Genomic DNA, 57671 nt, shown 5'->3' with positions numbered 1-57671 from the left:
CGTATTGCCAATGGCGGTGCATCATCCTATTTTTGGTTGACGTATGCTGGTGGTAAAATTACTGTTGTGGCTACTGATGGTAACGATGTAGAACCTGTTGAAGTAGATAGGTTACTAATTGCAGTGTCTGAAACATATGATGTAATAGTAACAATTCCTGCTGATAATACTTCTTATGAATTTTTAGCTACTCCAGAAGATAGAACAAAGTCAGCCTCATTATATATTGGAAACGGTATCAAACAATTAATTTCTCCGATGCCAAAATTGAAATATTTTGAAGGTATGAAAATGATGAATGGTATGATGAAAATGAATGGCGACCTGGATGATATGGGAATGCAAATGTCCTTAAATCAAATGGATATGAATGTGGTTATGTATCCTGAAATTACTGGCGAAGCAAAAAAGAAAAGTGATGATAAAATGGAAATGAATGATGATGCTACCAAAAATCAATACAATTCTAATGCCTTATCCAATATTACGACTCTCAATTATGCCATGTTAAAAGCTACTGAGAAAACAACATTACCTAAAGATGCTCCTGTGAAAGAACTTCGTTTTGAACTTACAGGAAATATGAATCGTTATGTTTGGAGTTTAGATAATAAAGTAGTTTCTGAAACGGATAAAATCTTAATAAAGAAAGGTGAAAATGTAAGAATTACACTTTATAACGGTTCTATGATGCGTCATCCTATGCATTTACACGGACACGATTTCAGAATCATCAACGGACAAGGTGAGTATGCTCCTTTGAAAAATGTAATGGATTTGATGCCTATGGAAACCAATGTAATTGAGTTCAATGCAAATGCTGAAGGAGATTGGTTTTTTCATTGTCATATTTTATATCATATGATGGCAGGAATGGGTAGGGTTTTTACCTATGAAAATCAAGCAGAAAATCCCTTAATTCCAAATCCTAAATTGGCTCAACGTAAATTATTTGCTGATGATAGAGCTTTTCATTTTATGGTAGAAAACGACTTTGCTACGAATGGTAATGACGGTATGGCGATGGTTCAAAACACACGTTGGAGCTTTGGAACAGAATGGCGATTAGGTTATAATGATATGCATGGTTATGAAGCGGAATTTCATGTGGGTAGATATATTGGTAAAATGCAATGGTTAATGCCGTTTGTTGGATTCGATTGGCGGTATAGAAAAATGCATGGAGAAGTTGAAGAAAACATTTTCGGACAACAAAATACAAAAGATAAAAGAGCGGTATTAAGTGCCGGACTTGCTTATACTTTACCAATGTTAGTTATTGCTCAAGCAGAAGTGTTTCAAGATGGAAATGTTAGATTTCAGTTTATGAGAGAAGATATTCCTGTTTCTAAACGAATAAGAATGGGATTCATGGTAAATACAGATACGGAATACATGATTGATGCGAGATATATTTTAAAAAGAAATCTAAGCTTAAGAACCCATTACGATAGCGATATGGGATTCGGAGTAGGTTTAAATCTAAATTATTAAGAGATATTTAAATTGTTATCAATTAATAAATAAAAACCCCTGTAAAATAAGTGTTTTACAGGGTTTTTTGTGGAGTCGGAGAGAATCGAACTTTTTTAAAGAAGATTTAAAACTTTTGAAGCAATATTTTAAAATGTTTTTTTCCATTTATTACATTAGGAACTCCAAATATTACTTTTTCAATTCTAAAATAGATAATGAATGTTAACTTTAATAAAAAAAATTATGAGGTTTTTTTATCTATTTATTTATTTTATTATTGGATTTTATGGTTATTCCCAAGTAGGAATTAATACTACATCTCCTAATCCTTCCTCTATGTTAGATATTAATTCTAATAATACTGGAATCTTAATTACTCAAGTTGCCTTAACAAGTACTTTAGACGCAACAACTATTACAAATGGTAATGTAAATAGCTTGTTAGTTTTTAATACTGCAACAGTTGCAGATGTAACACCAGGATATTACTATTGGCACACCGATAAATGGCATCGTTTATCTACTGAAAATTCAAACAATTGGAAATTAGATGGAAATTCAGGTACAGATGATAATGTTAATTTTGTTGGAACTACTGATAATCAAGGATTAACTTTTAGAACAAACAATGAAAGAACTGGTTACATAAGTAATAATGGTTTTTCAATTCAATTAGGGAAAGATGCCGGTTTAAATGCTAGTCTAAATTTAACTAATTTTATTGGGGTAAGTGCAGGATATAACGCTTTAAATGCTATTTCTTCTAATTTTATTGGAAATAATGCTGGTGCTTATGCAGATAATGCATTTCATTCTAACTTTATAGGTTCAGACTCAGGAATGAGTGCGTATTTTGCAAATTCCTCAAATTTTATTGGTGTTGAAGCAGGTAGTGGCAGTGAAAATGCATATTCCTCAAATTTTATTGGTAATGGTGCTGGGTCGGGCGCTGTATATGGATTTCAATCTAATTTTATTGGAACAAATGCTGGAAATTTTGCTGAAAATGCAAATTTTTCAAATTTTATAGGACATCATACTGGTAATGAAGCTATAAATGCAGATAATTCTAATTTTACAGGAACAAATGCTGGATTTCAAGCGACAAATGCAAATTTATCAAATTTTTCAGGAAATTATGCTGGATATCAGGCTGCAAATGCAAATAATTCTAATTTTATAGGAAATTATGCAGGATATCAGGCTACAAATGCAAATAATTCTAATTTTATAGGTGCTAGTGCTGGTGAAGAAGCAGAAAATGCATATTCTTCTGTTTTTATAGGTGAGGGTGCTGGGGCTGGCGCAATTGATGCTTTTCAATCAAATTTTATTGGAAATGATGCAGGAAATTCATCAGTACAAGCAAATAAATCTAATTTTATTGGTTATTTAGCAGGTCTTAACTCTCCTTTTGCACATAGTTCTAATTTTATTGGAGAAGAATCAGGTAGTGGTGCAACAAATGCACATAGTTCTAATTTTCATGGTGCTTATGCAGGTGTTCGAGCAATTAATGCTAATAGCTCAAATTTTATTGGAGTGTATGCTGGTTATGACGCAACAAATGCATTTCATTCTAACTTTTTTGGTAAAGATGCTGGTAGAAATGCCACTGAAGCTAATAATTCTATCTTTATAGGTGAAAATTCAGGTGCTAACTCTGTATATTCTAATGATTTTATTGCAATTGGTACAAATTCAGGTAGTAATTCAAGCAAATCATATTATTCAGTAAATATAGGTCACAACGCAGGGATTAATGCTGCTAGTAGTAATTATTCTGTGATTTTAGGAAGTAATTCTGGATCAAATTTTTCAGGCGAATCTTCTGTTTTAATAGGAAATGGAGTAGGAGCTAATGCTACATTAAGTTCTTCAATATCTATTGGGCATAGTTCAGGTGTAAGTTCTACTGGTGAAAATGCTATATTATTAGGTAATTCTGCGGGTGCTAATTCCAATAATATTACTAGATCAATATTTATAGGAAATAATTCTGGGTATAATGATAGTGTTGTTAATGATGATAGTAATTATTCTATATTGTTAGGTGATGATACTTCAACAGGTGGTTTTTCAAACTCAATAGCAATAGGTCGAGATGGCACAAACACAGCAACTAATCAGTTAATGGTTGGCTCAACAACTTACCCTATTAATACAGTAGAGTTTAAAGGTTCAGGAGCAGTAAAGGTTTCTTCAGGAACAACTGCAGAAAGGCCTTCAACACCAGAGTTTGGTCAAATACGTTATAATAGTACAATTGGTAGAGGTGAAATGTATGTAAATGATGTAAATGGCGATGGAACTCAAGGTGATGCAGGGTGGAGAGCTTTGTAAAAAAAAATAAGTTTAGATGTTTAATTTAATAAAGATGATTTATGAAAAAACTAATTTATTTTTCTAGTAAAAAAGAATTTTACAATTTAAAATTCTTAAGTAATATTCAGGTGTTGATGATATTATTTATCTGTTTTTTTTCGAATACATTGTTTTCACAACAAGTTTTACCACAAACACATCCTGTTTCATATTATGAAAATATTACTACAAGTACATGGCCAGGATTTGATTCAAATATTGTTTATTTTGATGAAGTTAATGGTGATTTATTTACAACTAATCCATTAAAACCATTTAAAAATAATATTGATTTAAGTTCGAGTATAAATATGAAAAGATTGATTTGGAATTGTGCCAATGCAACAGATGATTTTGCTCTTATTAATGTTAAATATAAATTTACATTAACAAAAAAATAAATAATGTGGATATTACAATGGGTAGTTATGTTGCAAATACCCCTGTACTAAATATCAAAAATAGTTTTAGTAATATTATTAGAAATGATTCAGATCTAAATTTTTGTTCAACAGTACAATTAAGTATTAAATTAACATTAATAGAAGAAATTCCAAATGCAATTAGAGCAGACTTATATGATGTTTTTTTAAAAATGGTTCTGTATGGTCGCAAGCATGCAACACAAATAAAATGAATGTATTTGTTTTGTTAAACGGTGTTTATAAACCAACAATCACACCAATTGGTCTAAATTCAGGAGGACAAATGAATTATTCAACAAATGTAGATTTATATACTCCAGTATATCAATTCTATTTTAAGAATTGTAGTGATTTTAAAAATAGTAAAGCTATTATTCCAGATACTAATGCTAATGGCTATAATACTTTTACTTTTCCTACTTCAGGTTCTACTAAATTTATTAGGGTAAAAATTGATGATCTTGTAAGGAATTCAACTTGTGGTTTTGAAATTTTAAAACCAAGAAATACTGGTTTGGGTTTAATACCTAATGTTTCTGTTGAAGTAAAAGGAACATGTAATTATACAGAAGGGAATTTTTATTTTGCTACTTTTTTACCAGATGCAAATAGAGCAATATTTGTAGATTATGAGAAAAAGTATATTTATTTAAATACTACGAAAGCAGTATTTAATTCGACTAATTGTTATAAATCATTTAAGTTATTTGTAAATATTGAAAATTCTAATGGGTGTAATGCGTGTCTAATTGATAATTTACCAGTTTACGAGCCATTTGAAGAGTGCTGTACTGAATACGAAAAAAATGCTAATCAAAAAACTGATTTAGAATATAGTTTGTTCCCAAATCCTTCAAATGAATTTATTAATGTTACTAATAAAGAAAAAATTAGTACAATTGAAATATATGATCTTACTGGAAAACAAATAAAAGTGGTTCCAATTGAAGAACTAAATAATAATAAAGGTATTAATATAAAGGAATTTAAATCAGGTATATATCTTATGAAAATTATTGATTTAAACAATCAAGTTACTAATCAAAAGTTTCAAAAAATTTAAAAAATAATGAATCTATTATTATGATTGTTAATAAATATAATTTTTTTAAAATTACCTATATTCTTTCATTTGTTATAATAATTATTGGGACATTTCTAAAATTATTTCAATTTAATTATTCATCAATTTTATTTAAAATAGGTTTGATATTTACTTTTATGTATATTACTATTGGTATTTATGAAGTAAATAATTCATTTAAAATTGAAAGATCTAAGAAAATATTATTAACCCCATTGGTTTCATATTTTTTAGTTTTTTTGTGGGTTTATTTTATATAATGAGTTGTCGAAAAAAAATTATTTATTAATTAATTGTATATTTTAGGGTTACTAGTTTTAAAAAAAAAGAATCATGTACATGATTCTTTTTTTTTATTTACAGATTATATTTTTTTTAAATTGATTATATTATGGGTTTATCATAGAATTTTTATAGAAAAAAAATTGCAATTTTAATAAAATAAATGAAGTTTTTTCTAATGATAATGGTGATTCAGTGCAATAAATCGCATTGTTTTTGAAACCATATATCGCATCTGCTGGTTTATTTATTATTAGAATAAAAGGAATCATATTTTTGTTTAATTCAGAAATAATTTCATCAAATTCTTTAGCTTGATAATTGAAAATATAACCAGTACTTGTAATTTTTTTTTTCTTTAAATCGATTAGTAACTGAGAAGATTCGCATTGACTAAATTGAAATAATGGAAAATTTTTTTTCAAAATAGAAATTAGTTCAAAATCAAAATAATTAATAAAAGATAAGGTAATTTTTTGATCTACCATAAATACATTATTTTATTACTCAAATTTAAATAAATTAAAAAAGTATTATTTGGAGCAAGTAATAAATGGTGTTTTTGGTGTAATAATTACTTTATGAAAGTGTTTTTATTTTAAAAACTTAATTCAATTTGGAATTTAAAATTCATAAAAAGATTTTTTTTTTGTAAGATTATAAATAAGAATTAAAACAATTATTGTTATTATAAAAATACAAATAGAAAATAGTGACATAAAAAATAAATCTAAATAAATAAGGGAAATAGATTCTATTAGTAAGAATAGTTTATAAATTAAAATCAATGAAATGATAAAAAATGTAAAAACAAAATATAAATTGTATTTATCAATAATTTCAAATATCAATTTGTTTTTATTAATTATATAAAAAAATATAATAATAAAAGTAATTATTATGCTATTAGATATAGAAAAAATAACACTTAATACTTCTAATGATTTAATGTTAAAATAAATACTAATTGAATCATAAACCATTATGTCATTTTTTAATAGTTTTAGATTTATTAAGTAATTAGTAATACTTGAAATTATTAATATCACAATCCAATTTTTCATTTTTCATCTTTCTAACTATTTCAAAATTAGAATATTATTTATTCTTTTTTTATTGCATGTAATAAGTGGTAATAATTAATACTTTATTCTAATACCTTTTTTTTAAATTTTAGTTAGACTTCTTATAATTTATATATTATTTCAATTCTACAAATACTTATATCATATTTCATTTATTTTTAAATATTTGGCTATAAATTAGGTAGGTATATTGTTTTATTTAGCCAGATATTACAAAATCATAACCAGATATTACAAAACTGATTAATTATCAGTAAAATAGGGTAATATTTGTTCAAGTTTTAACATTTTTATGAAAATTATGAACAAAAACCTATTTTATGTTATAATATTTTTTTCAGTGAAAATTTATTCACAAGTTGGTATTGGTACAAATATGCCAAAAGATTCGGCAATGTTAGAAATAATTGCGTCTAATAAAGGAGTCAAAATACCACATGTTCAACTTATTAATACTTCTGATCAAACAACTATTACTTCTGGAAATATTGAAAGTTTACTAGTTTATGTTCCTACCCCAAGTGGTGATATTGTTCAACCTGGTTATTATTATTGGAGAGATTTCCCAATAAATAAATGGGAAAGATTGTTAGATTCTTCAGTTAGTTTAAATCAAAACTTTTGGTCATTAACAGGAAATTCTAATACAAATTATTTAATGAATTATTTAGGGACTAATGATGATCAAGATTTAGTTTTTAAAAGAAATCAAATAACAGCTGGTTTTTTAAGAAATGATAATACAGCATTTGGAGTTAATTCTTTAAACTATCAAACAACATTTTTACCAGGTGCAAATAATGCTGCTTTTGGCAGTCAAGCATTAGAAAAATTAACTAGCTCTGGATTTTATAATACAGCAATTGGAGCACGAAGCCTAAAAAATTGTACAATAGGAACATATAATGCAGCGATTGGTATGGACGCATTGGGTAATATAACTTCAGGTAATGCAAATTTAGGAATGGGTTATGCTGCAATGCGTGGTGGTTCAACTTGTAGTTATAATGTAGCATTAGGAGGTCAATGTATGAATGATAATAATGATGATTATAATGTAGGTATTGGTTTTCAAACAGCATATAAAAAAATTACTGGTCAAGCAAATGTGTTTATTGGCACAAGAGCTGCCTTTACTTCAATAAACTCTTCTAATAATGTAATAATAGGAAGTTATTCTTTTTATTTAGTCCCAAACGGTTTACAAAACAATATAGTGTTGGGTAATAATGTTGGCTCTGCAAGTAATGTTGTTAATGCAACTGGGAATGTAATAATTGGTAATAATATTACTTTACCTCCAAGTACTGTAGATAATATTATTCTAGCCGACGGAAATGGAAATGAAAGAATTAGAGCAGTTGCATCCGGAAATATAGGCATTGGAACATCAACTCCAAGCGCAAAATTAGAAGTTGCAGGTAAGATTAAAGCAACAGATGTGAATTTTACTGGTTTACCTACTTTCTTAGATGAGTCGGCAGCAATTATTGGTGGATTAGTAACTGGAGATATGTATAAAACTCCAACTGGAGAATTAAGAATAAAACTATAAAGTTTTGAAAAATGAAAACTTTAAAATTTAACATATTCATATTCTTTTTTTCATTCAGTTTAACACAATCACAAACTGTTAATACAGGGATTTTTAATATATCTCCTCAAACGGTTGTAAGTACGGTTCAGGAACTTAATAATACTGCATCGGGCGATTTTATAAACGATGGAGACTTGTATGTTTATAGCCATTATAATAACGATGGACTTGTTTCTTTTACTTCGGGAAGCACTACAGGAATAACCCGTATGAAAGGTTTTAATTTTCAAAATCTTTCAGGTTCTATTCCAATGGAATGGTTTGATGCCGAGTTTAATAATATCAATATACAACCAGCTTTTCATTTGTCAAATCAAGTGAATATTTTTGGCCAAGTAGCTTTTTTACAAGGTATTGTAAATGATGATAATTATGGAGGTTTACTTGTTTTTGAAGACAATGCTACACATACAAATGTTAGTAATGTTTCACATGTTGATGGATATGTAGAAAAAAAAGGAAACGATGCCTTTGTTTATCCAATAGGGGATAATAATCTATTTCGTTATGCTGAAATAAGCGCTCCAGATAATTTAAATGCTTCTTTTACTGGGAAATATTATTATGAAAATTCAAATATAGGTTACCCACATGCTAATAGGGCAGGTGTTATTGCTTTTATTAATAATACTGAATATTGGACTGTTGAAAAAACAGAAGGTACAAGTGATGTGTTTTTAACATTGTCATGGAATGAAACTACCACTCCTACAGAAATTTATGCCGCACCTTATGAAGAAATTCATATTGTAAGATGGGATGCAGATCAACAATTATGGGTAGATGAAGGCGGTGTGGCTAATGCTTCTAACAAAGAAGTGACTACAATTGTCAATCCACTTACAGAATATGGTGTTTTTACATTAGCAAGAGTTAAAACAGATAAAATACTTAATTGCGCAGGAAGAGGAATTGTAATTTATAATGCAGTCTCTCCAGATTATGACGGACTAAATGATTACTTTATTATTGATGGTATTCAAGATTGTCCTGATAATGAAGTTGAAATTTACAACAGATGGGGAGTAAAAGTATTTCAAACAAATTCATACGATACAAATGGAAATGTATTTAATGGATTTTCTAAAGGTAGAGTTACAATAGTTCCAAACGAAAAGCTTCCTTCAGGAACTTATTTTTACATACTTAAATTTAAATATAATGAGCAAATGACTAAAACATCAGGTTATTTATACCTAAACCAAGAGTGAATTTTTTAACAATGAAATTTTAACAGTGAAATTTTTTTTAAATATGAAGATTATAAAAATACTTTTTACATTCTCATTATTTTTATTGAGCATTAATCAAAGTTATGCTCAAATACCTAATGAGCCGGTTTATACCCCTTTTGCTCCTACCTGTCCAGGTGGAAATAATGGACGTATAGTTGTAACTAATATTGGAACTACTGGTGCTAGACCAATATCTGTCCATGTTGTTTCAGGACCATCTGGAGTTGGGTTTTATTTAGTAACACCAGATACTCAAACAACTTACACTGTTACTAATTTAGTAGCAGGAAGTTATGTTTTAGAACTTGTAAATGCAGCAGGAGATACAAATAACATTCCTGTTGTAGTTCCTGCAGCTACACCATTTTCGTTACAACCAGAATCGAATGTGTTAGTTGGAATTATTAATATGCCAAGTTGTGATACCTATACGCATCAATTTCAAACAACTATTGCAACAGGTGCAACCGCAGTTTTTACTTACACAAACAGTTTAGGTAATACTTTAACTGTAGGCCCAATTTCAGGAACTGGAGCAAATCAACTGGTTACATTTGATATACCTGAATCTTTTTTTACAGGTAATACTGGAATAGTTTTAACAGGGTTAGATTCTTGTGGAAATAATGTTGGTGGAGCAGTAACAAATACTGTTGCATTTCCAGATAATACAATACCATCTGCATATTCACTTAATCAAATATTTATTGAAGATAAAGGAGTGCTTAGTATTTCTAATCCAGCACCAGCTTGTACTAATGGATATACACCAAGAAGAAAATTACGTGCAGGAGTTAATCCTGTTACAATTACAATTACTGGTGGTAATGATATGAATGGAAATCCTATTATCCCTTTTTCAACAAATATAACATATCGTTATAGAGAAGATGATGCAGAACCACCAACAGAAATTTTTCCTACTGGTCTTGCTTTTAATACTGCCTACACAATTGCATATACAGATGCTTGTGGAGAAACATTTACGGAAGACATTAATACATCAGCTCCTGTAGATGTAACTTTTAAAGGTAGGGTTTTGGCAAGACAATATGATTATACTGAACTTTATGATGATACTTCTCGATTACTTTTTGCTTTATCTTCTTTAACACATAATTTTACACCACCATTTAAAGCAACAATAAATTCAGGTCCAAATTATACTTCACAATGTGGAACAAATGGAGATAATACTGTTAATTATACAATTCCATATCCTTTAGTATATAATAATATACCAATGGGATCAAGTGGAGTTTTAAATGTTAATACTATAAGTGGAAGTTGTGAATTTCCAGGTTCATGGCCAGCAGGAACATATAATATTACTGTTGAAGATGCTTGTGGTAGAAATTCAACATTTGACATAAGAAACGATGGTACTTTAGCTGGTACTTCTAGTAGTAATGTTATTAAAAGTACAGGAGCTATTGAAATGCAATACACAAATTGTTCACTTAATGCAGGTACGATTGATGCTACTTTTGTAATGAATACTATCAATTTTAATAACAGATTTCATTATACCTTATATAGAGCTGATGGTACTACAGTTGTGCAAAGTGGACAAACTGCATGGGATATTAATTCTACTGCAGCTACAAAATCTACTGCAGCATTTAACAATTTAGAAGTAAACACAACTTATATTATTAGATATGGTGGGGTAAATTTCAGTTCAGGATTACCAGCTGTATATGATCAATTTGTAGGTATTCCAAGATATCCAGACGGACATATTTATCAATACACATTTACAACTCCAAATGTTGTTCCATTTTATTTTAGCAGTATTAATAGTTGTGCTACTACAATTACTGCAAATGCTTCTGGAGGTTCATGGATTAATCCAGATGCAAACTCAGTAAATTATCCTCAATATCAATTAGAAGATACTGTAGGAAATATACTTGTTCCGTATCAAACAAGTGGTGTATTCGCAGGTTTAGTTAATGGTAATTCTTATGTTGTTCAGGCACAAGATCAATGTGGTACAACAATCAATCAAACAATTACAATTTTTCAACCTTTAGCACCAACAATAGGTACAGTTACACAAACTACTTGTACGACAAATACAGGGAGTATTGTATTAAACGATTTACCTCCACATCCATGGTATATAATAATGTCACCTGGAAATGTTAGATATCCAGCTACCGGATTTAATACAGGTAGTACATTTACAGTTCCTAATTTAAGTCCTGGAAGTTACACTTTTACAGTTAGTACTAGTGGTTGTACTTCAGCATCATCTTCTCCAGCTATTCAAATAAATTCGCAACCAGAAAATGTGGCTTTATCAGGTGCTGTTTCAGCTCCAAGTTGTTCAGGTAGTAATTATACAATTTCACTTACTGTTACAGGAACTGCACCATTTGTGGTTACAGGAACTGGAGCTCCTGGTAGTTGGGTTGGTAATACTTGGACTTCTGGATCAATTGCTTCAGGAGTAAATTACAATGTTGATATTTCTGATGCTAATAGCTGTAATACATTAAATGTTAATGGTGCTGCAGGAGTGTGTTGTGCATTATCTGTTACTTGTCCTACTTTTCCTGCTACAAGCGTGCAATGTTATAGTAATTTACCTTCTCAAACAGTCTATACCATAGCAGAGTTTCAAGCTCTTGGAAATGGTGATGGAATAATTAGTAATCCATGCGGAGTTGTTGAAATTACTGCTACAAATAGTGCAAACACAGGTTTATGTATACAAACCGTAACAAGAACATATACCATTACAGAATATGTAGATGATAATAATAATGGTGTAAGAGATTTGGGTGAAAATACGGTAATAGGTACGCCTGTAAATTGTACACAAGCTATTACGGTACAAGATACAATACCTCCAGTTTTAGATGCATATCCAGGAAATTATACTATAGAATGTTCAGTTGTGGATGCCCCTCTAGTAATAGGTGCTACTGATAATTGTGGAACTGCAAACGTAACTTTTAATCAAACTTCAACTGCTGTTGCAGGAACTTGTGCTAATTATACTATTACGAGAACTTGGACAGCTACAGATTCATGTGGTCTAACAACTAGTCATACACAAACTATTACTGTTCAGGATACAACTGCTCCTACTTTTGTAGAAGCTCTTCCAGCTAATGTAACGGTTGAATGTAATGCTGTACCAACTGCTGTTACCTTAACGGCTACAGACAACTGTGGAACTGCAACGGTAACTTTTAATGAAACTACAACTGCGGGTACTTGTCCTAATAACTATACTTTAACAAGAACATGGACGGCAACTGATTTATGTGGTTTAACAACTAGTCATACACAAACTATTACTGTTCAGGATACTACTGCGCCTACTTTTGTAGAAGCTCTTCCTGCTAATGTAACGATTGAATGTAATGCTTTACCAACTGCTGTTACTTTAACAGCTACAGACAACTGTGGAACTGCAACGGTAACTTTTAATGAAACTACAACTGCGGGTACTTGTCCTAATAACTATACTTTAACAAGAACATGGACGGCAACTGATTTATGTGGTTTAACAACTAGTCATACACAAACTATTACTGTTCAGGATACTACTGCGCCTACTTTTGTAGAAGCTCTTCCTGCTAATGTAACGATTGAATGTAATGCTTTACCAACTGCTGTTACTTTAACAGCTACAGACAACTGTGGAACTGCAACGGTAACTTTTAATGAAACTGCAACTGCGGGTACTTGTCCTAATAACTATACTTTAACAAGAACATGGACGGCAATTGATTTATGTGGTTTAACAACTAGTCATACACAAACTATTACTGTTCAGGATACAACTGCACCTACTTTTTTAGAAGCTCTTCCTAGCAATCTTATTTTAGAATGTACAGATGTAGTGCCAACTGCAGTTACTTTAACAGCAACAGACAACTGTAGTACTGCAACGGTTACTTTTAATGAAACTACAACTGCAGGCTCTTGTCCTAATAACTATACAATTACTAGAACATGGACAGCAACTGATGTATGTGGATTAACTACGGTTCATACACAAACAATCACAGTTGAAGATACTACTGCTCCAATATTCAATGGTATTTTGCCTCAAGATGGTTTTGCAGATTGCGACAACATACCTGCAGCTGCAACACTTACAGCTACAGATAATTGTGGAAATGTAACTATTACTTATGACGAACAAAACGTTAGTGGTGATTGTTCTAGCCAATATAAATTAATCAGAACTTGGACGGCAACTGATGACTGTGGAAATGCATCAACTCATACCCAAACAATTTCTTTATCATGTTATGTTAAAATATGGAATGCAGTTTCTCCTGATGGAGATGGAGTTAATGATATATTCTTTTTAGAAGGAATTGATTGTTATCCAAATAACTCTGTTGAAATTTATAATAGATGGGGAGTTAAAGTATTTGAAACGAAAGGATATGATAATACTACTAAAGTTTTCAAAGGTTACTCAGATGGTAGAGCTACAATAAATACTAATGAGTTATTACCTACAGGTACTTACTTCTATATTTTGAAATATGAGTATGATTTATTTGGTACCAACAAACAAAATATTGAAAAAACAGGTTATTTATATATTCAAAATTAGAAGAAAATGATAAATTATAATAAAATGAAAACAGGATTTAAGTTTACAATTTTGCTTCTTTTGTTAACATTTGGAGTAAATAATACTTACTCTCAACAAGAGTCTCAATTTACACAATATATGTATAACACAATAAGTGTAAATCCTGCTTATGCTGGATCAAGAGATGTTTTGAGTGTTTTAGGTTTATATAGAACACAATGGGTTGGTTTAGAAGGAGCTCCAAAAACAGCAACTTTTGCTTTGCATAGCCCTGTGAGTGAAAAAATAGGATTAGGATTATCTGTTATAAATGACAAAATAGGTCCATCTGACGAAAACAACATATCTGCGGATTTGTCATATAATATTCAACTTTCAAGAAATTATCGTTTGTTTTTTGGAGTAAAGGGATCTGCGAATATACTAAATATTGATTATACAAAATTAGATATATATAATAGTTTAGATCCAAAATTTCAAAATAATGTTGATAACAAATTTTCTCCTAATGTTGGAGCAGGTGCTTATTTGCATTCAGAGAAAGGATATTTGGGATTATCAGTACCTTTTATGTTAGAAACTAAACATTATAATAGTTCTTCTAATTCTGAAGCTGTAGAGAAAATGCATTTTTACTTTATAGGAGGTTATGTTTTTGAATTATCAAATAATATTAAGTTTAAGCCTGCAATATTAACAAAAATGGTTAGTGGAGCTCCTTTGCAAGCAGATTTATCAGCTAATTTTTTGTTTAACGAAAAATTTACTTTAGGAGCTGCATATAGGTGGGATGCAGCTGTTAGTGGGATGGTTGGGTTTCAAATTTCTCCAGGATTATTGGCTGGTTATGCTTACGATTTAGATACAACAAAATTAGGAAATTATAATTCTGGTTCACATGAATTGTTCTTACGATTTGAAGTCTTCAAAAGAAGTCAATCTGTTTATAATCCACGTTTCTTTTAATAATATAATTATGATTAAAAAAATTAAACTTACAATAATTGCTTTAACTATATTTAGTTCAGCATTTTCTCAGGAAGACAATAGAGTTCTTTCTAAAGGAGATAAATTATATAATAATCTTTCTTATATAAAATCAATCGAAGTATATGAAAAAGTAGCAAATAGTGGTTATAAATCTGTAGAATTATTTCAGAAACTAGGAGATTCTTATTTCTTTAATTCAGATTTTTTGTCTGCAAATAAATGGTATGCTGAATTATTTCAATTAAATGAAAAAGTTGATAATATATACTATTACAGATATTCACAAACTTTAAAATCTGTTGGAAACACAAAGTTAGCAGATGAATATTTAACTAAATTTGCTAAATCTAATGCAGATGATACAAGATCTAAAGAATTTAATAAGAATAAAAACTATCTTTTAGAAATTGAAAATAATTCGAATCGTTTTAAAATTGAGAATCTAGGGATTAATACGGAATTTTCAGATTACGGTGCCGCAATTAATAAAGATACGTTAGTTTTCTCATCTTCAAGATTACCTGAAAAAGGTAAATCAAAAAGAGATGATTGGACTTCAGATTATTTTTCTGCATTGTATAGTGCTACAATTGGTAAAGAAAATGGAAAGGTAAGTAATGTTAGATTTTTTTCTGAAGAAATACAATCACTTTTTCATGAATCAAGTCCAGTGTTCACAAAAGATGGCAAAACGATGTATTTCACTCGAAATAATGTTTTAAAGAATAAAAAAATAAACTCAGGAAAAGTAAATTTATTGAAAATTTTTAAAGCGGATTTTGTAAATGGCAAATGGACTAATGTAACTGAATTACCATTTAATAATAACGATTTTAATTGTGCACATCCAATGTTAAACCCAGATGAAACAAAACTTTATTTTGTGTCAGATATGCCTGGAGGTTTTGGAGACTCAGATATTTATTATGTAGATATTCAAGATAATGGTTTTGGATTGCCTAATAATTTGGGAAATAATATTAATACTCAAGGTAAAGAAACCTTTCCATTTATAATTGAAGATGAATTGTATTTTTCATCTGATGGACATTTAGGTTTAGGAGGATTAGATGTATTTGTAACAAGTATTAATGATAAAAATTTTAATAATAAGATTAATAACATAGGTAAACCTGTTAATAGCTCATTTGATGATTTTTCTTTTTGTAAACTAAATAATTCAAAATATGGATTCTTTACTTCAAACCGAGAAGGCGGAAAAGGAAAAGATGATATATACAGTTTCATTGAAATTAAAAAGCTTGAAACAAATACAATTTTTGAAGGTGTAGTAGTTGATAAAGAAAACAACGAACCACTTCAAAATTCAACAGTAACAATTTATGATAAATTACATAATGAAATAGGAAAAGTAACTACAAATGATAAAGGAGAATTTACTTTTAATAATGTGATGAATAAACCTTTAGCATATTTAAAAGCTGAATCTACAGATCATGAAACAATTGAACTTAGTGCGCCAAATAACTCAAACAAAATTATTTTAGCTTTACCGAGAATTAAAAATCAAATTACAAAAGGAACTGATTTAGCAAAATACTTAAATATTAAAGATATACAATTTGATTTTGATAAATTTAATATTAGAAGAGATGCTGAAGTTGATTTACAAAAAATCTTAATTGTAATGAATCAATTCCCAGATATAAATGTAATAATAAAATCACATACTGACTCAAGAGGTAGTAATATTTATAATAGAAAATTATCTGAGAAAAGAGCTAAATCGACTTTAGAGTATTTAGTTTCAAAAGGAATAAATAGAAATCGTTTAGTTTCATTTGGCTTTGGAGAAGATAAATTATTAAACAATTGTAAAGATGGTGTAGATTGTAATGAGGAAGAACATCAATTGAACAGAAGAAGTGAATTTATTGTAGATTAAATATTAAATTATACAGAGGCAATTTTTATTGCCTCTTTTTTTATGATATTAAATTTAAAATATAATATATTAATAATAGATGATCATCCACTAATTATAGAAGGATATAAATTGTTGTTAGATTATTGTGAATTTGATTTTGAAAAAAGTGTTATAACTGTAAATAATAGTAAAGAAGCATTTGATATTTTAGATAATAATCCTCTTTTTAATCTAGTATTAATAGATTATAGCATCCAAATTTATAAAGAAAAAAATATATATTCAGGTATTGATTTAGCAAAAATAGTTTTAAATAAAATACCTTATGCCAAAATTGTTTTTATTACAAGTAGTATTGAAACTTTTATACTTTTTGAAATTAAAAGTAAAATAAATCCTCAGGGTATTATAATAAAATCAGATCTTAGTTCTGATGAGTTAATCTCAGCATTTCAATTAATCATAAATGGGAATCAATTTTTTAGCAAAAATGTATTAACGCAACTTAACAAAATCTATTATGATAATAAAAATATTTTTTTTGATTATAAAAATAGAGAGATAATAAAATTATTATCAATGGGTTTGTCAAATAAAAGTATTTCTTATAAATTAGGAATTAGTATAAGTTCTATTGAAAAAAGAAAAAGAAAAATAAAAGAATATTTAAATTTAAATAATTCTACAGATCATGATATGTTAGTAAAAATAAAAGAGTTGAAATTATTATAAGCACAATTATTTTATGTTAAGTAGTTTGTTAATACCATCTTGTTTTCTTCTTGAAATTGGAATCATTGCACCATTTTTCATTTCACAATAATATCCTGCTTTTTTGTTTATTTTCAATATATATGATATGTTTACAATATATGAGTGATGTATTCTGTAAAAGTTGTTAAAAGTCAATAATTCTTCATATTCTCCTATGTTTTTGCATGCCATTATTTGTTCATTATTCCTTAAAAAGAATATAGTATATCTACCGTCTGATTTACAAAATATAATTTCTTCAAAATTAATTATGTCAATTTTATCTAAAGAATGAACAGTTAAAAATAAATCTTTACTTTTTAGTTTATTTCTTTTAAAAATTTCATTTTCAAATATTTTTTTCTCTTCAATTCTTTGAATAGCTTTATTAGTAGCTAAAATTAAATCTTCAATTGATATAGGTTTTAAAACATAATCAATAGCATTATATTTAAATGCTTTTAATGCAAATTCATCATAAGCAGTTACAAAAATAATTTCTATTTCACTAATATCAATTTTGTCTAATACTTCAAAAATTTGATTTTCATTAATTTGGATGTCTAAAAAAGCAATTGAAGGTTTGTATTTATTTATTGCTAAAATTGTTTCTTCTAAATTAATACATGTTTTTACTATATTTATAGAAGGACAAAATTTTTTTATAAAAAAATCTAAGATAACAATATTATTTTCTTCATCATCTACTAAAATGGCATCATATTTTGTCATAAATTTGTTAATTAAAAAAAATCTTTTGTGAAGATACTATATTTTTTTGTTTTTTTTATTTTGAATATAAAATTTGTTTATGGACAAACTTATAATTCAATTAAGTCTTTTTCTGCACAAAGAAAAATAATAGAAAATGTTTATACTTTAACACAAGATAACAATGGATATATTTGGATTGCAACAGATAACGGTGTGTTAAAATTTAATGGAAACACTTTTGTCAAGTTTGATTTAAATTCAGGTTTACCTTCAAATGATATTTTTAATATTTATATAGATACTAAAAATAGAGTTTGGTTAAGTGGTTATTTTTCAGGTCTTTATTATGTGCAAAACAATATAGTATATAAAATAAAAAAAAGTAATGAAATTAAGGGTTTAGTTCGTTTTTTTGAAAATAAAGACACTCTTTTTATTAATCCACTATATAAATTAAAAACTTATTATTTATCTAAAAACAATTTAACATTAAAAAGAAAGAATTCTTTATTTGAATATGTAAATGGAAATCGAATAAAATTACAATATGATAAAGAAGATGTAATTATTAGAGAAAATAATAGTAAGAAAAGTAAATTATCAAAAGTTCAAGTTGTTAACTTTTTAATGAAAAATTCTTTTGCTTATTACGATACTCAATCTAGTAATTACAACCCTTTTTATAGGTTTATACCTAATAAATTTAAAGTATATAATAATCAAAATTATTTTATTATAGATCCAAGTCTAGACTCAAATTATAATTTTAAAATTATTTCAAGAATTGACGATAAATTTCTAATATTATTAAATAATCAAAATAAGGTATTAGTTTATTATAATGGAATATTTAATAAAAAAATTACTGATTACATTAATAGTTTACCAATAAATTTAAAAGACATAAATAAATTATTTATTGATAAAAAATTTAATGTTTGGGTTATATCGGAAAATTTGGAATTAACTTTTATTCCTGAAAATTATAGAGATATTTTAAATTTTAATTTTAATTTTAAAATTAAGAAAGTAACTTCAAGTAGTGATGCTTTTTATTTATTATCTGAAAATAAAATTTTTATATATAACATTAAAAAAAAATCAATAATTGATACAGTAAAATTCAATTATGAAATTAAGGATATTAAAATTATCAAAAAAAGATTGTTTTATTTTTATAATAATGGAGAAGTATATTATTCAGATTTGAATAATTTAAAAAAGAAATTTAAATTCGAATTAAAAGGTTTAAAAACTTTATTATACTTTAAAGAGGATTATTATTGTATAATAGGAAGAGGATTATTTTCGTTAAAAAAAGGTAAAATTTTTTCAAATGAAAATTCAATCAGATTTAATGATTTCTTTAGTTTTAATGATGGTTTTGTTTTATCAAATGAAGAAGAATTAATTTATTATAATTTGTTAAAAAAACAAACACTTAAAAAGAATATTAAATTTATTAATTCTATAGTAAAGATAAATGATTATAACTTAATAGTCGCATCAAATGAAGGAAAGATTCAGATATTAGATAAAGATTTAAAAATTAAAAGTAATTTCTTTATTAATGAAAATATAATAAAATTATTTTATAATAAAAAAAATAATAAAATTTTAGTATATACTTATGGAGGACTTTATGTTTTTAATTTAAATTCTCATAACAAAATTGTTTTAGATAAAATTTTAACTATTGAAAACGGGTTAATTGAGGGCAAAATAGTCGATTTAATTTTGATAGATGATATAACATATCTATTTACGAATAAAGGCTTCAGTAAAGTTGAAAAGAGTTTTTATAATGATGAAATTTATGATGATGCTAAAATTGATATTTTAAATATTAATTCAAAAATAAAAGATAAATTAGTTAATAATTTTATTTTAGACAGGAATGATAATGATTTGAATATTAACTTATCAATTAAATCTTTTAATAATTTAAAAAAATATAAAATTTTTTATAAAATAAATGATACAAATTGGGTTTTATTGAAAAACAATGAACTCACATTTAATAATTTAATGCCTAATTTATATAAATTAGAATTAAAAATTTCTAATAATAATATAAATACTCCAATTGACTATAAGAGTATTATTTTTAAAGTGAAACCTTATTTTTGGGAAACATTTTTGTTTAAAATTTTAATTATTTTCTTATTAATAATTTCAACATTTTTTATTTCTTTTTATTTTGTGAATTTAAATAGAAAAAAAAACAAATTGAAGTTAAAGTTAACGAATTTGGAAATGAAAAGTTTAAGAGCTCAAATGAATCCTCATTTTATATTTAATTCAATAAATAATCTTCAATCTTATATATTTTTAAAAGATGAGTTAAGTGTGAATAATTATATTTTGAAATTTTCTAATCTTTTAAGAGCAACTTTAGAAAATGTAAATAATGATTTTTCAACATTGAAAGATGAAGTCTTGTATTTAAATAAATGTATTGAATTTGAAAGTTTAAAAAGGAATATTTTAATTGAATTTATTGTAATAAACAAAATTGATTTAGATAATATTTTAATTCCAAATATGATTTTACAACCTATTATTGAAAATAGTATTGTTCATGGCTTTAAGAATAATAATAATTTTTTTATAAAATTACAAATAAATACAGATGAGAATTATCTTTTTATTGAGATAATTGATAATGGTATTGGACTGTTAATTGAAAATGAAAAATCTAATAAAAAATCATATGGGATTTCAATAATTAAAGAAAGATTAATTATAATGAGTAAAATAGATTCTTTAGATTATAAATATGAAATTGATAATTTATTAGATGAAAATAAAAATATAAAAGGAACTAAAGTTTTATTAAAATTACCGTTAATGAAAAAAAATAATAAATATTAATTTTTTGGGTAAAGATTACGTTATTTTGACCATTTATTACATTGTTTATTTAATAATCATATAAATTTATATTTTTGATTATACTACTTGCATATAAAAAATAAATTTTTTGTTAATTCATATTTGTTGGTTAAAATGAATTAATGTTTTGTGTTAAAAGGCTGTGCAATGTGTCACAGCCTTTGTTTTTTAATAATTATTGATTTTAATGAAATTGAATATATGTGTGGGTTTAAACTTAAAAAATAATGATAAAAAAATGTTTTTTAGTTATTAAATCATTTTTTTGACAGTGATTGGCAAATAATATCTTCTAAATAATTTGCAGGGGACTTTCACTGTCTTTTTTTTATAAAATAATTAAAATATTACTGAATATTACATTGATATAAACAGTTATTACATTTAATGTTTTTCATAATTTTTTTTTATTATTTTTAAGTAAATAATTTATTAATATTTGTTTTTAAAAGTTATTAAAAACATAGTCTTGGGTTGATAAACATAGCTACCAATGGTGGCTATGTTTTTTTATAAAATGATTTTTATGCGAAATGTTTATGTTTATGATAAAAAAAAATACTTTTATTTCTTTTTAAGAAAAAGATTGATTAATGACTTTAATCTATTAAGAATAAATGAAAGTGAAATGTTAAATTTTAAATCAACAAATAATAATGATATTTGTATTTTTGTTTTAAATGATGTTATTGATGCAATTGATTTTATTAAATTCAATAGTTTATTTAAAGATAGAATAATTATTTGTACAGAAAAAAAATATATTCATGAAGAATTTAATATACTTCTTAAAAATAAAAGTGTTGATATTTCAAAGCTTAAAAATGGATTTGTTCAAGATTTATTGTTTAAAATAAATAAACTGATCACATATTAAATAATTAAATACAAAAAAAACTCCAATTTAATTGGAGTTTTTTTTGTATTTAATCATATTATTTTTTATTAATTACTGTCGCAGGATTACCTTCATTATACTTTCCATTGCCTAAAAATATTTTACCAGCATTGGGGCCGGCAGGAACAACATCTCCAATTTTAATAAAATCTTCAGGGTTATATTTATAAACAATATGGTCAGCAGGCCATTGAAATATTTTTCTGCCATCATTTGGTTGATTTTTAGTTTTTGCAGCTAATGGTTCTTTATCTGATTTTAAGTATGCGGGTCCAGGTGCTTGAGGGAATCTTCCTTCTCCATATCCAGTTTTAGGCTTTACAACGATTTGATATTGTAGTTTACCTGAATGATTACCTCCGTTTAGTTCTAAAATTTCAACAGAATTTGTGGTTTGATTCATAATGGTAACACCGTTGAAAAATGGCATGCCAACAGGTGTGCAAATAACTCTTATTGGATTTTCTTCGTCTACAATTATAATATCAGATAATATTTCATCTAAAATAATTGTAGCTTTTCCATTAGTCATTTGAACTGTGCCATAATCTTGATACCAATATTCAGGTGATTCTGGGCAAGTTAATGTTACACGGCCATGTTTTTCTGTTGGAACTATTTCACTAACTGAATTAGTTCCCATAATTTTTCTTGCTACTCCAGTTGTTGCAGTTGTTCCTACATAAGCATATGCCTGCGAAGTTCCAGCGTAATTTAATGATTCAAAATAGCCGCCAGCTCTTGTATTTGTGTTGCAAAAAGCAGAACCTTGAACGCCAAATGAATCTTGGTTTTGACTATTTGCAATACCTTGTATTCCAACAGAAAATCCTGGATTTCCAGTTAAAGTTCCTCTGTTTAAATATGTTTTTAAAGCGACTTGAGTTCCTCCTAAAGTATTGTTAGTGATATTTAATTGGTTGTAATTTGCGGAAGGATTATAAGTAGCACTTCCATTTTGTACATAATTATAGCTTGCCATCCAAACATCAGAATAGTTGATATTTGCTGCTACAGTTGCAGCGCCTGTAGATTGTGAAAATGAACTTGTATAGCCTGCAGTTGGGTTGCTCGCGAAAACTCCTGCTCCGCTTATAGTTTGAGGTGGAACTCCGATAATGATATCTGTTTCTCTTCCTAAAACACCACCTACATTTGGTGTATGTCCAAAAACCGCATCATCTGTTCCTGAGCTTAAAACTTCCATTTTTGTTGTTGCAGGTACTGAAGTTGATACTCCAATATTACCATTTGAACCAATTATCATTCTCTGCGTTCCATCAGTAGAAAAATTTAAATTATCTGCAGCAGAACTCCATATTCCTGTGTTTTGATCGCCTTGGAATGAATATGTTGGATTTGTAGTTGTTCCTAAGTTATAAGATTGTAATTGTCCGTTTGTGTTTGAAATGTTAAATCGATTAATTCCACCAGTTTTAAATCTTAAGTCTTGAGAATCTGTTGTGCCGATAAAGTTTGTTCCAGCAGTTGTTCCAGCGTTTCCAATTAAAGTCCAATTTGTATTTGTTCCGCTTGAAATTTTTTCCCAAATTGTTCCGTTATAAAAATAATATCCTGGTGTAACTTGATATGGTCCTGGAGCTGATGTGTTTGTATTGTATACTATTGTTCCTTGAGCAGGTGCGCCACCTCCATTAGGATTAACTATATTTACTCCAATTGTTGTTGTTGTATTTGAGTTAGTTGCCGTTAATTCTACTACAGGAGGAAGTAATCCAGCTTTGTCAGTAGAGGGAGATGGTAATGAAGAATTAATGTCTAATATGGCATTAGGAGTTGTAGTTCCAATTCCTACTTGTGCATTTAATGAAATTGCATAAAAAACAATAAAAAGTAATTTTTTTTTCATGACTTTTATATTTTAGTTAAAAATAAATAATTAATATACAGTTAGTTATGTATAAATTTACTTTTAAAATAAACATAAAGGTTTTTGAAGTAACAACTGTTTTTTTTGACGTAATAAGTGGTTGTTTTTTTAACATTATTTAATTAAAAAGATTTTTAAAATTTGCTAAAATAAAAATCACCCAATCTTACATAACTGGGTGTAAAATTGGGTGTAAATTTTGTAAAACATTGATAATCAATGTTTTTTGTGGAGTCGGAGAGAATCGAACTCTCGTCCAAACAAGCCATCAAAAAGCTTTCTACATGTTTAGTTTCGGATTAAATTTTCGACAAAAAGCTTGGCCCAAAACCGCCACTCTTTGCTTAGCTTTATAATTGTCAGAATGGATTTAAAGCTTTACCATTCCTAGGTTTACTTTTACGGTTCTCCTGAATCAACCGCCATAAACCAAGGCTTTTGAGGAGAATCTAGCTTTCCAACCTTGTTGGAACTAGGCGTATCTTACTATAATTCAGATTATGCAGCTAAAGCGTAATTATTTTCGCCGTTTAAAAGTTCGTATCCTTGATATTTACGAGCCAAAAATACAATGCTCGACATGCTTACTAACCAATGCCACTCGCTGTCAAAACCAGTCGACCCCATTTAATTTGTTGATTACTAATATACTAAGTATACTAAAGGTTTACAACAAAAGTGTTGCCAAAAATAATACAAATATTTCAATGAAAAAAGCTTTCAACTCAAAATCAAAAATGTTATATTTGTAAATTAATGCACAATAATTGTTTTAAAAACATGAAATTCGGACTAATAAAAGAAAGAAAAAACCCACCCGACAGAAGAGTAGTGTTCTCACCTTCAGAGCTTTTGGATTTTAAAAATCAATTTCCAAGTGTTGAAATTTTGGTAGAATCTTCAGATATTCGAGTTTTTAAAGATGAGGAATATAAAGAAAAAGGATTTGAAATTGTTGATAATTTAAACGATTGTGATGTACTTTTAGGAGTAAAAGAAGTGCCTATTGATAATTTAATACCAAATAAAAAATATTTTTTCTTTTCTCATACTATAAAAAAACAAGCCTATAATAGAAATTTACTTAAAGCTTGCCTTGATAAAAATATTGAATTATACGATCATGAAACAGTAGTTAACGAAAATAATACTCGTTTAATTGGTTTTGGACGTTATGCTGGAATTGTTGGAGCATATAATGGTTTTAGAGCTTTCGGTTTAAAATTTGAAATATTCAATTTACCAAAAGCAGAAACTTTACACAATCAACAAGAATTAATTTCACAACTGAAAAAGCCTTTCATGCCACCTATTAAAATTGTTTTATCTGGAAAAGGTAAAGTCGCAATGGGAGCAAAGGAAATGCTCGATGGTATGAAAGTAAAAGAAGTATCAGTAAATGATTTTCTTTCAACAACTTATACGTATCCAGTTTATACAATGATTGATGTTCAGGATTATAATATTCATAAAGACGGATTAGCTTTTGATAAGAAAGATTTTTATGCAAATCCTCAAAATTATAATTCAAACTTTGAACGTTTTGCAGAAGTTTCAGATATATTTATTGCAGGTCATTTTTATGGTAATGGCGCGCCAATAATTTTATCAAAAGAAATGTTAGCTTCTCCAAAATGCAAAATAAAAGTAATTGCAGATGTTTCATGTGATATTGATGGTCCAATTGCTTCAACTTTAAGAGCGAGTACTATTGCCGAACCTCTTTATGGTTATTTACCTGGTGAACATAAAGAAGTAGATGTTTTTCATCCAGGAGCTATTGTTGTAATGGCAGTGGATAATTTACCTTGTGAATTACCAAAAGATGCTAGTGAAGGTTTTGGAGAAATGTTTTTACAACATGTTGTGCCAGCCTTTTTCAATAATGATGCAAATGGTGTTTTAGCTCGAGCAAAAATTACAGAAAACGGTAAACTTACACCAAGATTTGCTTATTTACAGAATTACGTAGACGGAAACTAAAAAAAAATACGAAATAAAAATACCTTCAAAATGTACTGTTTTGAAGGTATTTTTTTTGATTTTAAATGTTTATAAAATGTAGATATTTTAAATTCATTTTCATTTATAATTCCTCAAATTTTTGTTATTTAGCAATTAACTAATAAAAAACTAAACTACTAACCAAACTAAATTATGAATTCAAACCAAAATCAAACTAATTATCCTGCATTATATACACTAATTACGGTGTTTTTCTTTTGGGGATTTATCGCAGCTGGTAACAGTATTTTTATTCCATTTTGTAAAAGTTATTTTGAATTAGATCAATTTCAATCCCAATTAATTGATTTTGCCTTTTATACTGCTTATTATATTGGAGCATTATTATTATTTGCTATGGGAAATAGCACTGGTAAAGATATTGTAGGTACTTGGGGATACAAAAAGAGTATTGTTTACGGATTATTATTTTCTGCTTTAGGTGCAGGTGCCATGATTATTGCCGTTGAAGCAAGTATTTATGCCGGAATGTTAGTCGGATTATTTATTGTAGCCTTAGGTTTTTCATTGCAACAAACCGCTGCTAATCCTTTTGCTATTTTGTTAGGAAACCCTAAAACAGGAGCAGATAGAGTAAATTTAGGAGGTGGAATTAATTCATTAGGAACTACAATTGGTCCAATTTTAGTTGCTTTTGCTTTATTTGGAAGTGCAAAAGCGGTTTCTGAAGAGCAAATTCAAAGCTTACCATTAGATAAAGTTGTCATTTTATATTTAGGAGTTGGATTACTTTTTATTGCTTCAGCTGCTTTATTCTATTTTTCTAAAAAAGTTCCTGCTGGTTTAGCTAATGAACCAATGGAAAAAGCTAATAAAGCGCTAAGAACTTTAGTAATTATGACAGTTTTATTAGCTGCTTGTTTTGTGCCAATTTTTAAAACATATCAATTAGATACAGCAAGTTTTAGTGCTTCTGAAATGTCAGATTTAGAACATTATAGAATGCTATGGCTTTCAGGCGCTTTAGTAGTTGTTTTAGGTGGAATTTTATATTCTTATTTATCAGCTAAGAAAAATGTAAATGGTTGGGGAGCAATGCAATATCCTCAATTGGTTTTAGGGATGTTGGCTATTTTTGTGTATGTTGGAGTAGAAGTTGCTATTGGAAGTAATTTAGGAGAATTATTAAAATTGAAAGAATTCGGAAGTATGCAATCTTCAGATATTGCGCCTTATGTTTCAATGTATTGGGGAAGTTTAATGATTGGTCGTTGGGCTGGTGCAATTTCAGTATTTCATTTAGAAGGAATAAAGAAAACATTAGCTTTAATAATCATTCCATTACTTGCTTTTGGAGTAATTTTAGGTGTAAATATTATCTCTGGAAAAGATATGCAACCTCTTTATTTTTATGTAATTTGTATTTTAGTTCAAATCGCAGCTTTCTTCTTAAGTAAAGATAAACCAGCAAGAACATTAATGATTTTTGGAAGTTTCGGAATGTTAGCCATGTTAATTGGTTTGTTTTCATCAGGAACAATGGCAATTTATGCGTTTTTAGCTGGTGGATTAGCCTGTAGTATCATGTGGCCAGCTATTTTTAGTTTATCTATTATTGGTTTAGGAAAATATACTTCTCAAGGTTCAGCCTTTTTAATTATGATGATTTTAGGTGGTGGAATTATTCCTCCAATTCAAGGAAAATTATCAGATATCATTGGAATTCACCAATCGTATATTGTAGCCGTTGTTTGTTTTGCATACTTAACTTTATTTGCTATTTTGGTGAAAGGAATTCTGAAAAAACAAAATATTGATGTAGATACAATTGAGGCTGAAGGAAGTCATTAATTAGTTGTTTATAACAGTTTATAAATTAAACCTGACAGATAATTAAATCTGTCAGGTTTTTTATTTTACTTCCAATCAATCTTTCTAGAAAAGTACATTACAGCAGCTAAAATGGCAAACAATCCGATACTTCCTACTAATAAAGCATAGTCTTCTAATTGAATAATTACATAGATAAATGAATATAATACACTCAATGAAATAGCAATAAAAGCTGGGAATTTCTTATTCTTCAAAATGGAAATCGAATACAAAGAAATCAAGGCAATTACGGCTATGGCTGCAATTATATAAGCTAGTGAAAAACTACTGTGTTCGGTAATTGAAATCAATAAAGTGTAAAACATTACTAACGCAATTCCAATCATTGAGTATTGAAAAATATGAATGTTGATTTTACTGATCGATTGAATTAAAAAGAAAATCAAAAACGTTAATCCAATAACTAAAAATCCATATTTACTAGCGCGTTCATTTTGTTGGTATTCGTCAACTGGAGTGATAAAATCTGTTGCAAAAGCATAGTTCGATAATTCTGGTAACGATTCGAAGTACTGTTGTGCAAATGGTCTGTTGAAATGTAAAATCTTCCAATTGGCTATAAATCCATTTTTGGTAACTTCACGAGAAATAGGAGAGAAGTTGCCATTGAAATTTGGAGAATTCCAATCAGATGTCATTTTGCAATCAGTTGTTTTTCCAATAGGTACAATTTTAATTTGTTTGCTTCCGTTGAAAGAAATATCAAAAGTAAAATATCTTGAATTAGCAATAGAATTATAATCGAAAGTAGTTGATTCTAAAGTTTGTGTACTGTCTTTTTCTTCTGAATTTCCTGGTTCGAATTTAAAACTTTGACTTCCAAAATTGATTTTAACTTCATCTTTTAAGCTTTTCAAATTGGTAGTTCTGATGATGATTTTAGCTTGATTCCAATATACATTTTCATTTGGAATATTTCTTATTTGAAAATTTGGTTTAGAATAAGAACCTGTAAAATTCATTTTAGTTGAAAATACATTCGATTTGAAAATGCCACGTTCTAATGGTTTTTCCATTTTTGCAGAAACTGTATTTTTCAATTCATCTGGAAAGAAATACGCAAAATCTGATCTTCCTGAAACGGGATTTTTATAAGGAATTTTTAAAATCGGACCGTAAACATACACGGAACCGCCCCATTTTGATGTTGTTTCACTAACGACTTCTTTTTGTCTGATGCTTCGCTCGGTAATTAAATCTTGAACGAAGAAAAGCGGGATTAATAATACTAATGTTAGAATTCCAACCATCATCATTTTGGCTGTAGAAGATTGAAAAAACGATTTGTTTTCTGTTTGTTCTGGTGTTTTAATGTTGATTTCCATGATGTTTAATTTTAAGTTAATTGATTAATGATTATTTATTGATATTGTTTTGTTTCCAATGATAAAAAAAGATATAACTGATCAGAATTAATGAACCCAATTGTATGGTATAAAGGATGGTATCGTATGTAAAAAACGCATAAATCGATGTGTAAACCAATTCAAATGGTTTGCTAATAATATCCCAACTATTAAATCGGAGTACACGACCCATGTATATTCCAAAAGCACTTAAAAAGCTAATGGAAAGCATGAAAAAGTTCCCCAATTTGTTACCGTATTTTGCAAGTGTTAATTGATGAATATGAAATAAGGAATGTAAACCCATATAAAATCCTGCGATACTAAAACTTGAAATAATAAGCATATCTAAGCCAAACTGAAATGTGTTTTTGAAATGTAAATGAGTAAAATCAGTAAGAATATAAAAGGTATTTGGAATGAATAAAATCCAAATTAGAACATAAATAGTATTTTGAATTTTTTTCTCTTTATGGAAGAAATTAGCATAAATACTAGTGGAAAGCATATAGGGAATAATTGCTAAGAATAGATTCCAAATTAGAAAAAGCAAATACATGGAATGTGTAATTTTTACTCTAAGTAATAATAAAGCAATTGCTACAAATGATGTTAGCCAAACCGCTGTATCTTGTTTGCGATTTAAGATGTAAATAGAGATGATTCTGTTCATAATATATAGTTTAAAATCCTGATATTTCTAATACTAAATAAATGTATAATGGAACTACAGGTATGTTTAAGAGTAATAATCCTGAATTAAGCAGGTATTTTTTCCAATATGTTTTTGAATAAAATGCGCAGATAGTATTGATAGCAAATAATAAGAAATTTATTAAGGCTGCAAAAAGAGTAAAGTATAATCCAAGGATTATTAAACCATCAGATTTACTTGTTATATAACTAAAGGATATTACAGCACAATATTGACAAATGGTTTTCATGTCGTGGTAATGCATTTCAGTTAGTGTTCTCATAGAATTTAGTTTTTAATATTAAAGATGTATTGAACTTCAGTTAATGGCATGTGTAATACCTTTGAAAAGTCTAAATGATAGAATTGATGTGCTTGTTTTCCTTTTTTAAAAGCGGTATAAAATTTTTTGTATTCATAAGGATAGAATACAATTCCAGTTGAAATAACAATAAATACAAACGGACTTCTTTTACCATTTCCTAATAAATAAAACTGCATTTCTATTTCATTTAAAACAGTTATTCCTGTATTTGTAAGTACATGATATACATCGTGTTCTTCCAATTTTTCTTGTATCGAATAATTATGATTCAATAAGAAACTACCTAATTGATAGCCTAAAGAATTTGTGTCATTTTTCATGTAATCTTCAATGGTTAAATTCCATGCTTTTGCTTTTGTTTTAAAAAAGTATTCATATGGAACTTTAATGATTTTGTAAAGGGTTTCAATGATTAAATCTTTCATATTTTAATTTTTAAAGTACTTTGAAATTCAAAGTGCATGGATAAAAAAATAGTGTTATTTCGATTGTAATAATTTTTCCAATGCAGCAATATGATCCTGGAATGCTTTTTTTCCAATAGGAGTGATGCTGTATTTGGTGTTTGGTTTTTTTCCAATAAATTGTTTTTCTACAGAGATAAATTCATCCGATTCTAATGCTTTAATGTGACTGGCTAAATTTCCATCGGTAACACCCAGAAATTCTTTCATCGAATTAAAATCGACAGACTCATTCACCATAAGAACCGACATAATTCCAAGTCGGATTCTATGATCAAAAGCTTTGTTGATATTTTGGATGATGTTTTTCATAGTCATTGCGAGGCACGAAGCAATCTCATTTTAAAGTTTTGCAAAAATATTAATAATTATCATAAACCGTTTCTAATAATTCAGAATCGTGTAATTGTGATGGTGCTACAACTTTTTCATGATACGGAATTTGTGAACCATATCGTTGGTACATTATTTTTTTGACTAAAGGATTATCTAAATTAAAATCTTTAAGTTCTTTAGTATTGCATAATTCAATATTCGCTCCGTTTTTATAAATTTTCCATACTAATTCAGAACAATAAATTTCAGCATCCGACCAATTGAAATAAATGTCATAATTTTTGTTCAACATTCCTTCACCATATTTTTTCATGGCATTAATTTGATTTGTAGTTAATTGATTTTCTGAATTCTTTAATCTTTTCACTGCATATTTTGCACTTTTTCCGTGTGTAATCCATTCTTCAATGGGTGTAATTTTTACGGGTTGAACCGCTTCATAGACATAGGTTTTACCGTTTTCAATAAAAATAATACCACAATGCGAAAATTTTGAATTTGTCGCAATTCTTACGGCTTCACATTGTTCTGATTCTGAAGTTTGAAAAATCACATCTCCGTTTTGAAATTGAATTTCCGGACTAATTGTATTTCCACATGAAATTAGAAATGTTGCACAAATTGTAATTGTAAATAGAATTACTTTTTTCATAGATATAAAATTATTTTCTCTCATATTTAAACCACATCATAGCTCCATAAAAAATATGACATAATCCAAACCCTAAAACCCAAAAATATAATCCAAATCCAGAAAATTTCACTGCTATTAATCCTAAAATAATTTGAGTAATTCCTAAAAATCGAACATCTCTAAAAGTATATTTGCTTGCATTAAAACATGCTAAACCATAAAATATTAAAGATAGTGGAGCAACTAATCCATAAACTTGTTCATTTAAAAGTAAAAGAATTAATAGAGCTCCTGTAATTAATGGAACCATAAAATTGGTTAGTAATCTTATAGAAGTAGCATTCCATAAATTCTCATTATTTTTTTTAGCTTTATTATGTGAAAGTACAATTCCAGTGATTGTTGAAGCAAGTAAAATACATAATGCATCAATTAATAAAAATTGAAAAGTTTTACTTTCTAATGTAATATAAATATAATCATTATCACGAATTAATAAATGTGCAACTAAAGCACCAATTAAGGCATAACAGCCTGCTAACACACCAGATAATCCACTTAAAGATAAAAACGTTGATGATTTACTCATCATGTTTTTAATTTCTTTTAAATCTTCTAAATAATCTTTATTTTCCATTAGTTTCTGTTTAGATGTATTAAATTATGATCCAGCGATTGGACTATTGAAAATTCCTATGGCTAATTCTGCCCAAATTAATAAAAACAAAATTAGTAAGCTTATTATTAACGAAATTTTAATTTTTGGATTGGTAATTTTTCGATACATGAATTCACATGAAAATCCAATTATGGATAATAATCCTCCCATTATAATAAAATCAAAAACAGACCAATTTACTTCATTTGTAAATTGCATGGCAACTAAAGGAATTAATAATAAAACAAGTATTAATAGTCCAATATTTTTCTGAGATTTTGTAATCATAATCAAGTGTATTTTAAAGTACTTTGAATTGCAAAGTTAAAAATAATTTTGAATCATCCAAATATTTCAATAAAAAAACGTGATAAGTAAGTTCTTATCACGTTTTAGTATAATTTTTATCTGAATTTATATTCTGAATATTCCTCCAAAAGCTAAAATACTTTGAAAAAACCAAAAATGTTGTTCGGCTTTATCTGACTTGTATTGAGTAGTTCTAATGTCGTTCATATCAATGTAACCGCCTTTTAATTCAGCTTGAACAAAGAAATGTTTAAAGAAAGTTACATTTAATCCAGCTTTAGCAGAAATTCCATATCCTGCAACATGAAATTCATCGTATCTGTCTTTTCCTAATAAACGCGTATTTGTTTTTGGTAATAAGATTCCAGCCCCTAAACCTTCTGTTAAATTGATTTGAACTTTATCGCTATTCCAAGTTTTGAAAATTTTAGAAGATATATCATCAACTCTTGAAAATTCTGTATGAATGTAATTTAATCCATCAGTATGTTCAAAAGTTAAAAATGGAGGAGGAGTGTCATTATCGTCTGTACTATAATTTGTACTGAAATCGATAGGTGTATTATTATATGTTCCATTATACAAAGAGCCATTATCTGAAGCAGGTAAATTAACATATCCGCTAACATTTGCAGTCTGATGTTGTGAAAACACATACTTCATATGGTCAAATCCAATAGCAATATTATAATGATCAGAAATAAAATACCCTAATTTAAAATTTGTTTGAGGAATTGTCATTCTCTCAGGATTGATATAGTCAATATGTAATCCTTTAGGTTTGTCTTGAGCTTCGGCATTATGGACTACAAAATCGTAATTTTCACCATAGAAATGGATATCAGATTTAGTATACGTTTCTCTGTTTCCACCCCAAAAGAAAAATAACTTTCCTTTGTTATGAGCTGTGTATTTTTCAGGAGAAATTACAGTTTCTTGCGAAAAGGTGTACTGTGAAAAAACACAAAAAGATAGTACAACCATTAAAAATGATTGTTTCATTATAGTATTAAAAAAATTAAAATTGATTTATGGTTTGTCTGATAGCTACTAATTTTTTCATTAAACCTTCGAAATAATCTAAGTGTAACATATTAGCACCATCACTTTTAGCATTTGCAGGATCAAAATGAGTTTCAATGAAAATCCCGTCAACTCCAGTTACAATTCCAGCTTTAGCAATAGTTTCAATCATATCTGGTCTTCCACCTGTAACACCACTAGTTTGATTTGGTTGTTGTAATGAATGTGTAACGTCTAAAACTGTTGTTCCGAATTCTTTCATAGTAGGAATTCCTCTAAAGTCCACAATCATGTCTTGATACCCAAACATAGTTCCTCTATCTGTAATCATGAAGTTTTCATTACCGCAATCTAAAACTTTTTGTGCAGCGTGTTTCATGCTTTCCGGACTCATAAATTGTCCTTTTTTCAAGTTTACTGTTTTACCAGTATTTGCAGCAGCAACAACTAAATCAGTTTGACGAACTAAAAAGGCAGGTATTTGTAATACATCTACATATTCTGCAGCCATAGTAGCATCTTCGTTAGTATGAATATCAGTAACAGTTGGAACTCCAAATTCTTTGGAAACTTTTTGTAGAATTTTCAATGCTTTTTCATCACCAATACCAGTGAAACTATCAACACGAGAACGATTCGCTTTTTTAAAACTTCCTTTAAATACGAAAGGAATCTTTAAGTCGTTTGTTATAGTTACTAATCGTTCTGCAATTCGTAAAGCCATTTCTTCACCTTCAATAGCGCAAGGTCCAGCTAATACAAAGAAATTTCCAGAATCGGTATGTTTTATTTGAGGTATGTTGTTGATGTTCATATCTTGTTTTTTAGTGGTGCAAAGATAAAAAATAAAACCTTTCAAACGTAGGTTTAAAAGGTTAGATTTTATTACTTTTTTGTGGTTCTGTCTATTTTTTTTGTAGTGAATCCTTTAGGACACATTACTTTACCTCTTTCATAGGTGTCGATGTATATTTTTTTGGTTTCAGAAATACCTTCAAAGGATACTTCGTAAAGATCTAAAGTTCCCGCACCCATTTTATTATTTTTTGAAGGAAATGGGCAACATGTTTCGATTAGTTTATAACTTAACTTTTCACCATTCGGACCGGCTAAACCATTGAAATAACGTTCTACATTTTTATTATTACTATTTTCATAAACAGAAAATCCAATATTTACAGGATAATATTGACTGTATCCATATTTCATATCGGTAGCATATTCTATAATAATGAATTGGTTTTCATATATTTCCGGATATGCTGCCGTTTGATCAATATTTTGAATAGTGTTTTTTGTACTAATACAAGAAGAAAGTAGAGTAAATGACGCTAATAAAATTATTTTTTTCATGATTACTTAGTGTTTTTTGATTTAATGATTGCTGATGCCAAAGCTGCAAAGATTATACCAAACGACAAACAATCTACAATTCCTAGAGTGATATAAGCTTTCAAATTAAACACCGCTTCTGCATTTTCTAATTTGATACCTCTTGAAGTTGAAGCGTTTATCATTTGCTGGAAAAACTCAGGATTTACATACTTTAGTTTGAAATAAAAAGCAAATGGTGACAAAATCATCGCAAAAACAGATAGAACAACTCCTGAAATTAAGCCTTGTTGCCAAGTCATGATTCCTTTAAAATAATTTTTTTTCTTATCTGATAATTGTAAAATGTAGATAAAAAAGATAATTACGTAAAATAAGTTGGTTATATATGGTTGATTGTCAATATTTTGATTGTGATAACCTAGTGATTTTTCTAGCTGAAACCATAATATACTTAAGAATGTATAATAAATTGCCCACCTAAATTCTATTTTAAATTTGTTCATTTTGCTTATATTTGGAAAATCGAAAACAAATATAATAAATAAACTATATTACTTTAAACTTGGTAAATGGAAGTTATACATAATACTTGGCACTGGTCTGTTTCTGGTTTTTTAATTGGTGTTATCATGTTAGTTTTGACCTATTTTGGTAAAACTTTCGGGATGTCCTCTAACTTAAGAAATATTTGCAGCATGACCTTTGCTAAAAAGAAAATTGAGTATTTTGACTTTGATTGGAGAGCTCAAAAATGGAATTTAGCCGTTGCTTTAGGAGCTATTGCTGGTGGTTTTATAGCATCTTATTTCTTAATGGACTCCACAGAAATACTTAAATTAAATCCGAAAACAATTGAAAATTTAAATCATTTAAATATTGATGCACCAAATGGTAAAATTGGCCCAGACGCTTTATTTAGTTTGGAAAACTTATTTACTGTAAAAGGATTTTTTATTTTATTAATTGGTGGTTTTTTAATTGGTTTTGGAACTCCTTATGCTGGAGGATGTACTTCAGGTCATGCTATATCTGGACTAAGTAATTTACAAATACCCTCTTTAATTGCGGTAATTGGGTTTTTCGTTGGTGGGTTAATTTCCGCTCATTTTTTAATTCCTTTAATTTTCGGATAATGAAGTTGATAAAGTTTTTTTTAGTAGGTGTGGTTTTTGGAATTGTTTTAACAAAAGCTGAAGCGGTATCTTGGTATAGAATTTATGAAATGTTTATGTTTCAAAGTTTCCATATGTATGGAATTATTGCAACTGCAATTTTCGTTGGTGTAACAGGGATTTATTTAATAAAAAAGAAAGATATTCAAGGTTTTAAAGGGGCCGAAATAAATATTCAAGATAAAGAGTTTTCTATTTCAAGATACATTATTGGTGGAACGATGTTTGGAATGGGTTGGGGATTAGTAGGATGTTGTCCTGGACCAATATTTATCTTAATTGGAAATGGAGTATTATCAATTTGCATTGTATTGCTAGGGGCTTTATTAGGAACTTATGTGTATGGTATTCTAAAGAACAAATTACCACATTAATTATTTGTTAATTATTTGATTATTAAATATTTACAATTAAAGTTTTCGTAAATTTATAGAGCAAAATGTGTAATATATGAAAACAATTGTTCATATACAAAATTTAAGTGATGGTTGTGTAAATACCGTTTTCAAAACATTAAATGCTTTAGATGATGTTTCAGATGTTAGAGTAGAAGCAGAGTATGGTTCAGTAACTTTTGAATATTCAGATCCTCATACAATTGAATTGGTTACAAATACGTTATCTGAAATTGGGTATCCAGAAGAAGGAAAATCAAATAGTTTCTCTTCAAAAGTAAAATCCTACGTTAGTTGCGCTTTCAGTAGATTTATAAATTAAAAAAAAACCGACCAACTGGTCGGTTTTTTTATATGATAACAGCACTTAGCCCGGCATCTTGTAAAGAGGCACACTGTGGTTTTAATTTTGGTAATTCTCCCGTTTTTACGGTACATTGACCTTTGTAATGAACTAAAATAGCACATTGTTCTGCTTGTTCCCAAGTATGGTCACAAACACGTACCAATGTTTCAATGACATGATCAAAAGTGTTTACATCATCATTATATAAAACAATTTCATTGTTTACACCAACAGCTTCCTCAACTAATACTTCTTCTAATGTTTCTATTAATGTGCTCATAACTAATGATTTATTCTAATACAAATTTACTATTTTTTTGAATATTTCAAACCTAACCAATTGTTTCTTTCTTTTTTAGATTCAAAAGTTAGTCCTAATTTTTCGCAACATTCGTTAATAGCATCAAAATCTTCCGTGTAAAATCCACTTAATAATAAAATGGAATTGTCGTTCATGCAATTAACGTATGTCGCCATATCATTTAATAATATATTTCTATTAATATTAGCAATGAATACATCGTATTTTTGTCCGTCATTTAACCAAGAAGCATCACCTTCATAAACAGAAATATGTTTACAATTATTACGTTCAGCATTTTCAATGGAGTTTAAATAACACCAATTGTCAATATCAACAGCATCAATTGGTTGAGCGCCTTTCATTTCAGCTAAGATGGCTAAAATAGCAGTTCCGCAACCCATATCAATAGTTTTCTTGTTTGTTACATCTAGTTCTAACAAATGTTGAATCATCATGTGTGTTGTTTCGTGATGACCTGTTCCGAAGCTCATTTTTGGTTCGATAACGATTTCGTATTTCGCATCAGTTTCTGGGTGAAAAGGTGCACGAACATGACAAATTCCATCAACATCAATAGGAGTGAAGTTTTTTTCCCATTCTTCATTCCAATTTACAGGCTCAATTTCATTTGTTTCATAAGAAATTTTGAAATTTTCATCCGAAAGAATTTTAATATTTTCTAAAATATCATCTGAACAAAAATCCTTTTGAACATAAGCGGAAATACCTGTTTCGGTTTCTTCAAAACTTTCAAAAGCTGTTTCTTCTAATTGAGCAATTAAAATATCTGAACCAACTTGCTTCGCCTGTTCGCTATTGCTCGAGTCTTTTGGCTCAATTGTAAAATGATATGCGATGTAAATATTTGACATTTTGTATACTTTTAGTCATAAAAAAATAGGAAGCAAAATTACTACTTCCTATTTTAATATTTGTATTTTTATTTAATAAAGTTTTGGAAACTTATTCGGATTAGCCTCGTTCATTATTTCGTAAACTTTTTCAAAGATATCTTCTGTACTTGGTTTAGAGAAGTAATCACCATCTGTTCCGTAACTTGGGCGGTGTGCCTTAGCTGTTAATGTTTGAGGTGCACTATCTAAATGTTTGTAAGCATTTTGATTTTCGATAATTTCTTGTAAAATATATGCACTTGCTCCACCAGGAACGTCTTCATCGATTACTAATAAACGATTTGTTTTCGCTACAGATTTTACAATGTCTTTATTTAAATCGAATGGTAATAACGATTGAATATCAATAATTTCAGCATCAATACCAATTTCTAATAATTCTTTAGCTGCTTGTTCAACTAAACGTAACGTTGAACCATAAGAAACTAAAGTAATATCTTTTCCTTCTTTAATCGTTTCAACAACACCAATTGGAGTTTGGAATTCACCTAAATTCGTTGGCATTTTTTCTTTTAAACGGTATCCATTTAAACATTCAACGACTAATGCAGGCTCGTCAGTTTTTAATAACGTATTATAGAAACCTGCCGCTTTTGTCATGTTTCTTGGTACTAAAACGTGAATTCCACGAATTGCATTGATAATCATACCCATTGGAGAACCAGAATGCCAAATACCTTCTAAACGGTGTCCGCGTGTTCTAATAATTAATGGTGATTTTTGACGACCATGCGTTCTGTATTGTAATGTTGCTAAATCGTCACTCATAATTTGAATAGCGTACAACAAATAATCTAAATATTGAATTTCAGCAATCGGACGTAATCCACGCATTGCCATACCAATACCTTGACCTAAAATGGTAGCTTCACGAATTCCAGCATCAGAAACACGTAATTCACCGTATTTCTCTTGCATTCCTTCTAAACCCTGGTTTACGTCACCAATATTTCCAGCATCTTCACCGAAAACTAAAGTTTCAGGATATTTTGCGAAAATTTTATCGAAATTATCTCTTAAAATTAAACGAGCATCAACTTCTTCTGATGTTTCATCAAAAGTTGGTTTAATTTCTGTTGTTGAAGCAATATTTAAATTTGATTCAGAGAATAAATGCGAACTATATTTTGGTTGAATTCTTTCAATAAAATTAGTAATCCAAGTTGCTAAAGTGGCTCTATCTGAACCCGATAACATTCTTAAAACTTTACGGGCAACAACTAATAAATCTTTTCTAATTGGTTCTTTTGCTGCAGCTAAATCGTTGGCATATTTTTCAATGAAAACTTTATTTTCAGAGTTTTGTGCTACTTGGTTTAAGATGGCAACAGTTGCAGCTTGATCTTCTTTGATTCCAGCTAAATAATTAGCCCAAGCTACTTTTTTACCTTCTAATACTTCTTTTTTAGATGCCGATTCAATTTCCTCTAACTCTTCCGCTAAAGCGATATTGTTTTCAATCATCCATTTTTTCATTTGCGCAATACAATCGAATTCAGCTTCCCAAGCTAAACGCTCTGCATTTTTGTAACGCTCATGAGAACCAGAAGTAGAGTGACCTTGAGGTTGTGTTAATTCGTCAACGTGAATTAATACAGGAACATGTTCTGTTCTTGCAACTTCAGAAGCTTTTTGGTATGTATCCACTAAAGCAGGGTAATCCCAACCTTTAACACGGAAAATTTCGTAACCGTTATTTTCTTCATCTCTTTGGAAACCTTTTAAAATTTCAGAGATATTTTCTTTTGTAGTTTGGTATTTAGCATGAACTGAGATTCCGTATTCGTCATCCCAAACACTCATAACCATAGGAACTTGTAATACTCCCGCAGCATTAATCGTTTCGAAGAATAATCCTTCAGAAGAGGATGCATTTCCGATTGTTCCCCATGCAACTTCATTTCCTTTTACTGAAAAGTTATTTTCAGCAGGAATTTCAGCTACATTTCTATATATTTTAGATGCCTGAGCTAACCCTAATAAACGTGGCATTTGCCCAGCAGTAGGAGAGATATCGGCACTTGAATTCTTTTGTTTTGTTAAATTTTTCCAATTTCCATTTTCGTCAAGAGAATGTGTAGCAAAATGACCACCCATTTGACGACCTGCACTCATTGGATCAAAATTAATATCAGCATGACCGTATAATCCTGCAAAAAATTGAACAATTGATAATTCACCAATAGCCATCATAAACGTTTGATCACGATAATATCCAGAACGGAAATCACCATTTTGAAACGCTTTTGCTAAAGCTAATTGTGGAACTTCTTTTCCATCACCAAAAATTCCAAATTTAGCTTTACCAGTCAGAACTTCTTTTCTTCCTAAAAGGCTACATTCACGGCTAATTGAGGCGATTTTATAATCGTTTAAAACTTCTTTTTTGAAATCTTCAAAAGATAATGTTTCTACAGTTTTTGATTTGTTCATAATTGAAAAATGCTTTGATACAAATTTATATATTTTATTGCAATATTTTCATTTGAAAGTGATTTTTATGAATAATGTATAATTTTATCGACTTTTAAGTAAAAATAGTTCAGTAAAATTTCAAATTACTAATAATAATTTATCAATAATGTAAATTTATTGATTGCTAAAACCATCTTCTAGTGAATAAAGATGTCAAAGTTTTCGGACTTAAAGTTATAACGAATCTAATTTTTTCTCCATAATTTTTATCATTCAATTCAAAACCATTTGAAGAATAAACTGGGAAAAATAATTCAAAGTAATCTTGTACTAAGTTTAAATGTATGCCACTGTCGTAGATGTATTTAGCGTTAAAACCTCTATTTTTAAATGTTCCGGCATCTCCATAAATTTCAATCCAATTCCAAATGTTAAAACTTACATTTGTAGTAAAGATGTATTGATTGGCATAACGTGTATCAAACATCGATTTAAAACCACCTTCTGCATTTACGAATTGGCGACTAAATAATCCCGTACTTTCACTACGTCCAATTAAGTTGTAATCAAATAAATAATCGGATGGTCTGTCGATTCCGAAACTGAAAAAATCTTTTCTATCGTCATTATAAACAAAGAAACCACCAAAAGCTCTTAAGTTGATGTATCGATTACTTTCAAATAATTTTCTATATTGAATTTGCCCTGAAAGTTTGCTAAAAGAATTGGAAACTTGTAAATCAGTTCCGTAAGAAAATTGTTTAATTAATTCGGTATTTGCAAAAGCGTAACGAGCATTGAATACAGAATAATTTTCACTATTTTCAACAAAAACAACATTCGATTTTTCACGATTTACATAAACTTGTCTAATTAAAAAACCTTCTCCTTCATTTTTTCGAAGATTCGGATTTCTAAATCGGAAATTAATACTTGGAGTTATTTTAGTGTAAAAAGCGTCTGGTGCATAATGTAAATGCGTTCCTCCAAAGGTGTATTTTGTGTTGTATTGATTATTAAAACGATTTTGTTTGTTGTAAGAGATATTCCCGTGACCAGCAATGGTACTCGTTTTAGTTGAGTAATTCGGAGTGAAATCAAAATTAAAAGGTTTGTCAATTATTGAGCGATTGTTAATTTTCATCCCCAATAAAACGCCATCATAAAGATTAAATTCTGCAGTAGGGACAAAGAATACTTGATTGTATTTTGGATTTTCAATGTCTTTAAAAAACGTAAATTTTATAGGTTTGTTTCCAAATAATTTATTATTCAATTTATAGAAATTGTTTCCAATAAAGTATTCGGGAATTTCAGTGTTATAATTTATAGCAAGTTTGTTTATGCTGTCGTTTTTAATAGTTACTTTAAATGTTTTGGAATTGTTTTCAACCCAATTTTTTGAAACAATTTCTTTGTTGTTAAAAGCATAAAGTGAAACTGGGACTTTTGCATCGCCAATATTTTTTATAGTAACTTCAATAGAATCATTGATTTTTTTAGCATGAGTTATTTTGTAATCAATTTTATTTCTTGAGTAAATTAATTCATTAAAAAACCAATCTAAATTTTGATTTGAATTGTTTTCTAAAATAGATTTAAAATCTTTATTATCAGTGTTTTTGTCTTTATTTAATTCAATATATTGTTTAATTGATTTTTCCAAATATTCATTGCCTAAAAATTCATTTAGATAGTTTAAGGATAGTCCGGATTTGAATTTTCCAGCAATTTTTTCATTGAATTTTATTTGAGTGTTTTTTGGACCTCCAACAGGTTGATCTAAATTTTTTCTAGCCATTAATAAATAATTATACATGAATTGCTCGGTAAAATTCATGTTGATTATTTTGTAGCCTTTTAAAATTTTTAAGCGAGATAATTTTCCAAAAGCTTTAGTGTCTGGATAATTTTCATCAATGTATTTTTTAATGTAATAATGCTGAATTCCTTCAATAATCCAATGATCATTTCTGAAATTTATTTTCAAATTAGCGGCTAAATAATTATTCAAATATGTTTTTAGAAATTTTAATTCGAAAACAAAATCGTCATTAAAAGGCGAAATAAAAGAAGGTAATTCGTTTAAACCATAAAATGCTTCTCGGTCGTAATCTTCTTGAGAAACCATAATTTTTTCTTGGTTTGATTTCCCTAATTTTTCAGCAACATAATCCGTTATTTTATCTATAATTAATACCTTTTGATATTCATTAACATCTTTTGTTTTAATGTTGCAAATAGCGTTGATGTGTTTGTTTTTGAACTCTTCATAACTCGCTTTTTTTTCTAAAGCAATAAAGAAATTGTTTCTTCCATTACCTTTAATTCTTGAAAAGTTTTCATTTGAAACTTCAACATCTAAATCGGTTGTAAGAATTAAATTATCATGCTGAATGTCAATATTATAATTTGAAATTTCAGAAGTTAAATCATCGCTATTTTCTTCACTTTGAGATCCTGAATAAAATGAAGCAAGGGTTAAAAAACAATTTTTTAATAAAGTTTTACTTTCTGAATACCCGTATTTAGTGAATTTTGAATCAGGTAATATTATTTGGTATTTGATTTTTAAAATTGTGCTTTCATTAATGTTAAGTGGTTGCGAAAGCTTTATTTTTAATATGTCAACTTGATTTCCATTTCTGTAATATTCTAAATTGTTTGCATTTTCATTAACAATAGAAAATATTTCAGTTTCCCCTCTTTCATTTTTTTTAGACAAATGAAACGAACGGTTGTATTCATCTGAAAATTTTTTGGCTAGTGCAGATTTTTTACTCGAAAAAGCATTATTCCAATCATTGAAAGTGATTTCTTTTAATGTAGTATTGGAAGTATTGGTAATTTTAACTTCTTGAAACACTTCAATTCGTTTACCATTTTCATGAATTTTGGCGTTTATTTTAATTTCATTTTGCGCAAATGAAACTATTGTAAACATGAAAAATAAAAATATTTTAAGTTTTGTCATCTTTTTCTTAATAGCCTTCAATATTACTAAAAATAAATGAAAATTTAGTAATTAATTAAGACTAAGTTGAGTACATTTGTTTTTCACCCCAAATGAAATTAAGATGAAAATAAAATTACTTTTTACGATATTTTTAGTGTTTTCTTCATTAAGTTACTCCCAAGTTGTAATTAATGAAATAGATGCAGATAATCCAGGTGCAAATGATTTTCAATTTATTGAACTAAAAACTCCATTGCCAAATTCTTCTTTAGATGGTTATGTTTTAGTTTTTTTTAATGGAACTACTGGAACCGGTACAGCAAGTTATTTATCAATTGATTTAGATGGGAAAACAACTGATATTAATGGTAATTTCTTAGCAGGGAATGTTAGTGTAACACCTTCACCTTCTTTATTAATCAATAATGCAGCAATACAAATTGGTCCAGATGTGGTAGCTTTATATTCTGGAAATGCCACTGATTTTCCAGTCGGAACACTTGCTACAGCTACAAATTTGATTGATGCTGTTGCTTATTCAAATGCAACAACAACAAGTCCTTCCTCATTAATGGGAATTTTAGGTATAAGTACATGTTATGTTGATGTTCAACCCATGGGGTCAATTAGTAAATCTATCCAAAGATTATCAAATGGAACTTACGCAGTTAATCCACCAACTCCAAAAGCTAATAATGATGGTTCTGGTACTCCAATAAATTATATTACTACATCATTTAACTCGTCTAGTTATACTGAAGGTCAAAATGCAATAATTACATTTACAACTTCTTCACCAGTAACTTCAAATACAACTTTTACAATTGCATTAGAAAATGGAAATTTTAATAGTTCTGATTTTACTTTTGATACCAATAATCAAGTAACAATAAATTCGGGCTCAAATACTGCTACAAAAACCATTACATTAATTGATGATGTTTTAGAAGAAGGAGATGAAGAATTTATTTTAGTTGTTTCGGGATTGCCAACTGATGTTGAATTAAATAATAATTCCATTGTAAGACGAGTTGCGGATACTGATTTTCAAGTGGCAAATTTTGGAACGCCTTTAGCTCCAACATACGGACAAGTTTCTAGTACTGCGCCAGCTGGTTATTATGCTTCTTTGGAAGGATTGTCGGGTGCGGCTTTGAAACAAGCTTTACAAGATATTATTGCGAATCCTTCAGTAGTTCATTTGCATAGTTATGCTGATATTTGGGATATTATTCGCGTTGCAGATACTAATCCTTTGAATAGTGGACAAATTTGGGATATGTATTTAGAAGTTCCTATGTCGAAAATAGATCAACAACAAGGGAGTAGTATTGTTGGAAAATGGAATAGAGAACATATATTTTGTCAATCTAGAGGTGGTTTTGTAGTTGCCGATGGAGATTATGCAGAAGGAATAAATGTTTGGAATACTACAAGTGCTGCTTCAACAGTGGATGGAGTTTCTGATGCACATCATATTAGAGCTGAAAACGGACAAGAAAATTCATCTCGAAATAATAAAAATTACGGACCTGTAAATTCTTCTACAGTTTATGCAGGGCCAGTAGGTACTCAGGGTTCTTGGCATGGAGATGTAGCAAGATCGTTATTTTATATGGCAGTTCGTTTTAACGGATTAAATGTGGTTAATGGTGATCCTAGTGAAACTACAGGTGCAAATCCTTCAGGAAATATTGGCGATTTAGCGACTTTATTATCTTGGAATGTTTCTGATAAAAGGGATGATTACGAAATGAACAGAAACAATTATGTGTATACATGGCAAAATAACAGAAACCCATTTATTGATTACCCATTATTAGCGGATTATATTTTTGGTGCTAATTACGGTCAACCTTGGTTTGCGGCTTTAGCTTCGGAGTCATTTGATGCGGCTGAAATTAAAGTATTTCCTAATCCAGCTTCTGAACATATTTTTGTTTCTGGTTTAACAGGGACTTCAAATGTTCAAATTTTCTCTATTTCAGGTGCTAAAGTATTAGAAACTACTATAAATACTGATCAAATGCTTCCAATTAATTTTGAATCAGGAATGTATTTTGTAAAAGTTTCTAATGAAGAAAAACAAATTGTAAAAAAAATAATCGTGAAATAACATAAAATTGTTTCATTATCAATATTTTTGTAGAAAATACAACTCAATTATAATTATATTTTAAAAATGAAAGTAACAATAGTAGGAGCAGGTAACGTAGGAGCTACTTGTGCAGACGTAATTTCGTACAGAGGAATTGCAAGTGAAGTAGTATTATTAGACATTAAAGAAGGATTTGCTGAAGGTAAAGCAATGGACATTATGCAATGTGCTACAACAACAGGATTTAACACAAAAGTTTCTGGAGTAACAAATGATTATTCTAAAACAGCTAATTCAGATGTAGTAGTAATTACTTCTGGAATTCCAAGAAAACCAGGTATGACTCGTGAAGAGTTAATCGGAATTAACGCTGGAATTGTAAAATCGGTTGCAGAAAACATCTTAAAATTCTCTCCAAATACAATTATTGTAGTAGTTTCTAATCCAATGGACACTATGACATATTTAACTTTAAAAGCAACAGGTTTACCTAAAAATAGAATTATTGGAATGGGTGGAGCTTTAGATAGTTCTCGTTTCAAATATTATTTATCAAAAGCTTTAAACAATCATTCTAATGATGTTCAAGGAATGGTTATTGGTGGTCACGGTGATACAACTATGATTCCATTAACGCGTTTAGCTTCATACAACGGATTACCAGTTTCTCAATTCTTATCTCAAGAAGAAATGGATAAAGTAGCTGCAGATACTATGGTTGGTGGTGCAACTTTAACAGGTTTATTAGGAACTTCAGCTTGGTATGCGCCAGGAGCTTCTGTAGCGTATTTAGTTGATTCTATCTTAAACGATCAAAAAAGAATGATTCCTTGTTCAGTAATGTTAGAAGGTGAGTACGGACAAACTGATATTTGTATGGGAGTTCCATGTATTATTGGTAAAAACGGTTTAGAAGAAATTGTTGACATCAAATTAAACGATGCAGAAAAAGCGTTATTTGCAAAATCTGCTGATGCAGTTAGAGCAATGAACGGTGATTTAAAAGCAGTTTTAGCTTAATTCTTTTCAACTAAAGATATGAAGCCTACTAGTTTTAGTAGGCTTTTTTATTTCTGATTAGTACATAGTTTTGATGAATTGTCATTGCGAGGTACGAAGCAATCTTATTTTAAATTAAACGGATTCAAATTATTTCTTTGTGCTTCTCTGTGAAAATTTTGCGAATCTCTGTGTAATTTTCTATATTTATCTAATGAAGCAAAAAATTCAAATATCGATACCAAAACCTTGTCAGGAAGGTTGGCAAAATATGACACCTGTAGAAAAAGGGCGTTTTTGTATGTCTTGCCAGAAAACGGTTTTAGATTTTACTCATTTATCGGATAATGAAATTGCTAACATTATCAATAAAAAAGAAAATTTATGCGGTCGATTTACTGCTAATCAATTAGATAGAAATTTAATCGAAACGAAAAGAACTTCTAATTATTTTGGTTATTTCGCAACATCTGTTTTAGCATTTTTAGGATTTGGAACAAGTAATGTGGTTGCTCAAGTAAAACCAATACAAGAACAAACTGACTATAAATATCAATACAAACCTACCGATACAATTAAGGAGATAACTGTTAGTGGTATAGTTAAGGATATAGATGGTAGACCTTTACAAGGAACTTCCGTAATTATTAAGGGGACGAATAAAGGTGTTCAATCTGATGAATTGGGTAAGTATAATATCAAAGCTAGTATAGGAGATACATTAACTTTTAGTTATTTAGAATTTGAGACAATTGAATTTCAAATTATAAAAGACAATTACACTTTTGATGTTATAATGATGCCATCAAGTAATGAAATACATACAATAGGTATTTATATAATTAAAAAACGCACTTTTTTCGGAAGAACATTTCAGAAAATAGGAAATTGGTTTAGGTAATTAAAACATAAATTTTCCTAAAGTAATACAACCAGTTAGTAATATTAAGACTAAAACGGTAGATTTAAATTGTTCTTCAGAAAGTTTTTCTAGAATTTTTTTCCCAATAAACGTTCCAATAATACTTACAACCAATAAAATCGGAATAAGGTACAAATCATCTTTATGTACGAATCCGTTATAAGAGTACACTACACTTCTGCTTAAATCAATCGCTAAATCAATTACTGCAGAAGTGGCAATAAATACAGTTGTTTTTAAATTAAAAGCAGCCATTGTTATTCCTCTAATTGCACCACCAGTACCTAATAGTCCAGCGACAAATCCAGATAACATTCCGCCAACAATAGAATTTGATTGTGTTGGCTTTACTTTTATGGATTTGAAAATTAATAGAACTAAACTTAATGAAATTAAAAATATGGCTAATAAAATTTCTAATGTTTTCGATGGAAAATATTTACTCAATAAAGCACCAATTATTACAAATATTACGGATGCTAACCCCATATTTATGATTAGTTTTTTATCAAAACCTTCTCGAAAAAAATAAATTTTAGAAATATTACTCGATAAATGATATAAAGCTGTAACTCCTAAAACCGAATGAAAATCGAGAAAATAACCAGCTATTGGAACAAATAACATAGAAGAGCCAAAGCCTCCGACCGTTCCGATTATTTCAGCTAATAGAGCCAAAAGTATAAAATAAAGTAAGTAATCCAATTAATAATAATTTTTATTAAAGATACACTATTTACTTTTTAAACTTCTTTTTTGTTTGTAAAATGTTTTTGTAGAAATATATAAGGTTTTGTCTAATTCGGTAAAAATAGTTCCGTTTTTATCAGTTATGTGTAGAATTTTGGTGAAATCAATTTCGTTTTCTTCTTGTACTTTTGTTATGATTTCTTCAATTTCAAGATTGGTAAATTCAAATGTGGCAAAAGCATTTTCATAAGCAGGTCGTTTGAATTTTATGTCTGTTTTTTTATCCCAAACTACATATTCCTTTCCTAAAATTTGCATTAGTTGAATCATATAAATTGGATCTGTTGCAGAAAATAAACTTCCGCCAAAAATGGATCCTACATAATTTTTGTTTTTATACGATAACGGAATTTTAATTTTTACGATGTGTAAATCTTCAGAAACAAAAATAATTTTCCCACAACTTCTTTTGTACATTGGAGAGATATTAAACATTACTCTGAAAAGTGTTGCTTTTTTAAAATATCTATTTAATAATGTAAATAGTTTGTCGTACATCTTAAATCAATTTCTTCACGATTTCTGCAACAGGTAAAATCGCATGAGTGTCTTCTATACTAGGTCCGGCAACCCAAACGGTTTTATAGGTTACTTCTGTAGCCGCTTTTTCAGTTGCTTTCATACCAATATAAAAACGAATCATTTTAACCCATTTTTTAAGTTTTTTGTTTTTGTTTAGAATTTGTTCTAACCAACTAGTTTTAGTTCCAACTTTTTGAACATAAGGCGTATTAATAACTGTACATGGTGTTCCAGAAATACGTTCGGTCATTACAATATCTTTTTCACCATAATCAACACAAGCTTGTTTGTATTCTTGAGAAACTCCAGATTCATTTGAAGCAATAAACGGACTACCAACTGAAACACCAATAGCACCATAGGAAAGCATTTTGTCTACATCCGATTTTTTACCTACGCCACCAGCTGAAATTACGGGTAGAGTAGTGCCTTCATTTAATTGTTTGGTCAATTCTTCTGGACTTAATTCTCCTCTATGTCCACCAGCCAAGTTGTTTACAGCTATTAAAGCATCAGCGCCTAAACTTTCAACTTTTTTTGCAAAATTTAAATCAGTTACATCGCAAAACACTTTAATGCCCACTATATGAGCTTCATTAATTGTTTCTTCTGGAGAACCTAATGAAGTAATGATGAAATCTACTTTTTCTTCACATAAAATTCGTAATTGCTCTTTGTATTTTACATTTGATTTGTTCACGATTAAATTGAAACCAAAACTTCCACCATCCACTTTTGCATTTTTCAATTCTTTTATAGCATTTCGTAATTCCTCTAATGTTCTATAATTTAGCGCAGGAATACATCCAGCAATACCGTTCTTCATGCCTTCAATAACCATTTTGGTATTAGACACTAAAAACATTGGAGCCATGATTATGGGATGCTTTATATTTAAAATTTCTGTAAGATGTTGCTTTTGCATATTCTAAATGTTTTTTCAAATATAATAAAAAATATTATGCATGCATACAAAAAAAGAGTTCCATTTTGTGGAACTCTTTAATTTTTTTTTAAGTAAAAAAATTATTTTTTAGGATCGTAACGTCTAGTAGAAGCGTTAAATTTATATTTATTAGTTTGCGTTTTAGTAGATAATAACACTTCGTAATCTTTAGTTAATGTGAATTCAAATCCTTCACGACGTGTTTTTTCAACAGTTTCAGTAGCTTCAGATTTTCCTAATTTTTTAATTTCTTTAATCTGAGAAACCGTTTGAATATTTCCAAGAATTTTCACTTTCGTTGCAGATAGATCCCAAATTTCGTTAGAAGTAATTAAGGCATTTTCTTTTTTTACTTTAGTTTCAGTGATAATATTTTCGGTATAACTGAAGTGATAAAGTTTTACACCAGAAACTGTAAATGATTTTATTTTAAAGTTTGTGGGTTGTTGAGCTTTATCTTTTGTAGTTAGTTCTTTTAATATTATATTTTCTTTTTTTCCGTCTGTGTCAATTATTATAGCAAGTTTTTGTTTGCCACCTTCAGTAATAATTTCAGCTTTTAAATTTTCAAAAGTCGCTAAAACATTTGAGCTAGCAGTAGTTTTAGCTTTTGGCTTTTGTGCGAAACCTATAGTAGTAGATACTAATAAGAATGCAAGGATTAAATTTTTCATGAAATGTTTTTTTTATGGTTTTTGGTGTTCCCAATGTACAAATTATTTTCAATAAAAAAACCGTGCTAAAAAAATTAACACGGTTTTGAAAATATTTGGTAAAATTTACTAGTTAAATTCGTACTTCGTAAATCTTACAACATAAATTATTTCACTTCTTCGAATTCAACATCTTGAGTTGTATCTCCAGAATCTTGAGCTGTTGGTTCTGCAGGAGCACCTTCAGCACCACCTTGAGCGTTATACATTTCTTGAGATGCGTTTGTCCAAGCAGTATTGATTTTCTCTAAAGCTGGAGTAATCGCTGCAACATCTTTTGCTTCAAAAGCAGCTTTTAATTCTGTTAAAGCATCATTAATTGCTGTTTTGTTAGCATCAGATAATTTATCACCAAATTCTGTTAATTGTTTTTCTGTTTGGAAAATCATAGAATCAGCTTCGTTGATTTTATCTGCAGTTTCTTTCGCTTTTTTATCAGCTTCAGCATTTAATTCTGCATCTTTTTTCATTCTTTCGATTTCTTCTGGAGTTAAACCTGAAGAAGCTTCGATACGGATATCGTGAGATTTTCCTGTTCCTTTATCAGTAGCAGAAACTTTAATAATTCCGTTAGCATCGATATCAAAAGTAACTTCAATTTGAGGAATACCTCTAGCTGCTGGTGGAATACCATCTAAATGGAAACGACCAATAGTTTTGTTATCTGCAGCCATAGTTCTTTCTCCTTGTAATACGTGGATTTCAACACTTGGTTGGTTATCAGCAGCTGTAGAGAAAACTTGTGATTTTTTAGTTGGGATTGTTGTGTTAGCCTCAATTAATTTAGTCATAACATTACCCATAGTTTCAATACCTAATGATAAAGGCGTAACGTCTAATAATAATACGTCTTTTACATCTCCAGTTAAAACTCCACCTTGAATAGCAGCACCAATAGCAACTACTTCATCAGGATTTACACCTTTAGATGGTTTTTTGTTGAAGAATTTTTCTACTTGTTCTTGAATTACTGGGATACGAGTAGAACCACCAACTAAAATAACTTCATCAATATCAGAAACTGATAAACCAGCATCTTTTAAAGCTTTAGCAACTGGCTCCATAGAACGTTTTACTAAAGAATCTGCTAATTGCTCGAATTTAGCACGCGTTAACGTTTGAACTAAGTGTTTAGGTCCTGAAGCGTTAGCTGTGATGTATGGTAAATTAATTTCAGTTTGCGTTGAAGCAGATAATTCAATTTTAGCTTTTTCAGCAGCTTCTTTTAATCTTTGTAAAGCTGTTGCGTCTTGTCTTAAATCGATTCCTTCAGCAGCATTAAATTCATTTGCTAACCAATCGATAATTACTTGGTCGAAATCATCTCCACCTAAGTGAGTATCTCCATTAGTAGATAATACTTCGAAAACTCCGTCTCCTAATTCTAAGATAGAAATATCAAATGTACCACCACCTAAGTCGAATACTGCGATTTTTTGATCGTGACCTTGTTTGTCTAATCCATAAGCTAATGCCGCAGCAGTTGGCTCATTGATAATTCTCATTACTTTTAAACCAGCAATTTCTCCAGCTTCTTTAGTAGCTTGACGTTGTGCATCGTTAAAGTATGCAGGAACAGTAATAACTGCTTCTGAAACTGAATGACCTAAATAGTCTTCAGCTGTTTTTTTCATTTTTTGTAAAGTCATCGCTGATAACTCTTGTGGCGTATATAAACGTCCATCAATATCTACACGTGGTGTGTCGTTATCACCTTTAACTACTTTATAAGCAACTGTTGAAGCTTCTTTAGCGCTTTCAGTATATTTGTTACCCATAAATCTCTTAATAGAAGCGATAGTTTTAGTTGGGTTTGTTACTGCTTGTCTTTTTGCAGCATCACCAATTTTAATCTCGCCACCTTCTACAAATGCAATTACAGATGGTGTTGTTCTTTTTCCTTCTGCATTCGCAATTACAACTGGTTCTCCACCTTCCATTACAGAAACACAAGAATTGGTTGTACCTAAATCGATTCCAATAATCTTACTCATTTTATTATGTATTTAATTTTTATTCGGTTTTTTAAACTCGAAAATGTAAAAGTCAAGTATTGTGCCAATATAAAATACCAGTAGAAATTGTCAGTTATTCTTTTTGTTATTTATTATTTCTGACAAACTGTCATTTTTTTTAATCTTTAAAGCGTTGATTTACTGTCAGAAACTGACTTTTTATTAAAGATGACAATCGTAAAAAATGCCAAAGTGTAGATTAATAAATCTTCAAAAGAGAAAGTGTTACCTGCAACAACTCTTAAAATCTTATTTTTTTCTAATTTGAAATAAGATAAAACTTGAAAATACTGAACGATTTCAACAAAGAAAGCGAATAATAAAACCGCTAGTGCAATTTTGTTTTTATCTGCTTTAATTAAACTCAAACAAAAGAAATGCACTAAGAATATTACTAAGTAGTCGCCAAAGTAGGGCCTGATAAAATTATCCTTAATAAATAGAGCAATACAAACTTCTACTATAAAAATTGAAATGAAAACAAGAAAGTATTTTAAATTAAATTGAAACATTAAGAATACGTTTTAAACAATATTTTTTTATTGAAAACAATTATTGAAATTCCAATTAAACTATAGGCAATCAATTGCGAAAATTGTATGTCTTCTTTAAAATAGAATAAAGCTAAAACGAAATTAATTAATGGATTAGTATACATTAATATTCCAACTGCTGATGAATTCATTCCTTTTAAAGCAAATAAGTTTAAAAATAAAGGAATAATGGTAAATAAAACCACTATTAATCCCATCATCATATAGAATAAACTTTCAGTTGGTATGGCTGAACCATATGTAGGATAGAAAGGTAGTAGAACCAAACTTGCAATTGCTAACTGAATGGTTAAAATTAAAAATTTATCAAACTCGTTATTTCGTCTTTGACTAATCAAATACATGGCAAAACTAGTTGCAATTACAAAACTGTAAATCAATTCTGTAGCATGACCATAAGATAAAATGGCACAACTTACTACGCAAATAGCTACTGCAATCCATTGCCAAGTGTCTAGTTTTTCTTTTAATATGATATAAGCTAAAACAGTTGTAATGATCGGACAAATTAAATAGGCTAGGGAAGCCGATTGTAAACTTACATGATTTACAGCATACATAAATAAAAACCAATTGAAGACTAATAAAAAGCCTCCAGAAATGGTGAGCAATAGTGTGTTTCGTTTCTTTTTATTGGAAAACGATTGGAATAATTTCAAGCTACTTTTTAATAATTCACTTCTAAAAAATAAATTAATTATCAATAATAAAGTAGTAGAGAAAAACACACGATAAAATAAAATATCTAAAGAAGGATAATTATGTAAAGGTTTTATAGCTAAACTAAAAAATCCCCAAATAATAAAAGCAATTAAAGCCGCTGCATAATATTTATTAAACTTCATTTCAATATTTTTTGCAAAGATATAGATAAATGTGCCAATACATCGATGTGTCAATGTGCCAAAATTCTGTTAATAAATCACATCAAACAAAAATAGACTATCTTTGCCATACAAAATACAAATATGACATTTCAAGATTTAAATTTACATAGAAATATACTTCAGGTTTTAGCAGAAGAAAATTATACAGAACCAACACCTATTCAACAACAAGCTATTCCAATTATTTTAGAAGAAGATGATTTAGTAGGTTGTGCACAAACAGGAACTGGAAAAACAGCTGCATTTGCCATTCCAATTTTAAATTATTTACATCCAATTGTAGGTTCTAAAAATAAGAGAAAAGTAATTAGAACTTTAGTTTTAGCACCAACACGTGAATTAGCACATCAAATTTTAGATAGTTTTGATACGTATGGAAAATACATGAATACCAAAGCAATGGTAATTTATGGTGGTGTAAATCAAGTGCCTCAAGTTCAACTGTTAAAAGAAGGTGTGGATATCTTAATTGCAACTCCTGGTCGTTTTTTAGATTTACACAAGCAAAGATTTTTAGACATGAATCATTTACATCATTTGGTAATTGATGAAGCCGATCAAATGTTAGATATGGGTTTTATTAATGATGTAAAGAAAATTATAAAATTACTTCCAGAAAACAGACAAACATTATTGTTTTCAGCAACTATGCCTGTTGCAATTAGAGAATTAGCGGATCAATTTTTGAAAAAACCAAAATTTGTTTCGGTTACTCCAGTTTCAAGTACAGCAGAAAAAGTGAACCAAAAAGTATATATGGTTCAAAAAGAAGACAAGAGAAAGCTATTAATCCATTTACTTCAAGAAGAAAAAATTGAAAATGTATTGGTTTTTGTTCGTACGAAACATAGTGCTGATAATGTAGTTAAAGCCTTGAAAAAGCATGAAATTTCAGCTGAAGCCATTCACGGAGATAAATCACAATCGGCTCGATTAAGAGTTTTAGATGGATTTAAAAATAAAGAAATTTCAGTTTTAGTAGCAACTGATATTGCTGCTCGTGGAATTGATATCGATTTATTACCTTATGTTATCAATTTTGATATTCCGAATATTCCGGAAACGTATGTGCATCGTATTGGAAGAACGGGAAGAGCAGGGAATAGCGGTTTAGCCATTTCTTTTTGTGGTAAAGATGAATTGACATATTGGAAAGATATTGAAAAGCTTACACGTCAACAAATTAAGGTTGTGAAAGATAATCCGTTTCCATTTAGAGAATATACAGAAGAAGAAAAAACAGCTAAACAAAACGATAGAAGAAATCCTAAAAAAGAAGCTAGTAAACATACTAATAAACCAAAAGCAAAAACAAATAAATCTGATAATAATTCTAATTCTAGAAAATCAGAAGGCGCAAAGAAGAATAAGAAGCGTTGGTATTAATTAGTTGTAAGGCAAAAGGTAAGTTAAAAGAGCCAAGTAAAAAGTAACAAGTTAAAAGGATGAAGGAATGAGTTCAGAGTTGAATTTGTTCCTTTTTTTGTAACAAAATTTTATAAAATTACTTCAAAAAATATCTTTCTAAATTCTGAATTCTAAATTCTAAATTCTACCTTTGCTATATAAACAATTACTATTATGGAATGTATTTCGGTTTTTGATATGTTAAAAATAGGAGTAGGACCATCAAGTTCTCATACTCTTGGACCTTGGCGTGCTGCTGAAAAATTTTTAGCTGAAGTAAGAGCAAAAAACATGATGGACAATATCAATCGTGTAAAGGTTGATTTGTATGGTTCTTTATCATTAACAGGAAAAGGTCACGCTACAGATTTAGCAGTAATGTTAGGTTTAAGTGGTGCTGATCCAGAATATATTCCAGTTGAAAGTATTGATGTTATTATTTCTGCTATCAAGAATAAAAATGAAATTTTCTTAGGTAACGAAATTATCATTCCTTTTCACGTTGAAACCGATATTGTTTTCAATCGAAATTTTTTACCTTTTCATGCTAATGGTTTAACATTTACTGCGTTTACGGATTCTGAAGAATATACGTCGACTTTCTATTCTATTGGTGGTGGATTTGTAGTAAAAGAAAATGAAGATAATCAGAAAAGTGAAAGTAAAAATGCTTTTCCTTTTCCAATTGATAAAGCCACTGAATTATTAGAATACTGTCAGAAAGAAAATAAAAAGATTTCTGAAATCGTTTTTGAAAATGAAAAATCAATGCGTTCTGAAGAAGAAATTCACAATGAATTACTTCGTATTTGGGATACCATGTTAGAATGTATGTATATTGGTTGTCATACGGAAGGTACTTTACCTGGTGGATTGAATGTAAGACGTCGTGCGTATGACATGCATAAAAACTTAATTGGTGTTTTACCTTATGAAGATCCGCATTCTTGGTTGCAAATTATTCGTCAGACTGAAGTTAAATTCCGACAAATATTAAAATGGGTTTCTTGTTTTGCTTTATCAGTTAATGAAGTTAATGCTTCTTTAGGTCGAGTTGTTACAGCGCCTACGAATGGTAGTGCGGGAGTAATTCCAGCTGTTTTAATGTATTATATGGTTATTGAAAACCATGATGCGAACGAAGAACATATTAAGCAATTTTTAATGGTTGCTGGTGAAATTGGTAGTATCTTCAAAAAAGGTGCAACTATTTCTGCTGCAATGGGTGGATGTCAGGCAGAAATTGGTGTTTCTAGTGCCATGGCAGCTGGAGCTTTGTGTGAAATGATGGGTGGAACTCCAGAACAAGTATTAATGGCTGCTGAAATTGCCATGGAACATCATTTAGGATTAACTTGTGATCCGATTGGTGGGTTGGTTCAAATCCCGTGTATCGAAAGAAATACAATGGGTGCTATTAAAGCAATAAATGCTGCTGAATTAGCTTTAGAAACAGATGCTAAAAACGCTAAAGTTCCTTTAGATAAAGTAGTTGCTACCATGTGGGAAACCGCTAAAGATATGAACTCTAAATATAAAGAAACTTCAGAAGGTGGTTTAGCTATTGGTGTTGGATTAGCAGATTGTTAATTTACTTTTTGTTTTTCAATTGCTTAACTTCTAATTGTAATTTCTTGATTTCTTTTGCTAAATCCTGATTTTCTTCAATGCTTTGATGAATTGTTATTTGGGTACATTTAATGTTATTTTTCATAAAATATGATTTTATGTTTTGCTCTATTTGTGAATCAAAAATAGGAGAGGAAACATCTAATTCAACAGTTTGTAATTCCGAATTGATATCATAATTTATGATGTGATATTTATTTTCAATTTCATTCGTAATCACTTGTTCTACTTTTGCTTGAAACATATTTTGAATGGCAAGATTGTACGCGAAATAAATAGCAGGAGTTAATGCAGCTATAGCAATCCCAATAAACCATCCATTTACATTTTTAATGTTTTGATCAGAATGTTTTTTAAATTTCAAATATTTTGTCATCAATAAAGTTCCAAATCCAATAAATATTGAATTGATGCTATAGGTGTACAATCCGCCTAAAAAATATTCTAAATTTAAATTAGCTAATCCAAAGCCAGCTGTGCATAATGGTGGAATACAAGATGTGGCTACTGCAACGGCAATAATTACTTGAGTTCCACTTTCTCTAGAAATGGCTAACATTGCAGCTAATCCACCAATAAATGCTAATAAAACATCAAA

At 28.9% G+C, this 57671-nt stretch carries 49 protein-coding genes and 1 other RNA gene (2 of these 50 running past the window's edge); 22 read left to right on the top strand and 28 right to left on the bottom strand.

The annotated features are described in order from the left end of the window. The 4 genes from BMY86_RS04110 to BMY86_RS04090 all read left to right on the top strand — a co-directional run. Positions 1 to 1494 carry the 3' portion of a multicopper oxidase domain-containing protein gene (locus tag BMY86_RS04110; protein ID WP_091465491.1) on the top strand. It extends 759 nt beyond the left edge of the window, so only the last 1494 of its 2253 coding nucleotides appear in the window; its start codon lies beyond the left edge, outside the window; its stop codon occupies positions 1492 to 1494. Between the two features lie 225 nt (positions 1495 to 1719). Further along, on the top strand, positions 1720 to 3819 hold the full coding sequence (locus BMY86_RS04105; RefSeq protein ID WP_143065589.1) for a beta strand repeat-containing protein: 2100 nt from the start codon (positions 1720 to 1722) through the stop codon (positions 3817 to 3819). 41 nt (positions 3820 to 3860) lie between these two features. Beyond that, entirely contained in the window at positions 3861 to 4241 is a 381-nt protein-coding gene (locus tag BMY86_RS04100) for a hypothetical protein (protein WP_091465486.1), read from the top strand. A 232-nt stretch (positions 4242 to 4473) separates the two neighbouring features. Continuing rightward, positions 4474 to 5328, top strand: a complete 855-nt coding sequence (locus BMY86_RS04090) for a T9SS type A sorting domain-containing protein (RefSeq protein ID WP_091465481.1) — start codon at positions 4474 to 4476, stop codon at positions 5326 to 5328. A 410-nt stretch (positions 5329 to 5738) separates the two neighbouring features. Here BMY86_RS04090 and BMY86_RS04085 read toward each other — a convergent pair whose 3' ends face one another. Further along, complete coding sequence (locus tag BMY86_RS04085; protein WP_091465479.1) at positions 5739 to 6119, bottom strand: hypothetical protein; 381 nt, start codon at positions 6117 to 6119, stop codon at positions 5739 to 5741. A gap of 937 nt (positions 6120 to 7056) precedes the next feature. On the opposite strand from BMY86_RS04085, the gene BMY86_RS04075 reads away from it, so the two are divergent. From BMY86_RS04075 to BMY86_RS04050, 6 genes are read left to right on the top strand one after another with little or no spacing between them, the layout of a single operon-like run. Next, the gene (locus tag BMY86_RS04075; RefSeq protein WP_177177116.1) at positions 7057 to 8271 is read left to right on the top strand and encodes a hypothetical protein; all 1215 of its coding nucleotides are present in this window, start codon (positions 7057 to 7059) and stop codon (positions 8269 to 8271) included. A gap of 11 nt (positions 8272 to 8282) precedes the next feature. Beyond that, positions 8283 to 9524, top strand: coding sequence for a T9SS type B sorting domain-containing protein (locus BMY86_RS04070; protein ID WP_091465472.1), 1242 nt, complete (start codon positions 8283 to 8285; stop codon positions 9522 to 9524). A gap of 43 nt (positions 9525 to 9567) precedes the next feature. Then, a complete protein-coding gene (locus BMY86_RS04065; protein WP_091465470.1) occupies positions 9568 to 14136 on the top strand; it encodes a T9SS type B sorting domain-containing protein in 4569 nt (1522 codons plus the stop codon). Between the two features lie 24 nt (positions 14137 to 14160). Next, positions 14161 to 15084 carry a PorP/SprF family type IX secretion system membrane protein gene (locus BMY86_RS04060; RefSeq protein WP_091465628.1) on the top strand — a complete coding sequence of 308 codons (924 nt, stop codon included), beginning with the start codon at positions 14161 to 14163 and terminating at the stop codon, positions 15082 to 15084. 10 nt (positions 15085 to 15094) lie between these two features. Then, complete coding sequence (locus BMY86_RS04055; RefSeq protein WP_245745598.1) at positions 15095 to 17014, top strand: OmpA family protein; 1920 nt, start codon at positions 15095 to 15097, stop codon at positions 17012 to 17014. A 42-nt stretch (positions 17015 to 17056) separates the two neighbouring features. Next, positions 17057 to 17728, top strand: coding sequence for a response regulator transcription factor (locus BMY86_RS04050; RefSeq protein WP_091465468.1), 672 nt, complete (start codon positions 17057 to 17059; stop codon positions 17726 to 17728). Between the two features lie 6 nt (positions 17729 to 17734). On the opposite strand, the gene BMY86_RS04045 is transcribed toward BMY86_RS04050, so the two are convergent. Beyond that, the gene (locus BMY86_RS04045; RefSeq protein WP_091465465.1) at positions 17735 to 18481 is read right to left on the bottom strand and encodes a LytR/AlgR family response regulator transcription factor; all 747 of its coding nucleotides are present in this window, start codon (positions 18479 to 18481) and stop codon (positions 17735 to 17737) included. A gap of 27 nt (positions 18482 to 18508) precedes the next feature. Here BMY86_RS04045 and BMY86_RS04040 point away from each other — a divergent pair, with 27 nt between their 5' ends. Continuing rightward, complete coding sequence (locus BMY86_RS04040) at positions 18509 to 21337, top strand: sensor histidine kinase (protein WP_143065587.1); 2829 nt, start codon at positions 18509 to 18511, stop codon at positions 21335 to 21337. A gap of 649 nt (positions 21338 to 21986) precedes the next feature. Further along, positions 21987 to 22235, top strand: coding sequence for a hypothetical protein (locus BMY86_RS04035; RefSeq protein WP_143065586.1), 249 nt, complete (start codon positions 21987 to 21989; stop codon positions 22233 to 22235). Between the two features lie 58 nt (positions 22236 to 22293). Here BMY86_RS04035 and BMY86_RS04030 read toward each other — a convergent pair whose 3' ends face one another. Beyond that, positions 22294 to 24126, bottom strand: coding sequence for a hypothetical protein (locus BMY86_RS04030; protein WP_091465458.1), 1833 nt, complete (start codon positions 24124 to 24126; stop codon positions 22294 to 22296). A 247-nt stretch (positions 24127 to 24373) separates the two neighbouring features. Further along, positions 24374 to 24772: a transfer-messenger RNA gene (ssrA, locus tag BMY86_RS04025) on the bottom strand. Positions 24773 to 24927: 155 nt separating this feature from the next. Between ssrA and BMY86_RS04020 the strand changes: the two genes are divergently transcribed. After that, positions 24928 to 26130 carry an NAD(P)-dependent oxidoreductase gene (locus BMY86_RS04020; RefSeq protein WP_091465454.1) on the top strand — a complete coding sequence of 401 codons (1203 nt, stop codon included), beginning with the start codon at positions 24928 to 24930 and terminating at the stop codon, positions 26128 to 26130. A 174-nt stretch (positions 26131 to 26304) separates the two neighbouring features. Beyond that, a complete protein-coding gene (locus tag BMY86_RS04015; RefSeq protein WP_091465452.1) occupies positions 26305 to 27963 on the top strand; it encodes an MFS transporter in 1659 nt (552 codons plus the stop codon). 65 nt (positions 27964 to 28028) lie between these two features. On the opposite strand, the gene creD is transcribed toward BMY86_RS04015, so the two are convergent. The 12 genes from creD to BMY86_RS03960 form a co-directional block, all read right to left on the bottom strand. Continuing rightward, entirely contained in the window at positions 28029 to 29330 is a 1302-nt protein-coding gene (creD, locus tag BMY86_RS04010) for a cell envelope integrity protein CreD (protein ID WP_091465450.1), read from the bottom strand. 31 nt (positions 29331 to 29361) lie between these two features. Continuing rightward, the gene (locus tag BMY86_RS04005; protein ID WP_091465448.1) at positions 29362 to 30024 is read right to left on the bottom strand and encodes a DUF1361 domain-containing protein; all 663 of its coding nucleotides are present in this window, start codon (positions 30022 to 30024) and stop codon (positions 29362 to 29364) included. A gap of 10 nt (positions 30025 to 30034) precedes the next feature. Next, entirely contained in the window at positions 30035 to 30328 is a 294-nt protein-coding gene (locus tag BMY86_RS12945) for a hypothetical protein (RefSeq protein WP_143065585.1), read from the bottom strand. Between the two features lie 5 nt (positions 30329 to 30333). Further along, positions 30334 to 30795 (bottom strand): Coq4 family protein, encoded by a 462-nt coding sequence (locus BMY86_RS04000; protein WP_091465446.1) that lies wholly within the window; start codon positions 30793 to 30795, stop codon positions 30334 to 30336. 54 nt (positions 30796 to 30849) lie between these two features. Beyond that, entirely contained in the window at positions 30850 to 31146 is a 297-nt protein-coding gene (locus BMY86_RS03995; RefSeq protein WP_091465623.1) for a winged helix-turn-helix domain-containing protein, read from the bottom strand. Positions 31147 to 31195: 49 nt separating this feature from the next. After that, positions 31196 to 31822, bottom strand: coding sequence for a YiiX family permuted papain-like enzyme (locus BMY86_RS03990; RefSeq protein ID WP_245745597.1), 627 nt, complete (start codon positions 31820 to 31822; stop codon positions 31196 to 31198). A 10-nt stretch (positions 31823 to 31832) separates the two neighbouring features. Further along, on the bottom strand, positions 31833 to 32441 hold the full coding sequence (locus tag BMY86_RS03985; protein ID WP_091465440.1) for a hypothetical protein: 609 nt from the start codon (positions 32439 to 32441) through the stop codon (positions 31833 to 31835). A 24-nt stretch (positions 32442 to 32465) separates the two neighbouring features. Continuing rightward, positions 32466 to 32750, bottom strand: coding sequence for a hypothetical protein (locus tag BMY86_RS03980; protein WP_091465437.1), 285 nt, complete (start codon positions 32748 to 32750; stop codon positions 32466 to 32468). 126 nt (positions 32751 to 32876) lie between these two features. Next, a complete protein-coding gene (locus BMY86_RS03975) occupies positions 32877 to 33773 on the bottom strand; it encodes a hypothetical protein (protein WP_091465435.1) in 897 nt (298 codons plus the stop codon). Between the two features lie 16 nt (positions 33774 to 33789). After that, on the bottom strand, positions 33790 to 34608 hold the full coding sequence (gene kdsA / locus BMY86_RS03970) for a 3-deoxy-8-phosphooctulonate synthase (RefSeq protein WP_091465432.1): 819 nt from the start codon (positions 34606 to 34608) through the stop codon (positions 33790 to 33792). Positions 34609 to 34679: 71 nt separating this feature from the next. Then, a complete protein-coding gene (locus tag BMY86_RS03965; protein ID WP_091465430.1) occupies positions 34680 to 35147 on the bottom strand; it encodes a 2-dehydro-3-deoxyphosphooctonate aldolase in 468 nt (155 codons plus the stop codon). Positions 35148 to 35149: 2 nt separating this feature from the next. Then, complete coding sequence (locus tag BMY86_RS03960; RefSeq protein WP_091465428.1) at positions 35150 to 35632, bottom strand: DUF4199 domain-containing protein; 483 nt, start codon at positions 35630 to 35632, stop codon at positions 35150 to 35152. A gap of 66 nt (positions 35633 to 35698) precedes the next feature. On the opposite strand from BMY86_RS03960, the gene BMY86_RS03955 reads away from it, so the two are divergent. The 3 genes from BMY86_RS03955 (at position 35699) to BMY86_RS03945 (ending at position 37018) form a co-directional block, all read left to right on the top strand. Next, positions 35699 to 36262, top strand: a complete 564-nt coding sequence (locus BMY86_RS03955; protein ID WP_091465426.1) for a YeeE/YedE family protein — start codon at positions 35699 to 35701, stop codon at positions 36260 to 36262. Beyond that, positions 36262 to 36675: a DUF6691 family protein gene (locus BMY86_RS03950; protein ID WP_091465423.1), complete on the top strand. Its 414-nt coding sequence runs from the start codon at positions 36262 to 36264 to the stop codon at positions 36673 to 36675. Before BMY86_RS03955 ends, BMY86_RS03950 begins: the two co-directional genes overlap by 1 nt. Positions 36676 to 36751: 76 nt before the next feature. After that, positions 36752 to 37018 carry a cation transporter gene (locus BMY86_RS03945; RefSeq protein WP_091465421.1) on the top strand — a complete coding sequence of 89 codons (267 nt, stop codon included), beginning with the start codon at positions 36752 to 36754 and terminating at the stop codon, positions 37016 to 37018. A 28-nt stretch (positions 37019 to 37046) separates the two neighbouring features. Here BMY86_RS03945 and BMY86_RS03940 read toward each other — a convergent pair whose 3' ends face one another. The 4 genes from BMY86_RS03940 to BMY86_RS03925 all read right to left on the bottom strand — a co-directional run bounded on the left by BMY86_RS03940 (position 37047) and on the right by BMY86_RS03925 (position 43619). Then, positions 37047 to 37322 (bottom strand): ATP-dependent Clp protease adaptor ClpS, encoded by a 276-nt coding sequence (locus BMY86_RS03940; RefSeq protein WP_091465419.1) that lies wholly within the window; start codon positions 37320 to 37322, stop codon positions 37047 to 37049. 29 nt (positions 37323 to 37351) lie between these two features. Next, positions 37352 to 38218, bottom strand: coding sequence for a 50S ribosomal protein L11 methyltransferase (gene prmA, locus BMY86_RS03935; RefSeq protein ID WP_091465416.1), 867 nt, complete (start codon positions 38216 to 38218; stop codon positions 37352 to 37354). 72 nt (positions 38219 to 38290) lie between these two features. Further along, a complete protein-coding gene (locus BMY86_RS03930; protein ID WP_091465414.1) occupies positions 38291 to 40693 on the bottom strand; it encodes an alpha-ketoacid dehydrogenase subunit alpha/beta in 2403 nt (800 codons plus the stop codon). Positions 40694 to 40859: 166 nt separating this feature from the next. Beyond that, positions 40860 to 43619, bottom strand: a complete 2760-nt coding sequence (locus BMY86_RS03925) for a M1 family aminopeptidase (RefSeq protein ID WP_143065584.1) — start codon at positions 43617 to 43619, stop codon at positions 40860 to 40862. Between the two features lie 133 nt (positions 43620 to 43752). On the opposite strand from BMY86_RS03925, the gene BMY86_RS03920 reads away from it, so the two are divergent. The 3 genes from BMY86_RS03920 (at position 43753) to BMY86_RS03910 (ending at position 47629) form a co-directional block, all read left to right on the top strand. Next, positions 43753 to 45747: an endonuclease gene (locus BMY86_RS03920; protein WP_091465410.1), complete on the top strand. Its 1995-nt coding sequence runs from the start codon at positions 43753 to 43755 to the stop codon at positions 45745 to 45747. A 66-nt stretch (positions 45748 to 45813) separates the two neighbouring features. Then, positions 45814 to 46749 carry a malate dehydrogenase gene (gene mdh, locus BMY86_RS03915; protein WP_091465408.1) on the top strand — a complete coding sequence of 312 codons (936 nt, stop codon included), beginning with the start codon at positions 45814 to 45816 and terminating at the stop codon, positions 46747 to 46749. Positions 46750 to 46942: 193 nt separating this feature from the next. Continuing rightward, on the top strand, positions 46943 to 47629 hold the full coding sequence (locus tag BMY86_RS03910) for a carboxypeptidase-like regulatory domain-containing protein (protein WP_091465406.1): 687 nt from the start codon (positions 46943 to 46945) through the stop codon (positions 47627 to 47629). Here BMY86_RS03910 and BMY86_RS03905 read toward each other — a convergent pair whose 3' ends face one another. The 7 genes from BMY86_RS03905 to BMY86_RS03875 all read right to left on the bottom strand — a co-directional run bounded on the left by BMY86_RS03905 (position 47630) and on the right by BMY86_RS03875 (position 53995). Further along, positions 47630 to 48355: a sulfite exporter TauE/SafE family protein gene (locus tag BMY86_RS03905; RefSeq protein ID WP_091465404.1), complete on the bottom strand. Its 726-nt coding sequence runs from the start codon at positions 48353 to 48355 to the stop codon at positions 47630 to 47632. A gap of 27 nt (positions 48356 to 48382) precedes the next feature. Continuing rightward, complete coding sequence (locus BMY86_RS03900) at positions 48383 to 48898, bottom strand: DUF4442 domain-containing protein (RefSeq protein ID WP_091465402.1); 516 nt, start codon at positions 48896 to 48898, stop codon at positions 48383 to 48385. Position 48899: 1 nt separating this feature from the next. Further along, a complete protein-coding gene (locus BMY86_RS03895; protein WP_091465400.1) occupies positions 48900 to 49847 on the bottom strand; it encodes an NAD(P)H-dependent flavin oxidoreductase in 948 nt (315 codons plus the stop codon). Positions 49848 to 49948: 101 nt separating this feature from the next. Continuing rightward, on the bottom strand, positions 49949 to 50542 hold the full coding sequence (locus BMY86_RS03890) for a hypothetical protein (RefSeq protein WP_091465398.1): 594 nt from the start codon (positions 50540 to 50542) through the stop codon (positions 49949 to 49951). Positions 50543 to 50688: 146 nt separating this feature from the next. Further along, positions 50689 to 52575 carry a molecular chaperone DnaK gene (dnaK, locus tag BMY86_RS03885; RefSeq protein ID WP_091465396.1) on the bottom strand — a complete coding sequence of 629 codons (1887 nt, stop codon included), beginning with the start codon at positions 52573 to 52575 and terminating at the stop codon, positions 50689 to 50691. Between the two features lie 146 nt (positions 52576 to 52721). After that, on the bottom strand, positions 52722 to 53108 hold the full coding sequence (locus BMY86_RS03880) for a ribosomal maturation YjgA family protein (protein ID WP_091465392.1): 387 nt from the start codon (positions 53106 to 53108) through the stop codon (positions 52722 to 52724). Continuing rightward, on the bottom strand, positions 53108 to 53995 hold the full coding sequence (locus tag BMY86_RS03875) for an EamA family transporter (protein ID WP_091465389.1): 888 nt from the start codon (positions 53993 to 53995) through the stop codon (positions 53108 to 53110). The genes BMY86_RS03880 and BMY86_RS03875 overlap by 1 nt, the downstream gene beginning before the upstream one ends. 123 nt (positions 53996 to 54118) lie before the next feature. Between BMY86_RS03875 and BMY86_RS03870 the strand changes: the two genes are divergently transcribed. Together BMY86_RS03870 and BMY86_RS03865 are read left to right on the top strand one after the other, a co-directional pair. Continuing rightward, a complete protein-coding gene (locus BMY86_RS03870) occupies positions 54119 to 55423 on the top strand; it encodes a DEAD/DEAH box helicase (protein ID WP_091465386.1) in 1305 nt (434 codons plus the stop codon). Between the two features lie 195 nt (positions 55424 to 55618). Next, on the top strand, positions 55619 to 57034 hold the full coding sequence (locus tag BMY86_RS03865) for an L-serine ammonia-lyase (RefSeq protein WP_394332554.1): 1416 nt from the start codon (positions 55619 to 55621) through the stop codon (positions 57032 to 57034). A gap of 1 nt (position 57035) precedes the next feature. Here BMY86_RS03865 and BMY86_RS03860 read toward each other — a convergent pair whose 3' ends face one another. Next, positions 57036 to 57671 carry the 3' portion of a DUF389 domain-containing protein gene (locus tag BMY86_RS03860; RefSeq protein ID WP_091465381.1) on the bottom strand. It continues 405 nt past the right edge of the window, so the window shows 636 of its 1041 coding nt (coding positions 406-1041); the start codon falls outside the window, past its right edge — the gene reads right to left on this strand; it ends in the stop codon at positions 57036 to 57038.

The organism is Flavobacterium urocaniciphilum, assembly GCF_900110615.1.
In the GTDB taxonomy this organism is placed as follows: Bacteria; Bacteroidota; Bacteroidia; order Flavobacteriales; family Flavobacteriaceae; genus Flavobacterium; species Flavobacterium urocaniciphilum.
This window is presented reverse-complemented; position numbering and strand designations above follow the sequence as displayed.

Coding starts and splice junctions, on each gene's coding strand:
- BMY86_RS04105 (WP_143065589.1), top strand. CDS start 1,720: ATGAGGTTTTTTTATCTATTTATTTATTTTATTATTGGATTTTATGGT.
- BMY86_RS04100 (WP_091465486.1), top strand. CDS start 3,861: ATGAAAAAACTAATTTATTTTTCTAGTAAAAAAGAATTTTACAATTTA.
- BMY86_RS04090 (WP_091465481.1), top strand. CDS start 4,474: ATGAATGTATTTGTTTTGTTAAACGGTGTTTATAAACCAACAATCACA.
- BMY86_RS04085 (WP_091465479.1), bottom strand. CDS start 6,119: ATGGTAGATCAAAAAATTACCTTATCTTTTATTAATTATTTTGATTTT.
- BMY86_RS04070 (WP_091465472.1), top strand. CDS start 8,283: ATGAAAACTTTAAAATTTAACATATTCATATTCTTTTTTTCATTCAGT.
- BMY86_RS04065 (WP_091465470.1), top strand. CDS start 9,568: ATGAAGATTATAAAAATACTTTTTACATTCTCATTATTTTTATTGAGC.
- BMY86_RS04060 (WP_091465628.1), top strand. CDS start 14,161: ATGAAAACAGGATTTAAGTTTACAATTTTGCTTCTTTTGTTAACATTT.
- BMY86_RS04055 (WP_245745598.1), top strand. CDS start 15,095: ATGATTAAAAAAATTAAACTTACAATAATTGCTTTAACTATATTTAGT.
- BMY86_RS04050 (WP_091465468.1), top strand. CDS start 17,057: ATGATATTAAATTTAAAATATAATATATTAATAATAGATGATCATCCA.
- BMY86_RS04045 (WP_091465465.1), bottom strand. CDS start 18,481: ATGACAAAATATGATGCCATTTTAGTAGATGATGAAGAAAATAATATT.
- BMY86_RS04035 (WP_143065586.1), top strand. CDS start 21,987: ATGTTAAATTTTAAATCAACAAATAATAATGATATTTGTATTTTTGTT.
- BMY86_RS04030 (WP_091465458.1), bottom strand. CDS start 24,126: ATGAAAAAAAAATTACTTTTTATTGTTTTTTATGCAATTTCATTAAAT.
- BMY86_RS04020 (WP_091465454.1), top strand. CDS start 24,928: ATGAAATTCGGACTAATAAAAGAAAGAAAAAACCCACCCGACAGAAGA.
- BMY86_RS04015 (WP_091465452.1), top strand. CDS start 26,305: ATGAATTCAAACCAAAATCAAACTAATTATCCTGCATTATATACACTA.
- creD (WP_091465450.1), bottom strand. CDS start 29,330: ATGGAAATCAACATTAAAACACCAGAACAAACAGAAAACAAATCGTTT.
- BMY86_RS04005 (WP_091465448.1), bottom strand. CDS start 30,024: ATGAACAGAATCATCTCTATTTACATCTTAAATCGCAAACAAGATACA.
- BMY86_RS12945 (WP_143065585.1), bottom strand. CDS start 30,328: ATGAGAACACTAACTGAAATGCATTACCACGACATGAAAACCATTTGT.
- BMY86_RS04000 (WP_091465446.1), bottom strand. CDS start 30,795: ATGAAAGATTTAATCATTGAAACCCTTTACAAAATCATTAAAGTTCCA.
- BMY86_RS03995 (WP_091465623.1), bottom strand. CDS start 31,146: ATGAAAAACATCATCCAAAATATCAACAAAGCTTTTGATCATAGAATC.
- BMY86_RS03990 (WP_245745597.1), bottom strand. CDS start 31,822: ATGAAAAAAGTAATTCTATTTACAATTACAATTTGTGCAACATTTCTA.
- BMY86_RS03985 (WP_091465440.1), bottom strand. CDS start 32,441: ATGGAAAATAAAGATTATTTAGAAGATTTAAAAGAAATTAAAAACATG.
- BMY86_RS03980 (WP_091465437.1), bottom strand. CDS start 32,750: ATGATTACAAAATCTCAGAAAAATATTGGACTATTAATACTTGTTTTA.
- BMY86_RS03975 (WP_091465435.1), bottom strand. CDS start 33,773: ATGAAACAATCATTTTTAATGGTTGTACTATCTTTTTGTGTTTTTTCA.
- kdsA (WP_091465432.1), bottom strand. CDS start 34,608: ATGAACATCAACAACATACCTCAAATAAAACATACCGATTCTGGAAAT.
- BMY86_RS03965 (WP_091465430.1), bottom strand. CDS start 35,147: ATGAAAAAAATAATTTTATTAGCGTCATTTACTCTACTTTCTTCTTGT.
- BMY86_RS03960 (WP_091465428.1), bottom strand. CDS start 35,632: ATGAACAAATTTAAAATAGAATTTAGGTGGGCAATTTATTATACATTC.
- BMY86_RS03955 (WP_091465426.1), top strand. CDS start 35,699: ATGGAAGTTATACATAATACTTGGCACTGGTCTGTTTCTGGTTTTTTA.
- BMY86_RS03950 (WP_091465423.1), top strand. CDS start 36,262: ATGAAGTTGATAAAGTTTTTTTTAGTAGGTGTGGTTTTTGGAATTGTT.
- BMY86_RS03945 (WP_091465421.1), top strand. CDS start 36,752: ATGAAAACAATTGTTCATATACAAAATTTAAGTGATGGTTGTGTAAAT.
- BMY86_RS03940 (WP_091465419.1), bottom strand. CDS start 37,322: ATGAGCACATTAATAGAAACATTAGAAGAAGTATTAGTTGAGGAAGCT.
- prmA (WP_091465416.1), bottom strand. CDS start 38,218: ATGTCAAATATTTACATCGCATATCATTTTACAATTGAGCCAAAAGAC.
- BMY86_RS03930 (WP_091465414.1), bottom strand. CDS start 40,693: ATGAACAAATCAAAAACTGTAGAAACATTATCTTTTGAAGATTTCAAA.
- BMY86_RS03925 (WP_143065584.1), bottom strand. CDS start 43,619: ATGTTTACAATAGTTTCATTTGCGCAAAATGAAATTAAAATAAACGCC.
- BMY86_RS03920 (WP_091465410.1), top strand. CDS start 43,753: ATGAAAATAAAATTACTTTTTACGATATTTTTAGTGTTTTCTTCATTA.
- mdh (WP_091465408.1), top strand. CDS start 45,814: ATGAAAGTAACAATAGTAGGAGCAGGTAACGTAGGAGCTACTTGTGCA.
- BMY86_RS03910 (WP_091465406.1), top strand. CDS start 46,943: ATGAAGCAAAAAATTCAAATATCGATACCAAAACCTTGTCAGGAAGGT.
- BMY86_RS03900 (WP_091465402.1), bottom strand. CDS start 48,898: ATGTACGACAAACTATTTACATTATTAAATAGATATTTTAAAAAAGCA.
- BMY86_RS03895 (WP_091465400.1), bottom strand. CDS start 49,847: ATGCAAAAGCAACATCTTACAGAAATTTTAAATATAAAGCATCCCATA.
- BMY86_RS03890 (WP_091465398.1), bottom strand. CDS start 50,542: ATGAAAAATTTAATCCTTGCATTCTTATTAGTATCTACTACTATAGGT.
- dnaK (WP_091465396.1), bottom strand. CDS start 52,575: ATGAGTAAGATTATTGGAATCGATTTAGGTACAACCAATTCTTGTGTT.
- BMY86_RS03880 (WP_091465392.1), bottom strand. CDS start 53,108: ATGTTTCAATTTAATTTAAAATACTTTCTTGTTTTCATTTCAATTTTT.
- BMY86_RS03875 (WP_091465389.1), bottom strand. CDS start 53,995: ATGAAGTTTAATAAATATTATGCAGCGGCTTTAATTGCTTTTATTATT.
- BMY86_RS03870 (WP_091465386.1), top strand. CDS start 54,119: ATGACATTTCAAGATTTAAATTTACATAGAAATATACTTCAGGTTTTA.
- BMY86_RS03865 (WP_394332554.1), top strand. CDS start 55,619: ATGGAATGTATTTCGGTTTTTGATATGTTAAAAATAGGAGTAGGACCA.